Origin of the sequence: Stutzerimonas stutzeri, assembly GCF_024448935.1 — a bacterium.
GTDB lineage: Bacteria > Pseudomonadota > Gammaproteobacteria > Pseudomonadales > Pseudomonadaceae > Stutzerimonas > Stutzerimonas stutzeri_AO.
Map to the genome: position 1 here is coordinate 1 of NZ_JAMOIE010000021.1, position 57,671 is coordinate 57,671.

Annotated in this window: 44 protein-coding genes and 1 riboswitch (1 of these 45 running past the window's edge); of the genes, 11 read left to right on the forward strand and 33 right to left on the reverse strand. The window is 62.1% G+C overall.

The window, feature by feature from the left end:
• Positions 1–11: 11 nt before the first annotated feature.
• Positions 12–2,462: a nitrite reductase large subunit NirB gene (gene nirB / locus NA637_RS08485; RefSeq protein WP_256071852.1), complete on the reverse strand. Its 2,451-nt coding sequence runs from the start codon at positions 2,460–2,462 to the stop codon at positions 12–14.
• Positions 2,463–2,950: 488 nt separating this feature from the next.
• On the opposite strand from nirB, the gene NA637_RS08490 reads away from it, so the two are divergent.
• Positions 2,951–3,271, forward strand: a complete 321-nt coding sequence (locus NA637_RS08490; protein ID WP_256071853.1) for a class I SAM-dependent methyltransferase — start codon at positions 2,951–2,953, stop codon at positions 3,269–3,271.
• A gap of 14 nt (positions 3,272–3,285) precedes the next feature.
• On the opposite strand, the gene NA637_RS08495 is transcribed toward NA637_RS08490, so the two are convergent.
• Positions 3,286–4,959: a bifunctional protein-serine/threonine kinase/phosphatase gene (locus NA637_RS08495; protein ID WP_256071854.1), complete on the reverse strand. Its 1,674-nt coding sequence runs from the start codon at positions 4,957–4,959 to the stop codon at positions 3,286–3,288.
• Positions 4,960–5,117: 158 nt separating this feature from the next.
• Positions 5,118–6,329, reverse strand: a complete 1,212-nt coding sequence (locus tag NA637_RS08500; RefSeq protein WP_256071855.1) for an MFS transporter — start codon at positions 6,327–6,329, stop codon at positions 5,118–5,120.
• Between the two features lie 340 nt (positions 6,330–6,669).
• On the opposite strand from NA637_RS08500, the gene NA637_RS08505 reads away from it, so the two are divergent.
• Together NA637_RS08505 and NA637_RS08510 are read left to right on the forward strand one after the other, a co-directional pair.
• Entirely contained in the window at positions 6,670–7,608 is a 939-nt protein-coding gene (locus NA637_RS08505; RefSeq protein ID WP_256071856.1) for a 1-phosphofructokinase family hexose kinase, read from the forward strand.
• A gap of 65 nt (positions 7,609–7,673) precedes the next feature.
• Entirely contained in the window at positions 7,674–7,973 is a 300-nt protein-coding gene (locus NA637_RS08510) for a hypothetical protein (protein WP_256071857.1), read from the forward strand.
• Between the two features lie 141 nt (positions 7,974–8,114).
• On the opposite strand, the gene NA637_RS08515 is transcribed toward NA637_RS08510, so the two are convergent.
• The 13 genes from NA637_RS08515 to NA637_RS08575 form a co-directional block, all read right to left on the reverse strand.
• Positions 8,115–8,909, reverse strand: coding sequence for an ABC transporter ATP-binding protein (locus NA637_RS08515; RefSeq protein WP_256071858.1), 795 nt, complete (start codon positions 8,907–8,909; stop codon positions 8,115–8,117).
• A 10-nt stretch (positions 8,910–8,919) separates the two neighbouring features.
• A complete protein-coding gene (locus NA637_RS08520; protein ID WP_256071859.1) occupies positions 8,920–9,909 on the reverse strand; it encodes an ABC transporter permease in 990 nt (329 codons plus the stop codon).
• Positions 9,910–9,960: 51 nt separating this feature from the next.
• Positions 9,961–11,334: a CmpA/NrtA family ABC transporter substrate-binding protein gene (locus NA637_RS08525; RefSeq protein WP_256071860.1), complete on the reverse strand. Its 1,374-nt coding sequence runs from the start codon at positions 11,332–11,334 to the stop codon at positions 9,961–9,963.
• 646 nt (positions 11,335–11,980) lie between these two features.
• On the reverse strand, positions 11,981–13,783 hold the full coding sequence (gene atzF / locus NA637_RS08530) for an allophanate hydrolase (RefSeq protein ID WP_256071861.1): 1,803 nt from the start codon (positions 13,781–13,783) through the stop codon (positions 11,981–11,983).
• Between the two features lie 175 nt (positions 13,784–13,958).
• Entirely contained in the window at positions 13,959–17,600 is a 3,642-nt protein-coding gene (gene uca, locus NA637_RS08535) for an urea carboxylase (protein WP_256071862.1), read from the reverse strand.
• 246 nt (positions 17,601–17,846) lie between these two features.
• A complete protein-coding gene (locus tag NA637_RS08540) occupies positions 17,847–18,491 on the reverse strand; it encodes an urea amidolyase associated protein UAAP2 (protein ID WP_256071863.1) in 645 nt (214 codons plus the stop codon).
• Positions 18,492–18,506: 15 nt separating this feature from the next.
• On the reverse strand, positions 18,507–19,235 hold the full coding sequence (locus NA637_RS08545) for an urea amidolyase associated protein UAAP1 (protein ID WP_256071864.1): 729 nt from the start codon (positions 19,233–19,235) through the stop codon (positions 18,507–18,509).
• A gap of 1 nt (position 19,236) precedes the next feature.
• Positions 19,237–20,073: an ABC transporter ATP-binding protein gene (locus NA637_RS08550; RefSeq protein WP_256071865.1), complete on the reverse strand. Its 837-nt coding sequence runs from the start codon at positions 20,071–20,073 to the stop codon at positions 19,237–19,239.
• Positions 20,070–20,885: an ABC transporter permease gene (locus tag NA637_RS08555; protein ID WP_256071866.1), complete on the reverse strand. Its 816-nt coding sequence runs from the start codon at positions 20,883–20,885 to the stop codon at positions 20,070–20,072. Before NA637_RS08555 ends, NA637_RS08550 begins: the two co-directional genes overlap by 4 nt.
• A 122-nt stretch (positions 20,886–21,007) precedes the next feature.
• Positions 21,008–21,107: riboswitch (guanidine-I (ykkC/yxkD leader) on the reverse strand.
• Positions 21,108–21,391: 284 nt separating this feature from the next.
• Positions 21,392–21,664, reverse strand: coding sequence for an HU family DNA-binding protein (locus NA637_RS08560; protein ID WP_256071895.1), 273 nt, complete (start codon positions 21,662–21,664; stop codon positions 21,392–21,394).
• Positions 21,665–22,125: 461 nt separating this feature from the next.
• Positions 22,126–26,073, reverse strand: a complete 3,948-nt coding sequence (gene putA / locus NA637_RS08565) for a trifunctional transcriptional regulator/proline dehydrogenase/L-glutamate gamma-semialdehyde dehydrogenase (RefSeq protein WP_256071867.1) — start codon at positions 26,071–26,073, stop codon at positions 22,126–22,128.
• Between the two features lie 322 nt (positions 26,074–26,395).
• Positions 26,396–27,484, reverse strand: a complete 1,089-nt coding sequence (locus NA637_RS08570; RefSeq protein WP_256071868.1) for an endonuclease/exonuclease/phosphatase family protein — start codon at positions 27,482–27,484, stop codon at positions 26,396–26,398.
• 231 nt (positions 27,485–27,715) lie between these two features.
• Complete coding sequence (locus NA637_RS08575) at positions 27,716–29,326, reverse strand: glycoside hydrolase family 5 protein (protein ID WP_256071869.1); 1,611 nt, start codon at positions 29,324–29,326, stop codon at positions 27,716–27,718.
• On the opposite strand from NA637_RS08575, the gene NA637_RS08580 reads away from it, so the two are divergent.
• From NA637_RS08580 to NA637_RS08590, 3 genes are all read left to right on the forward strand, one after another.
• Positions 29,325–29,468 carry a hypothetical protein gene (locus NA637_RS08580; RefSeq protein ID WP_256071870.1) on the forward strand — a complete coding sequence of 48 codons (144 nt, stop codon included), beginning with the start codon at positions 29,325–29,327 and terminating at the stop codon, positions 29,466–29,468. The two genes, NA637_RS08575 and NA637_RS08580, sit on opposite strands and share 2 nt — an antisense overlap.
• 579 nt (positions 29,469–30,047) lie before the next feature.
• Positions 30,048–31,181, forward strand: a complete 1,134-nt coding sequence (locus tag NA637_RS08585; RefSeq protein WP_256071871.1) for an aminotransferase class V-fold PLP-dependent enzyme — start codon at positions 30,048–30,050, stop codon at positions 31,179–31,181.
• Positions 31,182–31,380: 199 nt separating this feature from the next.
• Complete coding sequence (locus NA637_RS08590) at positions 31,381–31,656, forward strand: hypothetical protein (protein ID WP_256071872.1); 276 nt, start codon at positions 31,381–31,383, stop codon at positions 31,654–31,656.
• Positions 31,657–32,106: 450 nt separating this feature from the next.
• Here NA637_RS08590 and NA637_RS08595 read toward each other — a convergent pair whose 3' ends face one another.
• The 8 genes from NA637_RS08595 to NA637_RS08630 all read right to left on the reverse strand — a co-directional run bounded on the left by NA637_RS08595 (position 32,107) and on the right by NA637_RS08630 (position 40,877).
• Positions 32,107–32,685 (reverse strand): ANTAR domain-containing response regulator, encoded by a 579-nt coding sequence (locus NA637_RS08595; RefSeq protein WP_045426206.1) that lies wholly within the window; start codon positions 32,683–32,685, stop codon positions 32,107–32,109.
• Between the two features lie 14 nt (positions 32,686–32,699).
• Positions 32,700–33,920, reverse strand: coding sequence for a CmpA/NrtA family ABC transporter substrate-binding protein (locus NA637_RS08600; protein ID WP_256071873.1), 1,221 nt, complete (start codon positions 33,918–33,920; stop codon positions 32,700–32,702).
• 180 nt (positions 33,921–34,100) lie between these two features.
• The gene (locus NA637_RS08605) at positions 34,101–35,723 is read right to left on the reverse strand and encodes a BatD family protein (RefSeq protein ID WP_256071874.1); all 1,623 of its coding nucleotides are present in this window, start codon (positions 35,721–35,723) and stop codon (positions 34,101–34,103) included.
• Positions 35,720–37,447: a VWA domain-containing protein gene (locus NA637_RS08610; protein ID WP_256071875.1), complete on the reverse strand. Its 1,728-nt coding sequence runs from the start codon at positions 37,445–37,447 to the stop codon at positions 35,720–35,722. Before NA637_RS08610 ends, NA637_RS08605 begins: the two co-directional genes overlap by 4 nt.
• A complete protein-coding gene (locus NA637_RS08615) occupies positions 37,444–38,457 on the reverse strand; it encodes a VWA domain-containing protein (RefSeq protein ID WP_256071876.1) in 1,014 nt (337 codons plus the stop codon). Before NA637_RS08615 ends, NA637_RS08610 begins: the two co-directional genes overlap by 4 nt.
• Entirely contained in the window at positions 38,450–38,950 is a 501-nt protein-coding gene (locus tag NA637_RS08620) for a DUF4381 domain-containing protein (RefSeq protein WP_256071877.1), read from the reverse strand. Before NA637_RS08620 ends, NA637_RS08615 begins: the two co-directional genes overlap by 8 nt.
• Positions 38,947–39,918, reverse strand: coding sequence for a DUF58 domain-containing protein (locus NA637_RS08625; RefSeq protein WP_256071878.1), 972 nt, complete (start codon positions 39,916–39,918; stop codon positions 38,947–38,949). The genes NA637_RS08620 and NA637_RS08625 overlap by 4 nt, the downstream gene beginning before the upstream one ends.
• Positions 39,918–40,877 carry an AAA family ATPase gene (locus NA637_RS08630; RefSeq protein WP_256071879.1) on the reverse strand — a complete coding sequence of 320 codons (960 nt, stop codon included), beginning with the start codon at positions 40,875–40,877 and terminating at the stop codon, positions 39,918–39,920. Before NA637_RS08630 ends, NA637_RS08625 begins: the two co-directional genes overlap by 1 nt.
• Before the next feature lie 322 nt (positions 40,878–41,199).
• Here NA637_RS08630 and NA637_RS08635 point away from each other — a divergent pair, with 322 nt between their 5' ends.
• Positions 41,200–46,047 (forward strand): NAD-glutamate dehydrogenase, encoded by a 4,848-nt coding sequence (locus tag NA637_RS08635; RefSeq protein WP_256071880.1) that lies wholly within the window; start codon positions 41,200–41,202, stop codon positions 46,045–46,047.
• Between the two features lie 147 nt (positions 46,048–46,194).
• On the opposite strand, the gene NA637_RS08640 is transcribed toward NA637_RS08635, so the two are convergent.
• Positions 46,195–47,097 (reverse strand): DUF6685 family protein, encoded by a 903-nt coding sequence (locus tag NA637_RS08640; protein WP_256071896.1) that lies wholly within the window; start codon positions 47,095–47,097, stop codon positions 46,195–46,197.
• 189 nt (positions 47,098–47,286) lie between these two features.
• On the opposite strand from NA637_RS08640, the gene NA637_RS08645 reads away from it, so the two are divergent.
• Both NA637_RS08645 and NA637_RS08650 read left to right on the forward strand, forming a co-directional pair.
• Positions 47,287–47,508: a DUF2835 domain-containing protein gene (locus NA637_RS08645; RefSeq protein ID WP_256071881.1), complete on the forward strand. Its 222-nt coding sequence runs from the start codon at positions 47,287–47,289 to the stop codon at positions 47,506–47,508.
• Between the two features lie 107 nt (positions 47,509–47,615).
• On the forward strand, positions 47,616–48,656 hold the full coding sequence (locus NA637_RS08650) for a quinone-dependent dihydroorotate dehydrogenase (protein ID WP_256071882.1): 1,041 nt from the start codon (positions 47,616–47,618) through the stop codon (positions 48,654–48,656).
• A gap of 89 nt (positions 48,657–48,745) precedes the next feature.
• Here the strand turns inward: NA637_RS08650 and rmf are convergent, their stop codons facing one another.
• Entirely contained in the window at positions 48,746–48,961 is a 216-nt protein-coding gene (gene rmf, locus NA637_RS08655; protein ID WP_019342723.1) for a ribosome modulation factor, read from the reverse strand.
• 350 nt (positions 48,962–49,311) lie between these two features.
• On the opposite strand from rmf, the gene rlmKL reads away from it, so the two are divergent.
• Positions 49,312–51,492, forward strand: a complete 2,181-nt coding sequence (gene rlmKL, locus NA637_RS08660) for a bifunctional 23S rRNA (guanine(2069)-N(7))-methyltransferase RlmK/23S rRNA (guanine(2445)-N(2))-methyltransferase RlmL (protein ID WP_256071883.1) — start codon at positions 49,312–49,314, stop codon at positions 51,490–51,492.
• Between the two features lie 135 nt (positions 51,493–51,627).
• Here the strand turns inward: rlmKL and dacB are convergent, their stop codons facing one another.
• The gene (gene dacB, locus NA637_RS08665) at positions 51,628–53,088 is read right to left on the reverse strand and encodes a D-alanyl-D-alanine carboxypeptidase/D-alanyl-D-alanine endopeptidase (RefSeq protein WP_423836710.1); all 1,461 of its coding nucleotides are present in this window, start codon (positions 53,086–53,088) and stop codon (positions 51,628–51,630) included.
• Positions 53,089–53,372: 284 nt separating this feature from the next.
• On the opposite strand from dacB, the gene NA637_RS08670 reads away from it, so the two are divergent.
• The gene (locus NA637_RS08670; protein ID WP_256071885.1) at positions 53,373–53,717 is read left to right on the forward strand and encodes a YggL family protein; all 345 of its coding nucleotides are present in this window, start codon (positions 53,373–53,375) and stop codon (positions 53,715–53,717) included.
• On the opposite strand, the gene NA637_RS08675 is transcribed toward NA637_RS08670, so the two are convergent.
• The 6 genes from NA637_RS08675 to NA637_RS08700 form a co-directional block, all read right to left on the reverse strand.
• Entirely contained in the window at positions 53,701–54,801 is a 1,101-nt protein-coding gene (locus tag NA637_RS08675) for an FUSC family protein (protein ID WP_256071886.1), read from the reverse strand. The two genes, NA637_RS08670 and NA637_RS08675, sit on opposite strands and share 17 nt — an antisense overlap.
• A 5-nt stretch (positions 54,802–54,806) precedes the next feature.
• Positions 54,807–56,138, reverse strand: coding sequence for a deoxyguanosinetriphosphate triphosphohydrolase (locus NA637_RS08680; protein ID WP_256071887.1), 1,332 nt, complete (start codon positions 56,136–56,138; stop codon positions 54,807–54,809).
• Between the two features lie 195 nt (positions 56,139–56,333).
• Entirely contained in the window at positions 56,334–56,636 is a 303-nt protein-coding gene (locus tag NA637_RS08685) for a hypothetical protein (RefSeq protein WP_256071888.1), read from the reverse strand.
• Positions 56,633–57,013: a phage holin family protein gene (locus NA637_RS08690; RefSeq protein WP_256071889.1), complete on the reverse strand. Its 381-nt coding sequence runs from the start codon at positions 57,011–57,013 to the stop codon at positions 56,633–56,635. The genes NA637_RS08685 and NA637_RS08690 overlap by 4 nt, the downstream gene beginning before the upstream one ends.
• A 17-nt stretch (positions 57,014–57,030) precedes the next feature.
• Positions 57,031–57,435, reverse strand: coding sequence for a DUF883 family protein (locus NA637_RS08695; protein ID WP_256071897.1), 405 nt, complete (start codon positions 57,433–57,435; stop codon positions 57,031–57,033).
• Positions 57,436–57,662: 227 nt separating this feature from the next.
• Positions 57,663–57,671, reverse strand: partial view of an OprD family porin gene (locus tag NA637_RS08700; RefSeq protein WP_256071890.1) — the 3' end only. The gene runs 1,251 nt beyond the window's last position; only the last 9 of its 1,260 coding nucleotides appear in the window; its start codon lies beyond the right edge, outside the window; its stop codon occupies positions 57,663–57,665.

Consider the following 57,671-nt stretch of genomic DNA (forward strand, 5'->3'; position numbering starts at 1 on the left):
TACGTGGATGGTCACGCGGGCTCGATCTGGGCCAACTGGATGGTTTCGTATTCTTTCTTCCGTGACTGCTCGGCAATCACCCGCTTCCAGCCGTCACCTTCGAAGCTCAGGGAGAACATCAGCCGCTGGGCCAGCGCCTTGCGCCGGGCTTCGTCTTCCAGGACGATCTTCTTGATGTAGTCCAGGCCGACGCGCTGCATGTAGTGCACGGTGCGTTCGAGGTAGAAGCCTTCCTCGCGGTAGAGCTGGAGGAAGGCGAAGCTGTATTCGGCGACTTCCTCGGCGGTCTTGACCTTGACGAAGAACTCGCCGGCTTCGGTCTTGATGCCACCGTTGCCACCGACGTACAGTTCCCAGCCGGAATCGACGCCGATGATGCCAACGTCCTTGATGCCGGACTCGGCGCAGTTGCGCGGGCAGGCGGAGACCGCGAGCTTGACCTTGTGCGGCGAGTACATGCCGAACAATGCCTTCTCCAGATCGATGCCCAGCCCGGTCGAATTCTGCGTGCCGAAACGGCAGAACTCCTTGCCCACGCAGGTCTTCACGGTGCGGATCGATTTGCCGTAGGCGTGGCCGTCGGGCATGTCCAGGTCCTTCCAGACGTTTGGCAGGTCGTCCTTCTTGATGCCCAGCAGATCGATGCGCTGGCCGCCGGTGACCTTCACCATCGGCACCTGGTACTTGTCGGCGACGTCAGCGATGCGGCGCAGCTCGGCGGCATTGGTCACGCCGCCGAACATCCGCGGAATGACCGAATAGGTGCCGTCCTTCTGGATATTGGCGTGGGCGCGCTCGTTGATGAAGCGCGACTGCGGATCGTCCTTGGCTTCGCCGGGCCAGGAAGAAATCAGGTAGTAATTCAAAGCCGGGCGACAGGTGGCGCAGCCGTTGGGGGTGCGCCAGTTCATATAGCGCATGGCGTCAGGAATGCTGATCAGGTGCTGATCGACGATGGCCTTGCGCACCTGGCCGTGGTTGAGGTCGCTGCAGCCGCAGATGGCTTTTTCGCTTTTCGGCTTCACGTCCGCGGCGCCGCCGACGGTGCTCATGAGAATCTGTTCGACCAGCCCGGCGCAGGAGCCGCAGGAGCTGGCAGCCTTGGTGTGCTTCTTCACGTCGTCGACGGAGAACAATCCATGTTCCTGAATCGCCTTGACGATCTCGCCTTTGCACACGCCGTTGCAGCCGCAGACTTCCATGCCGTCGGGCATGGCCATGGCCTTGTTCTGGCCCTGATGGCCGGTGTCGCCGATGGCACCCTCTCCAAACATGAGCTGGTCGCGGATCTCGCTGACGTTGTGGCCTTCGCGCACCTGACGGAAATACCAGCCGCCGTCCGCCGTGTCGCCGTACAGGCAGGCACCGACAAGGATGTTGTTCTTGATCACCAGCTTCTTGTACACGCCGCCGATGGGGTCGGAGAGGGTGATGGTCTCGGTGCCGTCGCCGCCGATGAAATCGCCCGCGGAGAACAGATCGATGCCGGTGACCTTGAGCTTGGTCGAGGTGACCGAGCCCAGGTAGCGGGAGAAGCCCAGCATGGCCAAGTGGTTGGCGCAGACCTTGGCCTGCTCGAACAGCGGCGCCACCAGGCCGTAGGCGGTGCCACGATGGTTGGCGCACTCGCCGACGGCATAGACGCGCGGGTCATAGGTCTGCAGCGTGTCGTTGACCAGGATGCCGCGGTTGCAGGGCAGCCCGGCTTTTTCCGCCAGTTCGCTGTTGGGGCGGATGCCGGCAGCCATGACAACCAGATCCGCGTCGATCACCTCGTTGTCGGCGAAGCGCACGGCCCGGACGCGGCCCTGCTCGTTGCCGAGCAACTCGGCGGTCTGCTTCTGCATCTTGAACTTCAGTCCGCGCGCTTCCAGCGCCTGCTGCAGCAAGGTGCCGGCGGTCTTGTCCAGCTGGCGCTCCATCGGCCATTCGCCGATATGCACCACGGTGACCTCCATGCCGCGCAGCTTCAGGCCGTTGGCCGCTTCCAGCCCGAGCAACCCGCCGCCGATGACCACCGCGTGCTTATGGGTCTTGGCGGCGTCCATCATCGTCTGGGTGTCGGCAATGTCGCGGTAGCCGATCACGCCGTCGAGCTGGTTGCCCGGTATCGGCAGGATGAAGGGATTCGAGCCGGTGGCAATCAGCAGGCGGTCGTATTCGGCTTCGCTGCCGTCCTCGGCGATGACGCGGCGCCTGGCGCGGTCGATCTCGACCACCTTGCGGTTGAGCATCAGGCGGATGTTGTGCTCGGCGTACCAGCTGAGATCGTTGAGCACGATCTCTTCGAAGGTCTGTTCGCCAGCCAACACGGGGGACAGCAGGATACGGTTGTAGTTCGGATGGGGCTCGGCACCGAACACCGTGATGTCGTAAAGCTCGGGGGCCAGCTTGAGCAGCTCTTCGAGGGTGCGTACCCCGGCCATGCCGTTGCCAATCATCACCAGTTTGAGTTTCTTCATGCCGTTCTCCGCGCCGGGCCGGATGGCTGTTCGCTGCCTGGCCATGCCATTGAAAAGGTCCAACAACGAAAAAGGCGCCCCACTGGTCTCCCAGTGAGGACGCCTTTGTCCTTGTCATCCGTATTCGGAGCCCGGCCCTCCACGTTGAGGGCCTGGCTTGATGTTGAAGATGACAATGCAGAGCCCGTGCCAACCTCGTAAATCCTTTATTTTCAAACGGTTAGTGACATGGACGGATTCGAGGTCGTTGTTTTTCTGCACCCATATGAAGCGTGCCGCGCAGTGCTGGTGCAGCGAAACGCAAGGCTCGCTGGAATTGGGCATTGACAGCACCCGTGGCGCTTTCCTATTGTTCAACGCATGCGCCGATTTAGTCAGCTACTTGCGGGGCGCCTGGAGCCGAAGGCTTCGAAATACCGCTAAAGCGCTGGTTCGGTGTCGCCTCCCACCGCTGCCCAGCGGAATTCTCGAGGCGGGACATTTCCCAAATGAATGCACTGCAACGCGCTCCTCTACGTCTGGCCCCGATCACCAGCGGGCTGGTTCGCAGCAATCCGAAAATCCTCCTTGGCGGCAGCCATCAACCCTCGCTGTTGCGCTATCTCGATGGCTGGCCGAAGCGCTGGAGCAAGCCGCGCGCCTTTCTCGTTCAGTTCAGCGGTGCCGATGAGTCACTGGCGCATTTCGCTGCGGACAGTTTCGACCTGGCCGTGATCCAGGCGCCAAGTGCGGCAGGTCTAGAAGACTGTGTGCGGCAACTGGTTCGCGTTGCGCGGCAGGGTTTGATTGTCCGTCGCATGTCGATCTGAGCGCGGTCAGTCGCTCAGCTGCCTTTTGCCAGCCACGCCAGCAGCACCAGATTCAGCAGCAATGACATCAGCGCGAGGCCGCGCCAGACCTTCAGTGGCTCGCGCTCAAGCAACGGCCGCTTCGTCCTGCCGCCGGTCAGGCGCTCACCCTGCTCCAGGGTCAGCAGCCATTCTTCCGCGGTTTCGAAACGCTGCGAGGGATCGGCCGCGACGGCACGCCTGAGCATGTCATCCAGCCACTGGGGCAGGTCGGGCCGGTAGCGACTGGCAGGCACCGGCAATCCGAAACGGGGGCGCTGGAAGGCCTCGACTTCGCCGTAGGGGTAGTGGCCGCTGAGCAGGTAGTAGAGCGTGACGCCTGCTGCATAGAGGTCCTGTTCCCGACTTGGTGGTTCGCCGCCAAAGGCTTCCGGCGCGATATAGCTTGGCGTACCCGGGAGATGATGCGGCAGATCTCGGGACAGGCCCGGGCAGTAGGCGAGGCCGAAATCCAGCAGGCGCAGCTCGCCGTCATCGCCAAGGTGCAGATTCTCGGGCTTGATATCGCGGTGCAGGATGTTGCGACGGTGCAGCATGCCCACTGCCCGGACCAGCCGTGGGGCCAGCTGCAGCCAATCGGTCAGTGCCATCGGGCCCTGCTGGCCAAATTGCCGGGCGAGGGTCTGGCCACGGTATTCACGCTGCACGTAATACAGGTGCTGGCGCTGGGGTAGCCCAAGGACTTGGGGAAAAGCACGACCTTCAACGCGGCGTAGAAACCACTCTTCCTGCAGCAGGGCCGGTCCGGCTGCGGGTTCATCGTCGCGGCTGGCCGGCAATGTTTTCAGCAGCCAGGGCTGACCCGATTGGTCCCGCACGCGGTAGACCAGTGACTGACGCGACTCGGCCAGCAGCGCCTCGACGGTCCAGCCTTCGAAAACCTGATCGGGGCGCAATCTGGGCGGCAAAGGCCAGTCCGCCAGCTGCGCGAGCGAGTCGGCCAGCGCCGCTTCCGGCAGTTCATCGACCCGCAGCAGCAGGGCGCTGGCATTGTCCTGGCTACCGGTCTGATGCGCGAGGTGGACCAGCGCCCGGGCGGCGTTGGGCAGGTCGGGCTCGGCACGCAGGACGTTCTGGATATCGCCTTCGGTGATGCTGGTCCAGACGCCGTCGCTGAGCAGTGCGAAGCATTCGCCGAGACGTAGTTCGCCGTCGAGGTAATCCACCACCAGATGCTGGTCCAGGCCCATGGCACGTTTGAGTACGTGCTGCATGTTCGGCTGGTCCCAGACGTGGTCTTCGCTGAGCCGCTGCAGCTCGCCGTCGAGCCAGCGGTAGGCGCGACAGTCACCGATATGGGCGAGGGTAAAGCAACGGCCGCGCAGCACCAATGCGGTCAACGTGGTCAGCAGCGGCTGACCGCCACCGTTGGCCTGCAGCCAGCGATTGTGGGCAACCAACAGCCGGTCGAGCGACTGCGCGACGGTCCAGGTTTCCGGTGTGGCGTAGTAATCGGTGGCCAGTGCCTGCAGGGTGGCCCGTGCGGCGAGGCCGCCATCGGCACACTGGCTGACGCCGTCGGCAATGGCAAACAGCGCGCCCTTGCTCGCCGCGAGCCCCGGTGTCGGCGTGACGATGCGCAGCGCGTCCTGATTCTCCTCACGCGGGCCGGTTGCGGTGGCTTCGCCGAATGACAACTGCAAAGGCATCAAGAAAGCTCCAAGGGGGCAGGGCAAGCTGCAAGCGACAAGAAAAGCGTTACATATGGCTGGCTCAGCTCTGAGCGTGCAGCGTGCAGCGTGCAGCTCTGAGCTTGTAGCTTGTAGCTTGTAGCTTGTAGCTTGTAGCTTGCAGCTTGCAGCTGCCTCTATACGCGTGCAGCGGTCATCGCCGCAGATCCCCAGGTCGTTCTCCAGCGACGCTTGACGCCATAAAGGCCGAACCAGGCCAGCGCACCCAGGCTGGCGAACAGCCAGAGGCCCATCTGGTAGTCACCGGTGGCCTGCTTGACGACGCCCAGGCCTGCGGTCAGCAGGAAGCCGCCGATGCCACCCGCCATGCCGACCAGTCCGGTCATCACCCCAATTTCCTTGTTGAAGCGCTGCGGCACCAGCTGGAACACCGCGCCGTTGCCGGCACCCAGGCTGAGCATGGCGACGACGAACAGCGCCAGGGCAGCCGTCGAGTTCGGCAAGTTGAAGCCGACGATGAACAGGCAGGCTGCCGCGACGGTGTACATCACCAGCAGCGAGCGAATGCCGCCGATACGGTCGGCCAGCGCACCACCGAGCGGGCGCAGCATGCTGCCGGCGAATACACACGCCGCGGTGTAGTAGCCGGCCTTGACCGGGTCGAAGGCGTACTGGTCGTGGAAATAGCCGGGCAGGGTGCTGGCCAGGCCGAGAAAGCCGCCGAAGGTGACGCTGTAGAAGAACATGAACCACCAGCTGTCGCGATCTCCCAACGCCTTCATATAGTCGGCGAAGGACTTCGGCGCGGGACGGTTCGGTGCGTTCTTGGCCACGCTGGCAAAGATCATCAGGGTCAGCGTCAGCGGGATCAGCGCCAGGCCGAACACGTTGCTCCAGCCGAACATCGTGGCCAGCACCGGCGCGAACAGCGCTGCGAAGACAGTACCGGAGTTGCCGGCACCGGCGATGCCCATGGCCTTGCCCTGATGCTGCGGCGGGTACCACTGCGAGGCCAATGGCAGCGCAACAGCGAAGGACGCGCCGGCCATGCCGAGAAACAGACCGAGCAGCAGCGCCTGCTCATAGCTGTGAACGCCATTGAGCCAGGCTACGAACAAGGCGGCGATCACGGTGATCTGGCCGAACAGGCCGGCGGTCTTCGGCGAGGTGCGGTCGGCCAGCACGCCCAGCACCAGGCGCAGGACTGCGCCGGAAAGGATCGGCGTGGCGACCATGAAGGCGCGCTGCTGGGTGGTCAGCCCGAGATCGGCGGCGATCTGCACGCCCATGGGGCCGAGGATGTACCAGACCATGAAGCTCAAATCGAAGTAGAGAAAGGCGCAGAACAGCGTCGGCGTATGGCCGGCTTTCCAGAAACTGGGATTCATCGGTTAGGCTCCAGGCATTCATCTAGTGCAAAAGAGGCCGCCCCAGCTTCGAGGCGAAAACAAAAAGGCGCCGCAGCACGCCTGCCGGAGCAGGAATGTTGCGACGCCTTTGTCTTAACGTGGAGACCGCCGTTGGCCTACCGTGCCGAAAACCAAGCACCTAGCGTGCCAGTCTGTCGGCGGCCGCGTTTTACGCAGCAGTGATGTTGGGCAGGGGCAACCGGGCGGCGTCGGCTGCACAACCGTTGTGCGCAGAGCGCCATTTCGGGGCAATGCCTTGGTGATGTATTACCCTCACGGTGGGTGCTAGGCTTGGCCTGCAAGCTTCAAGGAGTGATCGATGCCCGTTATTGCCAGTCTGACCCTCAACCCGGCTATGGATCTGTCCGTCAGTACTGCGCGGGTGACCAGCACCGAGAAGTTGCGCTGTTCGCTGCCGCGCCATGACCCGGGCGGCGGAGGGATCAACGTCGCGCGGGTGGTCGATACGCTGGGGGGCGATGCGCTGGCGATCTATCCCGCAGGCGGCCCTTTCGGTGATCTGCTCACACGTGCGCTGGATCAGCTGGGTCTGGCGCACCGCCCGGTCCCGATCGTTGGCGACACGCGTGAAAGCTTCACGGTGGACGAGTTCGACACCGGGCTGCAGTACCGTTTCGTGCTGCCTGGCCCTTCGCTGTCCTCAGATGAACTGAGCCGCTGTCTCGACGCGTTGGCCTCGCTGCATCCTGCGCCGAGGTATCTGGTGCTGAGCGGAAGCTTTCCGCCCGGCGTGGCGTTCACGTTCTACGATGATCTACTCGGACTGGCGCGACGCATCGGTGCCAGGCTGGTCGTCGACCTGTCCGGCGAGCCACTGGCCTACGCTGCACGTCGGGGCGGTGCATACTTGCTGAAACCGAGTCTCAACGAGCTGTCGACGCTGGTGGGTGGCCCGATCACGAGCGAACTGGAACAGGAGCAAGCGCTACGCAGCCTGATGGCGGAGGGTTGTGCGCAAATCATTGTGCTCTCGCTGGGCGCGGAAGGGGCGCTGGTGGCCTATGGCGAGCAGCTAAAACGGCTGCGCTCGCCAGAGGTTACAGTCGTCAGTGCGGTGGGCGCCGGCGACAGTATGCTCGGTGCCATTGTGCTGGCGCTGGCCGACGGGCGCGACATTGTTGAGGCTGTGCGCTTCGGTGTCGCCGCCGGGAGCGCAACCGTGATGCGCCCCGGTACCGAACTCTGCCATCGCGAGGATGTGCAGCGACTGCTGCAGCTCGGCGATGGTGGATGTTGAGCGGGTCCGCACGTCTGGCCCGAGCCGGACAATCGTCGAAAGCGGCGGCTGCCTTAGTTGGCGTCATGACCATCAGGCGATGCTATGGCGAACAGCGCAACAGCAATCGCCTGTTCCGCGCCAGCTCGAAGAACCAAGCTGCAATGAGCGCCCGAGCCGTCCGCAGCGTAGAGGCGAATTCGACTAAGCCGCGGCGCACGCCGAAGCGTAGGGGCGAATCTGTTCGCTCGAGGCACCAGGCACCGATCACCGGGACGTCAAACGCGGACGAACAAGTTCGCCCCTACGTGAAGGCGTCTTACGAAGCACTGGTTGGCCGCGGCAAGAAGAAAATGCAGGCCATCGGCGCGCTGATGCGCAAATAGCTGACCGCACTGTGGGCATGCGCGGGCCGCGAGGATCTTGATCCAGCCAAGTTTTTTTAGCTGCTAAAAGCTCGACCGGCAACAGAGTATCTACGACAAGCGTCGGCGCAGCCGTGCGAGGCAAGACCTGAGCTGTGGCGGTCATGCCGCGGGCCGCTGCTGGCGTTGGTAGAGGAATGCGAGGACTTGCGCGCGATAAGCGTGGTACTGGGCGTCGTGTGCCAAGCTCATGCGGTCGCGTGGGTGCGGGAGCTCGACGCGCAGGATGTCGCCAATGGTGGCCGAGGGGCCATTGGTCATCATCACGATACGGTCGGAGAGCAGCACGGCCTCGTCGACGTCATGGGTGATCATGATCACCGTGTTGCCGAGGTCGGCGTGGATCTCCATCAGCGAGTCCTGCAGGTGTGCGCGAGTCAGTGCGTCGAGCGCGCCGAAGGGCTCGTCCATCAGCAGCACCTTGGGTTGCATGGCCAGCGCGCGGGCGATGCCGATGCGCTGTTTCATGCCGCCGGAGATCTCGCTGGGGCGCTTGTCGCGGGCGTGGGTCATGTGCACCAGTTGGAGGTTGTGCTCGATCCAGTCGCGCATCTCCCGGCGGCTTTTCTGGCCCTTGAAGACCTGACGCACTGCCAGTTCGACATTCTCGTAGCAGGACAACCAGGGCAGCAGGCTGTGGTTCTGGAACACCACCGCGCGCTCCGGGCCGGGCGCGTTGACTTCGCGCCCGTCGAGGATCACGCCGCCGGTGGTGGCCTGATAAAGCCCGGCGACGATATTCAGCACCGTCGACTTGCCGCAGCCGGAGTGGCCGATCAGCGAGACGAATTCGCCCTTGGCGATGCGCAGGTTGGCGTTCTGCAGGGCGCAGTAGAGCCCTTTGTCGGTAGGGAAGCTGATACCGACGCCGGTGAGTTCGAGATGGATAGGGTTCATCGTGGTTTCCTCAGCGCAGGTCTGCGTTCTTGTCCCAGCTCACGCGGCGCTGGAGCATCAGCATGATGCGATCCAGGGCGAAGCCGATCAGGCCGATGACGATCACCGCGACCATGATCCGGCCGAGGGAGTTGGAACTGCCGTTCTGGAACTCGTCCCAGATGAATTTGCCGAGGCCGGGGTTCTGCGCCAGCATTTCCGCGGCGATCAGCACCATCCAACCGGTCGCCAGCGACAGCCGCAGGCCGGTGAATATCATCGGAATGGCGGCTGGCAGGACGATGCGGCGTACATGGCTGAGCGGCGACAGGCGCAGCACGCGGCTGACGTTCTGCAGGTCCTTGTCGAGGTTGGCGACGCCAACGGTGGTGTTGATCACCGTCGGCCACAGGCAGCAGAGGGCGACGGTCAGCGCCGAGGTAACGAAGGACTTCGCCATCAGCGGGTCTTCACTGACATAGACGGCGCTGACCACCATGGTCACCAGCGGCAGCCAGGCCAGCGGCGGCACCGGCTTGAAGATCTGGATCAGCGGATTGACGGCGCTGTACACCGTCTTGCTCAGGCCGCAGACGATGCCCAGCGGCACCGCGACCAGCGAGGCGATGGCGAAGCCGGTCATCACCGTGTAGAGGCTGGTGATGATCTGCTCGAAGAAGGTCGGCTTGCCGGTGTAGGGCCGAATCTTCACCTCGGCGTCGGGGTTTTTGGCCAGCTTGGCGGCGTTGCGCTCTTCCTGGCGCTGGTAGAAGGCCTCGGCTTTCTCCCGCGCTTGAAGATGCGCATCGACCAGCCCGTTGAACTGCTCGGCTACCTGGCTGGGCCCCGGAAACTGGCCGAGGCTGGTCTGGATGTTGGTCGCCACCAGCTGCCAGAACAGCAGGAAGGCCAGAACGCCCACCAGCGGCATGATGACCTGCGCCAGCCAGCGCCGGAGCCGGGCCTTACGGCCGGCCTCGAGCGTTTGCTTGATGCTTTTCGCGACGGCTGGATTGCTCATCGACATGTCCTCTCCGAGTAAGGGAGCCGCAACGGCTCGCTGGGGGCGGGGTCAGAGGGTGGTATCGCCTTTCAGGCCGATCGCGAACTGTTCGAGATAGGCGTTGGGCGCGTGGCCGTCGTAGGTGATGCCGTCGATGGTGTCGGCCAGCGGCTCGCGGATGCCGTCTTCATCGGCTGCGGGAAAGTCGTCCGCAGTGAGCAGGCCGTCTTCGATCAGCGCGGTGGCGGCTTCGCGGTAGATGTCGGGGCGATAGACCTGCTTGGCCATGTCCAGGTACCAGCTGTCCGGCTTGGCTTCGGCGATCTGGCCCCAGCGGCGCATCTGGGTCAGGTACCAGATGGCGTCGGAGTAGTAGGGGTAGGTGGCGTGATAGCGGAAGAACACGTTGAAGTCCGGCACCTCGCGCTTGTCGCCCTTCTCGAACTCGAAAGTGCCGGTCATGGAGTTGGCGATGACCTTGGCGTCGGCACCGACGTACTCGGGCCGCGAGAGAATCTCCACCGCTTCCTGGCGGTTGGCGTTGTTGTCGTCATCGAGCCACTTGCCGGCGCGGATCAGCGCCTTGACCAGCCGCTTGTGGGTTTCCGGGTTGGCTTCGGCCCAGGCCTTGGAGACGCCGAAGACCTTCTCCGACATGTTCTTGCGGATCGCGTAGTCGGCCACTACCGGCACGCCGATACCCTTGAACACCGCCTGCTGGTTCCACGGCTCGCCGACGCTGTAGCCATGGATGGTGCCGGCTTCCATGGTCGAAGGCATCTGTGGTGGCGGGGTGACCGAGAGCAATGCCTGGGCATCGATCTGGCCGCTGATATCGCCCTTGTTCGGTGCGTAGTAGCCGGGATGAATGCCGCCGGCGGCCAGCCAATAGCGCAGCTCGTAGTTGTGCGTGGAGACCGGGAACACCATGCCCAGGTTGAATGACTTGCCGCTGGCGTTGAGCTGCTCGATCACCGGTTTCAGCGCGTCGGCCTTGATCGGGTGCTGCGGTTTGCCGTCGACCATGGGCACGTTGGGTTTCATCTGCTCCCAGATCGCGTTGGACATGGTGATGGCATTGCCATTGAGGTCCATGGTGAAGGCCGTGATGATGTCGGCCTTGGTGCCAAAGCCGATGGTGGCACCGAGCGGCTGACCGGAGAGCATGTGCGCGCCGTCCAGTTCGCCATCGATCACGCGGTCCAGCAGCACCTTCCAGTTGGCCTGGGCCTCAAGCGTGACGTAGAGGCCTTCATCTTCGAAATAGCCCTTTTCGTAGGCAATCGCCAGGGGCGCCATGTCGGTGAGCTTGATGAAGCCGAGCTTGAGTTCCTCTTTCTCCGGATCGCCAGCCCAGGCGATCATCGGTACCCATTGCAGCAGGGCCGAGCATCCGAGGCTGGCAACCAGCGTTTTCAGTAGCGTACGGCGAGTCTTGCGCATGATTCTTCCTTCAATCGCGAAACGAAAAAAAGGCGTAACGGACGCACCCTCTGCATGAGCAGAGCGAGCACCGTTGACGCCTTTGTCAATTCGTCCCGATCACCGCCGTTGGCGACCCGAAGACGTGGTAATTGATGGATTGCAAGGGGCAGGCCAGTTCGCTCAATGGCGGTTTCGCAGCAGCGAAAAAATCGTAAATCTCCATTCACACAATGGCTTGCGGACCTGGTCAGGCATGGGAAGTTGGCTACCGTCTCGGCGCGTCGCAACTCGGTTCGGCGCGATAGATGTGCAGCCATCGCACCGCATGGCTCCGTTTTGGTTCGTTTGGACGTGTCCGCTCCATAAACCCACCTGCCCATAGCCTGCTGACCATCGGATGCTGTGCGCCCGTTTTTCAGCGGTATTCATCCCGCGATGCGTCCCGACGGCAAGGTACAAAGGTCTACCGCCTTGCATGGCCCGTTGGAAGTACCCGGTCCGCTGTGGGCCGCACGGGTCTTCGGAGACGTCATGGATCAGGCGACATCGATACGATTCACGCCCATAGGCTCCAGGCTGTCTTCGACAGAGCGTCGTGCGCGCTCAGCGGAGCAGTCGACGAGTTCGGCAGCGCATCGCGAAACACAACGTTTGCCGGCCCCGCTCAGCTATGACTCTTCATATAGGCTCGCCAGCCAGCGTACTCGCTGATATCGACGGCACCGTGCAAACCGTACGGTTCGCAGATGAAGCCGGTCTCCCAACTGCCGTCGGCCAGTTGGACCTTGCCCAGCCCGAGGGGTGCCGGGATGCCGGCGAGGAAGGAGCCCAGTTCAGAGCTCGGGACGTCCCAGATTTCCACCTCAATGGCGACACCGTCATCGGCGACTCGCACCATGCCCGGGCGGAACGGTGGGCCACCGGCCAACGCGTACAGCTTGTAATGCGCTGCGCTGCGCGTCGCTTCGAGCAATCGGCCGCCGCGCTGTTTGAGCTGCCAGTTCAGCGGCAGGCCATCCAGGTGCGCGCCGCAGACCACGACACGGGTGCGGTCGCTGCGTGCGGCGTTCTGTGGGGCCGGCGAGGTGATCGACTGGCCACCGATCAATGCGAGGCCATGTTGCCGTTGCAGCATGTCGGCCAGGCTCAACAGGTACTGATCGGTGAATACTCGCCCGAACAAGGTCACGCCCCAGGGCAGGCCGTTCTGCATCACGCCCGCCGGCACCGCCACGGCGGCGTAGTCCAGCATGTTCATGAAATTGGTGTAGTAGCCCAGGTCCGAATTGCGCTTGACCGGTTCGGCGTGCAGTTCGTCCAGCGTGACCGGGCGCGGGTAGGCCGGGGTCAGTACGCAATCCACCTCGACCATGATCCGGTCGCAGATGGCCTTGAGCTGTTGCAGCCGGTACTGGGCCTGGAACAGCTGCACGGCAGTGGTGCCCGGTGCCTTGTCCAGCACCGCCTTGATCACCGGCAGCACGGCGTCGGGCTGCTGCTCGATCAACCCGCCGGCAACGCTGTAGCGCTCAGCGACCCAGGGGCCTTCGTAGAGCAGCCGCGCGGCTTCAAGGAAGGGCGCGAAATCGATCTCCACCGGCTCGCCGCCGATGGCTGTCAGGTGCTCGACGGTGGTGGCGAACAGCGCCGGGCTTTGCGGGCAGCCGAGAAATTCCGGTCGTTTGGGCACGCCGAAACGGAAGGATTTGACCTGGCCAAACGCTGAACCGTCGTTCCACAGCGGATTGGCGCGGCTGTATTCGTCGCGCGGGTCGAGTTCGGCGGTCAGGGCCAGCAACTGGCTGGCTTCGGCCGCGGTGGCGGTGAAGAAGGTGACGCAATCCAGCGTACGGCACGCCGGGACTACGCCGGCGGTGGAGATCAAGCCCTTGCTCGCCTTGAGGCCGATCAGGTTGTTCAATGCGGCCGGCACCCGACCGGAACCGGCGGTATCGGTGCCCAATGCGAAGCTCGCCAGGCCGAGTGCCACGGCCAGGGACGAACCGGCGCTGGAGCCGCCCGACGGATAGTCCGGGTGCACGCTGTTGCGGCACTCGCCGTAGGGTGAACGGGTGCCGTTGAGGCCGGTGGCGAACTGGTCGAGGTTGGTCTTGCCAAGCGGGATGGCACCGAGGGTGATCAGTTGGTCGACGATGGTCGCGCTGGTTTCCGGTGTATAGGCAAAGGCGGGGCAGGCGGCCGTGGTCGGGATGCCGGCCAGGTCGATATTGTCCTTGATGGCGAAGGGGATGCCGTAGAGCGGCAGGTCGGCCGGGGATTTGCTGTCCAGGGCTGCGAGGTAGGGCTCGAGTTGATCCTTCGTTAGCAGATGGATGAAGAGCTTGAATTCGGCCTGGAGGGCGGTGGCCTGGTCGTGCACTGCAGCGATGAGTGCGCGCGGCGACAGCGTGGCGCTGGAGTAAGCCGCGCGCAGTGTGTCGAGGCGTAGGTCAAAGTCGGTTGTCATGTGGTATTCCTCTTGAGGTGGAAAACGGCAACGCCTTTTCCACGCATGATGTTCGGGGCGGTCCGGCGGTCCGGCGGTCCGGCGGTCCGGCGGCCCAGCGGTCCGGCGGCCTGGTGGCCGGTTGGTGGATCGGTGAGGCGTGATCCACCCGGTCGTCTTGGTGGGGCAGGGAGCCTTACGCGCGCTCGATCACCACCAGCCGCTGGCCGGCACGCACGGGCGAGCCCGGCTGCACTCGGATGTCCTTGACCACGCCGGAAACAGGTGCGGTGAGCGGGATTTCCATCTTCATGCTCTCGAGGATCACCAGCACGTCGCCGGCTTCCACCCGAGCGCCCTCGGTCACGGATACCTGCCAGAGATTCCCGGCAATGTGGCTTTCGATGCCATGCTCGCCGGCGCCCAGCGGGGCGTCTTCACCGAGCTCAGCGGCGACTTCCTCGCTCTCCAAGTGCGCCGGGCCTGAGGCGATCCAGCGTTGGCGTTCGGCGTCGAAAGCCGCGCGCTGCTGGCTGCGGAAGGCGTCGATACCCGCGGCTTCCTTAGCCAGGAATTCCTGATAGTCGGACAGGCGCAGCTCGGTCTCTTCGATCGTCAGCGGGTAGCGGCCCAACGGGAAATCGCGGCGGATCTTCAAAAGCTCTTCGGCCGATACCGGGTAGAAGCGGATCTGGTCGAAGAAGCGCAGCAGCCAGGGCTTGCCGCCGAAGGCTTCCACCGCGCGGTAGCGGTTCCACATCTGCAGCGTGCGACCGACGAACTGATAACCGCCCGGGCCCTCCATGCCATAGACGCACAGGTAGGCGCCACCGATGCCGACCGAGTTTTCCGCGGTCCAGGTGCGCGCCGGGTTGTATTTGGTGGTGACCAGCCGATGCCGCGGGTCCAGGGGGGTTGCCACTGGCGCGCCGAGGTAGACGTCGCCCAGGCCCATCACCAGATAGCTGGCTTCGAACACGGTGCGATGCACCTCGTCGAGGTTCGGCAGGTCGTTGATGCGACGGATGAATTCCAGATTGCTCGGGCACCAGGGGGCGTCCTTGCGCACCGTGGTCATGTACTTGTCGATCGCCAGCTGACAGGCCGGGTCGTCCCAGGAAAGTGGCAGATGCACGATGCGCGACGGGACCCGGAGATCTTGCGCCGAGCACACCGCGTCCCAGAGGCCGGCGACGGTATCGAGCACGCTCTGAAGCGGCAGGGTCTCCGGCTGGTAATGCACCTGCAGGGAGCGGATGCCGGGGGTGAGGTCGATCACACCGTTGAGGTTCTTCGCCTCCAGCGCCTGCATCAATGCGTGGCCACGGAAGCGCAGGACAAGGTCCAGTTCGGGCGCGCCAATTTCCAACAGCAAATGGGTGTCGCCGCAGAGCCGGGCGACCAGGCGGGTGTCGTCCTTACCCAGATCGAGGACGATGGGCGAGGTGAGGGCTTGTGCTGTTGTAGGAGCCAGCTTGCTGGCGATCCTTTCGCATGGCTGATCGCGAGCAAGCTCACTCCTACAAAGGTTGGCGCACTCAAGATTTTGGGTCTTAGCCAACTCACGCGCCATGGCCACATCCACCGGCACGAAGCGCACCCGGTCACCGGCCTTGAGCTGGCCCATCTGCCAGAGGTCGGCCTCGATGATGGTAACTGGGCAGACGAAACCGCCGAGGCTCGGGCCGTCCGGGCCGAGGATGACCGGCATGTCGCCGGTGAAGTCCACGGCGCCGATGGCGTAGGGGTTGTCGTGGATGTTCGAGGGATGCAGGCCGGCCTCGCCGCCGCTGTCACGCACCCACTCGGGCTTCGGCCCTATGAGGCGAACGCCGGTGCGGCTGGAGTTGAAATGCACTTCCCAGTCGGTGGCGAAGAAGCGCTCGATATAGCCTTGCGTGAAGTATTCCGGCGCGCCGTGCGGGCCGTAGATCACGCGGATCTCGCGTACCGATGGCAGCGGCGGGCAGAGCTCGACAGGCAGGCTGGCGCCGGCGCTGCGGTCAACGAGTTCGGGAACATGCAGTACATCGCCGGCGCGCAGTGCGCGTCCGGCATGGCCGCCGAACTGGCCAAGGGTAAAGGTGCTCTTGCTGCCCAGGTAATCGGGCACCCGCAGCCCGCCGCGTATGCACAGGTAGCTGCGCGCACCGGCCCCGGCGATGGTGCCGAGCGCAAGCGTGCTGCCGGCCTTGACCAGAATCGCTGTGCGCATCGGTTGCTCGACGTCGTCGAGCTTCGGCGGAATGTCGGCGCCCGTTACCGCGACCACCGCATCGGTGTTGAAGCGCAGGATCGGCCCGCTCATGGTGATTTCCAGGCCCGCTGCATCGGTCGGATTACCCAGCAGCACATTGCCCAGGCGCAGCGCACGGCTGTCCATCGGCCCGGACGGAGGCACGCCGACAGCCCAGTAACCGAGCCGGCCGGGAAAGTCCTGAACGGTGGTCTGGGTGCCAGCGCTGAGCACCTCGAAAGTGGTCGCCCGATAGCTCAGGCCGTCCAGGCAACGGGTCCAGGGACTGCCCTTGGCAAACGGGGCATACCTGAGAATCTGGCGCAGGTAGTCGCGGTTGGTCTCCACGCCATACAGCAGGCTGTCGGTTAAGGCCTGATCGAGCGCAGCCTTGGCTGCCTCACGGGTCGGCGCGTAGGTGATGAGCTTGGCGATCATCGGGTCGAAGTAGGGCGGAATTTCGCAACCTGCTTCGACCCAGGTATCGATGCGCAGTGCTTTGCCGTCGGCAGCTGGAAACTGGACCGTGGTCAGCAGGCCAGGGCTCGGCTGAAAATCGCGCCCCGGGTCCTCTGCATAGAGCCGCGCCTGGATGGCGTGGCCCGCGGGCTTCAGGCTCTTGGCCAGCTCGGTCAGCGGCGGCAGATCACCGGCCGCCAGTTCGATCATCCAGCGCACCAGATCGACGCCCCAAACCTGCTCGGTGACGCCATGCTCGACCTGCAGCCGGGTGTTCACTTCGAGGAAGTAGAACTGCTCGGCCTGGCTGTCATAGACGAACTCGACCGTGCCGGCGCTGCGATAGCTGACCGCCTTGGCCAGCTTGATCGCCGCCTCGCACAGCGCATCGGCCATGCCGGCGGGCAGGTTCGGCGCGGGGGTTTCCTCCAACACCTTCTGGTTGCGCCGCTGCACAGAGCAGTCGCGCACGCCGAGGGCGATCACATCGCCCTCACCATCACCGAAGACTTGCACTTCCAGATGGCGGGCGCGCTGGATGTATTTCTCGATGAATACGCCGGCGTCGCTGAAATTGTTTTGTCCCAAGCGTTTGACTGCCTCGAAGGCATCCGCCAGTTCAGCCGCGTCACGGCAAACCCGCATGCCGATGCCGCCGCCGCCAGCGGTGCTCTTGAGCATGACCGGATAGCCGACCTGCTCGGCTGCGCCTAGCGCATCGGTGAGGCTGTCGAGCAGCTCGGTGCCTTCGAGCATCGGCACACCGTGCTGCTTGGCCAGCGCGCGGGCGGTGTGCTTGAGGCCGAATACCCGGAGCTGTTCCGGCGTCGGCCCGACGAAGGCGATACCGGCCGCCTCGCAGGCTTCGGCGAACGCGGCGTTTTCGGAGAGGAAGCCATAGCCGGGGTGGACCGCTTTCGCACCGGTTCGAAGCGCAATGGCGAGGATCTTCTCGACCGCCAGATAGGTGTTCGCGGCAGCGCCTTCGCCGAGGCTATGGGCTTCACTGGCCTGTTGGATATGCAAGCTGGCGGCATCGGCCTCCGAGTAGACGGCCACGCCTTTCACGTCCAGGGCACGCAGCGTACGCAGGATGCGGCAGGCAATGGCGCCGCGGTTGGCGATCAGGAGTGTGTCGAACATCTTCATTCCCTCTGGGGGAGGCGGGCCGTCCCGCTTATATTCATTCATCGCCCCCGGCCGTCCGGGGGTGAAATCGTAAAGCTGACAAGAGCGCTTGAGACTGGAGGCTGGACGAAAAGGCCAGCTTGGCGTAGCTGGGAAACGGCATCAGCCTTTCCCGCCGATGGGCCCCTGCGGGGCCTTGGTGGGCAATCGCTTCGCGAGTTGCCCACCCTACGGGTCGTTCAGCCTCCAGCCTTCAGCGCGTTATTCGGCCTTTTCCCATACCAGCACTTCGGCCGGCGTGGGGTTCCAGCCGTTGCACGGGTTGTTCAGTTGCGGGCAATTGGAAATCAGCACGATCACGTCCTGCTCGGCCTTCAGCTCGACATATTTGCCCGGGGCGGAGATGCCATCCGCGAAGGTCAGGCCGCCGTCGGGCGTGACCGGGACGTTCATGAAGAAGTTGATGTTGGCGCCGATGTCGCGCTTCTCCAGGCGACCGTCGTGCAGGCTGGCACGCAGGAAGTTATCGCGGCAGCTGTGCATGTAGCGCTTGTCCAGGGCGTAACGCACCACGTTGCTTTCCTGCGCACAGGCCCCGCCGAGCGTGTCGTGACGGCCACAGGTGTCGGCGACGATGGTCAGCAGCGGGTTGCCAAGGTTCGAGTAGAGCACCGTGCCGGTGCTGAGATAGACCTTGTTCTGCCGGCGCAGGGTGCGCTGCGGATCAAAACGCTCACGCGGATTCATGGCGCTGAAAAACAGGGTGTCGACCGCCTGATTGCCTTCCAGATCGAGCAGGCGCAGGGTCTGGCCGGCCTTCACTTCGAACAGATAGGGCTCGCCAGCCGGAATCACATGCCGGAAACTGGCGGCTTCGGGGTGCAGGTTGCTTTCGTGGATGGTCATTTGGGCAGCCCTTCCTCAAATATAGAGTCGTTCGGTGTTGTGAAAGCCGCGGCTATTTTCCGCGCGCGAGGTACGGCAAAGGACGCTGATGCCATCGCTGTCGACGCGGTGCCAGCTGAGTTGGACGGGTTTCGCTGCGTACTCGGGGTTCGGGTCCATCGGGTGTGGCAATGCGGTCAGCACCACCAGCGTGTCCATTGGCGCGTACAGCTCCACGGCGTCGCCGGCCTTGCTGTTGCCGGCCTCGAAGGCGAAGCCGCCGCCGGCGTCTACGGTGACCTTGCTGAACAGATTGAGTGTCATCAGCAGGTCCTGCAGATTCAGGTTCCACTTGCCCATTTCTACCAGCAGGTTGTCCGTGCCGTTGCGGAAGAAGCCGTTGCGCAGTTCCTGATAGCGCCCCTGGCCGTATTTCTCGGCGACTTCGTCAGCGTTCAGTACGCCACCGAAACTGTCATGCCAGCCACAGGTATCGGCTGTGATGCAGGCCAGCACCCGCCCCATGTCCGAATACAGGCAATGGCCGGTGGTGAGCTTGGCGGTGTGCTGGCACTTGAGCGTGTCCGGCAGGTTGAGGCGCTCGCTTTTTTCATGCGCATTGAACATCAGCAGACTGACGTTGGCGCCGCCTTCGAGGTCGGTCAGGCGCAACAGCTGCCCGCGCTTGAGCACGAAGGAAGTGTGGCCGCCGCCGGGTAGGGTTTCTTCATAAAGCATGGGGCGGATCGCGAGTGAAGCGCTCATGTCAGACTCCTTGATTGACGGTATGCAGGTGGCCTAGCTGCGGTGGCAGGTCGCCGGCGGCGGCGCGCGCGACCCGACGATCGCTGTTCAGCGGGATGTCATAGGTGACGCGTGCGCCGTAGGCACCAGGGGCGTGAGGGTCGAGGCGGGTCTTGTCGAACACCAGGATGCGCGTTCCGAGGGTGAAGCCTTCGGACAGGTCGTGGGTGACCATGAACACCGTCAGTCGGGTCTCCCGCCAGAGTTGCAGAAGCAGCTCATGCATGTCCTTGCGAATGCCGGGATCGAGTGCGCCGAAGGGCTCGTCGAGCAACAGCACGCGGGGCTTCATGACGAGCGCCTGGGCGATGGCCAGACGCTGCTGCATGCCGCCGGAGAGCTGTGCCGGGTACTTGTCCAGCGAGTGACCGAGGCCCACCTTGCGCAGGATCACTTCGGCCTGCTCGCGTGCGTCGCGCTTGCCGCGGCCGAACAGGCGGCCCAGCAGGGGGGAGCTGGGCAACTCCAGGCCGAGGACGACGTTGTCCAGTACCGACAGGTGTGGAAACACCGAATAACGCTGGAATACCACGCCGCGGCTGGCGTCGGGCTCGCCGGCGGTGGGTGCGCCATCGAGCAGGATGTCGCCGCGGCTAGGCCGTTCCTGGCCGAGCAAGAGGCGCAGAAAGGTGGATTTGCCGCAGCCGGACGCGCCGACCAGGGTGCAGAATTCACCTTCGTTGACGCTCAGGTTCAGCCGTTCCAGCACCACCTGATCGCCATATTCCTGCCAGACGTTGTCGACCTGAATGAAAGGGTTGGCTGGCCGTTCGCCAGCCGGCCGGCTGGGAGCGCTCATGCCTTGGCTCCTTCGTACCAGGGGAAGGCCAGCTGGGTGAGCTTGCGCAGACCGAAATCCATGCTCCAGGCGAGCAGGGTGATCCAGGCCACGTACGGCAGGATCACGTCCATCGCCAGATAGCGGCGGACCAAAAAGATGCGGTAGCCCAGCCCGTCGGTGGAGGCGATGGCCTCGGCGGCGATGAGAAACAGCCAGGCTGAACCGAGCACCAGGCGCAGTGCGATCAACAGGCGCGGCAGCAATTGCGGCAGCACCACCCGCAGGATCAGCGTCCAGGTGTTGGCGCCCAGCGTCTGCGCCTTGATCAGCAGCTCCGGCGGCAACTCCCGGGCGCGCTGTTCCAGATCGCGTGCCAGCACCGGGGTCACGCCAATCACGATCAACATCACCTTGGACAGCTCGCCGAGACCGAAGACGATGAACAGAATCGGCAGGATCGCCAGCGGCGGGACCATCGACAGCACCGTCAGCAAAGGCGACAGGGGTGCGCTGAAGAGCGGCAGCGTCCCGGCTGCGACACCGAGGCACAGCCCGGCAACCGCGGCGATGCCGAGGCCGACGCCGAGGCGCTTGAGGCTGGAGGCGGTGTCCTGCCAGAACAGGTAGTCGCCACTGCGTTTGTCCGCTGTGAAGGCAAGGCGCTCCACCGCGCTGGACATCTGCGTGAAGCCAGGCAGGAGCTTGTCGTTGGGGTTGGTTTCGAGCCGTTGTGCAGAGCTGACCAGGTAGGCGAACAGCAGAATTGCGAAGGGCAGCATCACCAGCAGCGTCCAGCCGGTGCGGCCCGGAACACGATTGATCAGGCGCATGGGGAGCTCCCCCTTCCGATCGGGGGGTGTTGCCGCGGGTCGGTCGTGCTGTCGAATCCGAGCAGGGGCATAAAAGGCCTCCAGTGAGTGGACATGGCAATGGGAGCTGCGTGTCGAACGCCGTCTCCCGGGCTTTTATCCCGCCGTGTAACCTCACTGGAGGTCGCCAACTCTCGGACCAGCCACTCGCAACCGCGAGCCGGAACCCTAGTCAGCTATTTCTGAATTTTCTCGTCCCTGAGCCGCAGCTTCCTGGCAATAGGGATTTAGCAAGAGCAGTGCCAACCACAGAATCTGCGTATTGCGGCGCTTGCAGGGAGGCTGAGCAGCGCTGGCGCGCTTTAACAGTGCAAGCCGAGCGTTCCATGCTCCCTTTTGGGACGTCAGCTGGCGGCTCCAGTATAGGGCAGGCTGGAAACAGGCGGGGATAAACCAGCTGAGCGAGGTCCGAGCAGGCGCTGCGTCCGTAAGGACGTCAGCGGCCCGGTTTCCTGGGAGACAGTGACTTAGTTCACTGCGTCCTTCAGCGACTTGCCTGGCTTGAAGCCTGGCAGCTTTGCTGCGCAGATCTTGATCGTTGCGCCAGTCTGCGGATTGCGACCATCACGGGCCGCACGCTCTTTGACGGCAAAGGTGCCGAAGCCGACCAGCGTCACGCTGTCGCCGTTCTGCAGGGTGTTGGTCACGCTTTCGGTGAAGGCATCCAGCACGCGGGTGGCGGTGCTCTTCGGTACATCGGCGGAGGCGGCGATCGCTTCAATCAACTCGGCTTTATTCACGGGTGTGGCTCCAGATTGGAATGGGTGGTCAGTATAAGCAGCGTCTCGCTCTGCCGCCTGCGGCAAAGTTCCTCTTTTCCATAAATATCCGGTGCGCGGCGACAAATCGTTTGTTTGCCCGATCCAGACGCTTTTGTCTGGACAGCGGGATTTTGGCTCCGGTTCATTGCCCTCCCGACCATTGGTAGCGTAGCCGCCGGCAGGATGCATCAGAAGCGCTGCGTACGCCGCCAACAAGGTTGCGCCAAGCGCAAAGCTCCCATGAGCTGGCCGATCGACAGGCTGATTGGCTCGCTTTCGGCTTTATAGTAAATGTTGACGTCGATTTCACTGGGCTTGTCGCCTGGCGGTTCGAACCGGCTCTGCGCGAATGCTGGCGGACCCATTGCCTTGGTCGAAATCAGACGACCCAACCGCGTGCAAAAACCGGCGGGGCCGGTACAGGCGATAAGCTGTGTCGGTCAGCCGATGCTCATCAGACTCGCATTGCCGCCGGCCGCAGCGGTGTTGATGCTCAACGCGCGCTCGATCAACAGCCGCTCCAGCGGGATGTCGGTAGCGCCGCTGGCCAATCCCTGTACACCGACAATCGGACCGCTGCGTTGCGATAGCCGCTGGCTGACGGCGAGCAACTGGTCGGGGCCGCCGTGGTACAGCACGACATCGAAACGCGTCGCGTCGCAGGTCCAGTCCGAGGTCAAGGTGATCCTGGCCCGGACCGCCTGAGGGAGCGAGGCGTGAAGCGCTCGCGCCGCTGGGACATCCGCTAGCACGGCCTGGCTGCCAACGGCCAATACCGCCGCCAGCTGGATCATCAGGTCGCCTTCGTCGTCCGCCAGACACAGCACCTGCTCGCGTGGCAGTAGGCTGTAACTGTTGCGTTCACCGGTTGGGCCGTTGAGCAGGCGAGTGGTGCCGCTCTGGGATTGGTTGGCGTAGCGCTCACAGAGGGCCGCGATTGCTTCCCGGCCGGTTTGCCGAGCCCAGTCCTGGAACTGCCGGGCGGCGTCGGCCTGGGCGGGGGCGCGACGCACCTCGGGCAGCGTCTGCGTACCGCCGAAATTCAGTGCGCGCAACAGCGCGTCGTGGGGCCGCTCCGATAGCAGGCGATACAGATACAGCGGGCCGCCGGCCTTGGGTCCGGTACCGGAAAGGCCTTCACCGCCGAACGGCTGCACCCCTACTACTGCGCCAACAATGTTGCGATTGACGTAGAGGTTGCCGACCTTGGCTCGGTCGATCACCTTGGCGATGGTTTCATCGATGCGGGTATGCACACCCAAGGTCAATCCGTAGCCCGCCGCGTTGATCTGGTCCAGAAGTTGGTCCATCTCCGTGCGGCGATAGCGCAAGACGTGCAGCACCGGGCCGAAGACTTCCTGCTGCAGCTCGTCAAGGCGTTCGAGTTCGATCAGCGTGGGTGTCACGAAGGTGCCATGGGCGCATTCCTTCTCGTCGATACGGGCCAGCTGATGGACGCGTCGCCCTTTGTCGCGCATGGCCTGCAAGTGGCGCTCGATGGTGTCGCGCGCTTCACTATCGATGACCGGGCCTACATCCACTGACAGGCGCTGCGGGTTACCCATGCGTGCTTCGGCCATGGCGCCCTTGAGCATGCCGATGACTCGTTCAGCGACATCTTGCTGTATGCAAAACACCCGCAGGGCGGAGCAGCGTTGACCGGCACTGTCGAAGGCCGACGCCATCACGTCCATGACGACTTGTTCGGCCAATGCCGAGGAGTCAACGATCATCGCGTTCTGACCGCCGGTTTCGGCAATCAACGGAATGCTACGCCCGCGCTCGTCCAGACGTCCGGCGATGCTGCGTTGCAAGATCGAGGCAACAGCTGTGGAACCGGTGAACATCACGCCGCGGATACGTTCGTCAGCGACCAGCCGGGCACCGACGGTTTCGCCGCGCCCTGGCAGCAGTTGCAGGGCGCCCTTGGGAATGCCAGCTTCATGCAAGATCTGCACGCCCAGCATGGCAATCAAGGGTGTTTGCTCCGCCGGCTTGGCCAGTACGGTATTGCCCGCGCCCAGCGCGGCGCAGACTTGGCCAGTGAAGATTGCAAGCGGGAAGTTCCACGGGCTGATGCAGACCACAGGGCCGAGTGGCACATGGGTGTCGTTGTGGAAGTTGTCGCGCACTTCAGCGCCGTAGAAACGCAGGAAATCGACGGCTTCGCGCACTTCTGCAATGGCGTTGGCGTAGGACTTACCCGCTTCGCGGATAAGTACCCCCAGCAGCTGTTGCATGCGCTGTTCCATCAAATCCGCGGCCTTTGCTAATGCAGCGGCGCGCTCTGCGGGTGGGGTGCTCCTCCAGGTGCTGGCGCTGTCGAGGGCACAGCGCAGGGCATTGTCGACATCCGCTTCGCTGGCTTCCTGCACGTGACCGACCGTATCCCGATGATCAGCCGGGTTGAGCAAGGGCACGGAGGGATTCGTCGAAACGGCGTCACAGCCGAGTACTGGAGCCGCAGTCAGGCGTTGGCGTGCGCCGGCAAGCAAGGCGGACGAAAGCGAGGCCAGCCGTTGCTCGTTGGACAGATCAAGGCCGCAGGCGTTGAGCCGACCTGGCCCATACAGGTGCTGGGGCAACGGAATCCGTGGGTGCGGCAGGCCGAGTGTGCCTTCCGAGGCGAACATCTGTTCAACCGTCGTCACCGGGTCTGCGACCAACGCTTCGAGCGAGATGCTCGTGTCTGCGATGCGGTTGACGAAGGAGGTATTGGCGCCATTTTCCAGCAGCCGGCGGACCAGATAGGCCAACAGGGTTTCGTGGCTGCCAACGGGTGCATAGATGCGGCAAGGCCGGTTGAGACCTCCGTTCTCCTTGCCCACGACCTGCTCGTAGAGCGGCTCGCCCATGCCGTGCAGGCACTGGAATTCATATTGACCGGGGTAGTAGTTCTGCCCGGCCAGGTGATAAACCGCGGCCAGGGTATGCGCATTGTGTGTGGCGAATTGCGGATAGAGGGCTTCGGGCGCGGCAAGCAGCTTGCGCGCGCAAGCAATGAACGACACGTCGGTATAGGCCTTGCGCGTATAGACCGGATATCCCTCAAGGCCATTGAGCTGCGCCAGCTTGATCTCGCTGTCCCAGTAGGCACCCTTGACCAGGCGGATCATCAACCGATGGTGGCTGCGCTTGGCCAGGTCGATCAGGAAATCCACGGTGTAGGGGCAGCGCTTCTGGTAAGCCTGGATGACGAAACCGATGCCGTTCCAGTCGGCCAATGACGGCTCGAAGCAAAGCCGTTCGAGCAGTTCCAGGGACAATTCGAGGCGATCCGCTTCCTCGGCATCGATGTTGATGCCAATGTCATGGCGCCGCGCCAGTTCAGTCAATGACACCAGCACAGGGTAGAGCTCATCCATCACCCGGTCGTACTGCGCACGGCTGTAGCGCGGGTGCAGTGCCGACAGTTTGATCGAGATGCCCGGGCCCTCATAAATGCCACGACCGCGCGAAGCCATGCCGATGGAATGGATCGCCTGTTCGTACGAGGCCAGATAGCGCCGCGCATCTGCGGCGGTCAGCGCAGCTTCGCCAAGCATGTCGTAGGAATAGCGGAACCCTTTGGCTTCCATGGTTTGGGCCTTGGTCAGCGCTTCGTTGATGGTTTCGCCGGTGACGAACTGCTCGCCCATCAACCGCATCGCCATGTCCACGCCCTTGCGGATGAGCGGCTCGCCACCTTTGCCGATCAGGCGGTTCAGTGATGCTGAAAGGCCGGTTTCGTTATGCGTGGCGACCAGCCGGCCGGTGAGCATCAAACCCCAGGTGGCGGCGTTCACGAACACCGACTGGCTGTTGCCCAGGTGCGGTTGCCAGTTGCCGGTACTGATCTTGTCGCGGATCAACGCATCCCGAGTGGCCCTGTCCGGCACTCTCAGCAAGGCCTCAGCCAGGCACATCAAGGCCACGCCTTCCTGGGATGACAAGGAGAATTCCTGTAGCAACCCCTGCACCAGGCCTTGTCGTCCACCGGCGCTTTTCTGGTTGCGCAGCTTCTCGGCGATGCGCAGCGCGAGTCGCTGGGTCGCTTCGGCCTTTTCCGGCGACAGCCGCGCCTGCTCCAACAGCATCGGCAACGCCTCCGGCTCAGGACGGCGATAGGCAGCGGTGATGGCTGCGCGGAGCACCGACTGCGGCAAGATGCTCCGGGCAAACTCGATAAACGGCTGGCTGTCAGGTGCGGGATCGGCCGTTTGATCCTCACTGGCGTGCGATAACGCCTCGGCCCCGGGCTGACTCGTGTCGCGTTCGACATGCTCGAGGTAGCGGAGCAGTGCCTGCTCGATCACCCACTGTGGCGGACGCTCGATCCGTCGGGCTGCGTCTTCGAGCCGATCGCGGATTGCCTCGTCGAGCGTGATGCCGAGAGTGCTGGTGACCATGTGGCTGTCCTCCGTGGTGGGGTAGGCGGGATACCTCGGCGGCTACGCAGCAATCTGCGATCTGCCATCTCCCACCAATAGACAAGCCCGTGCGGCTCATCCATCTGTATCTTCTCAGCGTAGACCCTCGCTGTGCGTTGATCCGGCGCATCGGGCAGATGACGCCTCGCCAATGATTGCTGGCGCTGGACTTCAAGAAACAATGCGTCTGGCGACGCAGTTCAGTCGGGTCTACGAGATCGGAAAGCGCCCGACCGCGCCTCCACGGATGCCGGATCGGTCCTCTGGGCGCTGCTCAAGGCCAATACAGGCGTCGCTGGGTTCAGTGTTTTTCCGGCTCCGGCACGTCGGACTCGCTGACCCCTTCCTTGCGGATCGTTTCCTCCGCTTCATCTTCGTCTTCTGCGTCGCCCTGCAGGCTCTGTTGTTCGGGCGCCGGGTCATATTGCAATTCGACCAGTACCGGAAAATGGTCGGAACCGAACTCGGGCAGGCGTTGGATGCGTATCAGCTGGAAGTGATGGCTATGAAACAAGTGATCCAGCGGCCAGCGGAGAAACCAGTGCTGAGCGTGGAAGCTGTTGACCATACCGCGACCGACGCGTGGGTCCAGCAATCCGCTGATCTTGCGAAACAGCCGCGTATTGGCGGACCAGGCGACATCATTGAGATCTCCGGTGACGATGACCGGGGTGTCATGCAGGTCGTCCCGCACACTTTTGGCGACAACCAGCAACTCGACGTCGCGCTCGGTGGACTCGTCGTTTTCCGTTGGGCTTGGTGGAGCGGGGTGCAGAAAGTGCATGCGGATCGCCAGCCTATCGTTCAGCCGGACCTTGGCGTGCATGGAGGGCACATCGTCTTCGACCAGAAAGCAGGTTTCGGCATTCTCCAGCGGCAACCGGGACCAGACATGCATGCCATAGAGATTGTCCAGTGGACACCGGCTGGAATAAGGGTATTCATCGCTCAGTTCCTCGAGTTGATCTTCCCACCATTGATCAGTTTCGAGCGTCACCAAGATATCGGGGCGGTGTTGCCGGACCAGCGCCTTGAGCTTGTCGGTTTGACGGTTCGGCCTCAGGACGTTGGCCGCCATGACGCGTATGCGGGGTTTTTCGCGGTCGGGGACAGCGGTCTTTACCTCGGGACGCCACAGACGGGTGTAGGGAATGATCCACCAGGCCTGGTAGGCGAGGCAGAGAATCGCCAGGGCACTGATCAAAATCTGAAGCGGATTGGAATAGGGCAGCAACAGCGCCTGGGCCAATAGCAATGCGAAGGCGAGCAGGCACAGTTGCAAACGGGGAAAATCCAGTCCGCGTACCCACCAGGCAGGGTTCTTCCACAGTGGTAGAAACGTCAGCACGACCAGCAGTCCAGTCGCTGCCAACAAGATCCCTTCCGTCATGACCGATCCTCGGTGCTGTTCGGCGCGACGTCATATCGGCCGTTCGGGCAGCAGAAAGCAGGTATAACGAATTCGTCCCGTCTACGCCTTGATTGGTTCCGCTTGTTTTGTGATGAAGAGATACGGAGAGGGCGTCGGCTTCCTGCGGGCCCGCTGAGCAATGAGAACCAACAAAAAAGGCCTGACACGCAAAACGTGTCAGGCCTTCGCTGGAGTGGCTGCCGGTCGAGGTTACAGCGGTTCGCCAATGGCTGCGCAGGTGTTCGGAGTCGCGGCATGCTTTCTCAGCACCGCTAGCTGGGGCTGCTCCGCGCCGCCCGCCACGTCGAGTGCAAGAATGTAGTTGCCCCACCATGGACCACCGGCCCAATAGGTCAGCGGAACGCAATTCTCGCGCAGATAGCCGAGCAGGTTATCCATTGCGACGATCGCATCGGGCGCATAGTTCGGCACGCCGATCTCGCCGATGAAGCCACGCAGCTTGTTGGTCCTCAGCCAGTCCACGAAGGGTTTGGCGCGATTGATGCCGAGCTCCGCTGCGAAGGTTTCGGTCTTGTCCACATACATCCCCGACGTATCCCGGTCGAGGTACATGTGGGCTTCGAAGATCAGGTTATTGTGCGGGTCGCGCATCCACGGATCGGCGATGAGCTGGGTGTTCGATTGCGGCCAGTGCCAGGCACTGGAGAACCGATCACCGGCAACGTAGATCCAGTTGGTCCGGTCGACCTTGCGAATTTCCTTGGCAGCTGCCAGCGCAGCTTGCGGCCAGAGCCCTTTGGTGTTCGGCTCGTTCATCAGACCGTAGCCGCTGAGTGCCGGATGTTTGCCGACTTTCAGCGCGATACGCTTCCAGGTATTGGCGAACGACTGGATCGATACCGTTTCGGAACCTATCGGCTGGCGGTAGTAACGATAGTAGTTATGCATGTCCAGCACGACCTTCACGCCATGCTTGTGGGCAAAGTCGAGCGATTGGGTGAGCAGTGCCAGTTGCGCCGTGTCGAGCTCGGTGTCCAGCTTCGGTTGAATGCGCTCCCAGAGAAAGGGCAGACGCACCAGCTTCAAACCCTGCTCGGCGTATTTCTTGTAGTAGGACTCGGCTGGGTAGATGTAATTGGTCCCGTGTTTACCCGGCAAGACCGAAGGACCGAAGGCGGCGCCCGACAGCGCAACACCGACAAGTTGTACCGGCTCGATTGCCGGCAGCGTGACCTCCGCAATCGGTGCCGAAGACGCCGCAGGCAGGATGACCGGAGCCGCTACCAGGCTGAGTTTGTTCGGATAGCCAATGCGATTGCCATCGAGCACGGGGCCATCCATGAACACCGTAAGGGCGCCGCTGGCGGGTTTTACCGAGGTAATGGTGCGCACCTGACCGTCGGCCGTGCGTACCGATGCGCCCACTGCGAAGGCCGCCTTGTTCTGTTCGGTCGCAGCGACCGAAACGCCCGCCGAGGCACGCCAGGAGCCGTTCTGCCAGTAGCTGTTGGTGAACTTGTTGATCAGCGCCGCATGGCTCGGCGAGGAAACCGGCACGGGGCTCGGTTCGGCTGGCATGGGTAGCGTGCTCGCCACGGTGCTCACGCGGAGCCGGTTGGGATAACCGACCAGATTGCCGTCGAGCACCGGACCATTCATGAATACCGTCAGGGCGCCGCTGGCCGGTTTGAGCGCGGTGACCGTACGAATCTGCCCATCTGCCGTACGCACCGGGGTGCCGACTCGAAACGCTGTCATGTTCTGTTGAGTCGCGGCGACCGAAACGCCCGCCGAGGCACGCCAGGAGCCGTTCTGCCAGTAGCTGTTGGTGAACTTATTGACCAATGCCGAGTAAGACATGCTCGACACGCTCGTATTCACGGCATCAGCAGCGCAAGCGTCGCCTACAGCGAAAAAGCCCAACAGCGAGGACAGGGCCATTGCAGGTATGAGGCATTTGCTGGCCTTCGGGGAAAAAGAGGTAAACATCGGCTCACCGTGATCATGAACACCGAGACAGGTTTCGGTGTAGCGACAAGGGGAGGTTGATCAATCAGCGGCGCTGCAAAGGCAGGCGGTATCCCACAAACCGAACGAACCAATCGGTAAAACGACCGGGGCTGCGAGCGCTCCCGTTTCGTTTGCGCAGTTATAATTTATTTTTCAGATCGCTCAAACATTTATAGACTGTACATTGGCGCCAATAAATAGACGATTTAGGCGGTTAATGGCAGTCTGATATGAATTCGCTGCGCTTTTTTTGTCGATGCGGGCCGGTCTGCAGCCCCCTGATCCCAAGGGTTGCAGGGAAGATGGCGTCATTATTTTGAATTGACCGTTAAGGCTGTCTTCCTTCTAGTCAGGGAAGCAATCCGATAAACGGTTAGGTATGTTTTGAACTATCTGCTTTTCGATTACCGGCTGAGCCGAGGTGTCAGGGCAACGGCAACTGCCTGTAAGCGGCACTGGGTTCGAAGCGTTTCGCTGTCAGGCGCCCGAGCCGGGAGGACGCTTTGGTTGTTGTAAAGCGCTCAAGCTTCGGGCAGGGTCAAAGCCAGGCCTCTATCTGCGGAGTCATTCCATGTCGGAGCTATACCCTCGCGTTGATCCCGATGGACTGATCGAATACTCGGTCGTCTACACGGACCGATCGCTGAACCACATGTCCCGGTCGTTCCAGCGCGTGATGAACGACATCTCCAGCACGCTGAAATCTGTCTACAACGCCTACTCGGTCGTAGTGGTGCCGGGCAGCGGCACCTTCGGAATGGAAGCGGTGGCGCGCCAGCTGGCCCACGACCGCAACTGCCTGGTGATTCGCAACGGCTGGTTCAGCTATCGATGGACGCAGATATTCGACATGGGCCGGATTCCGGCGCAGTCCACCGTGCTCAAGGCGCGACCACTGGAGCAGGCTGCGCAAGCTGCGTTTGCGCCGCCGCCTATAGATGAAGTGGTCGCCAGCATTTCCGCCACCAAGCCGGACCTGGTATTTGCTCCCCATGTGGAAACCTCGTCCGGGATCATCCTGCCGGATGAGTATCTGTGCGCAATCGGCGACGCCGTGCATGCGGTGGGTGGCCTGTTCGTACTCGATTGCATTGCCTCCGGTGCGCTCTGGGTTGATATGCAGGCGAGCGGTGTGGATGTGCTGATCAGCGCGCCTCAAAAAGGCTGGAGCGCTTCACCGTGCTGCGCACTGGTGATGCTCAGCGAGGCTGCCCAGGCACGCATTGAGGCGACTCAGAGCAGCAGCTTCGCCTGTGACCTGAAGAAATGGCTGCAGATCATGCAGGCCTACGAGCAGGGCGGTCACGCCTATCACGCCACCATGCCAAGCGACGCCTTGGCGCGCTTTCGCGATGCCATGCTGGAAACTCGGGACTGCGGATTCGAAACCGTTCGTGCGCAGCAGTTGGAGCTCGGGCAGCGAGTCCGATCATTGCTGGCGCAGAAGGGCTTCAAGAGCGTGGCTGCCGCTGGGTTCGAAGCGCCTGGCGTGGTGGTCTGTTACACCGACGATGCTGGCATCAGGAACGGCAGCAAATTTGCCGCGCAAGGTCTGCAGATTGCCGCCGGTGTACCGCTGCAGTGTGATGAGCCTGCGGACTTTCAGACCTTCCGCATGGGGCTGTTTGGCCTCGAGAAGCTGAAAAACGTCGATCGGACCACCGATATCCTGCAGGGTGCCCTCGAGCAAATCGTCACCGGCTAGGCCCCGGCGGGTACAACGGTCAGGCGGGATCAAGACCGCTCGTCGAACAACCGGGGGTTGCGACTGATTCGCAAGCCGGTCGTTTCGGCGCGTCGCGCGGGAGATGGCTGGCGATTACGCTCACTGGGAGCGGAGAGAGGCGCTGGAACCTGCGAGATAGACAAATTCCTGAAACAAAAATGTGTTTGCAGGAACCGCTATGCTGGCTACGCTGAAACCGTACAAGGCTTATTACAACAAGAAAGAGGGGCTGACTATGACCAACAACCAGCATGCTCAGGTCGTTGCACTGGAGTTGTGGCGCTTTTGCGCTCACTGCATTGCTGCCATCGTTGTTGCAGGAGCGGTACTGATTGGGTTCCTTGGATCATGGGAGCTGGGCCTCAAGGTCGGTGTCTTGCCGTTGCTTGCATTGATTGCAGCGGACATCTTGGTCAGACGGCGGGAGCATGACACTCAACTAAGGAATTCCTGACCACCTGCCAGCCTGCGCTGACGAGTGCGGTTTGAGAAGCGAACAAATCCGCTACTACGGACGCATCGGCTAGCCCCGGCACCGGGCCCTTGGCTGACACCCGACATAATCGTGTAAGGCCGAATCCATTTCGGCCATTTGGCCAGGCTAATGCTAGGGTCTGTTCCCGTTTCGTGCGCGGCCGCGCCGGAGCCTGTTTTTTTGCGCGAGGCAAGGCACGAGGAGCGAAGTTTGGTCGCTCCAAATGAGCGATGAGAAACGCCGCATCGCGCAAAAACAGGCCCGGCCCTTCGGGTTGCGCGGCAAATCTCGCCATGCGGCGTTGCGGGACTTGACAAGGGAGCCACCATTACCTGCGTCCCGCGCCTTGCCTGGCGGGATTTGGCGCAGCAACGCGGCTTGCGACGAAACGGGAACAGACCCTAGGAGGGCCGAAACGTTGCTGCACGTTTACTGCCCCAGCAGGTCATTCATCGCAATGATCTGTTCAGCCACCTGAATCAGCTTTTGCTGGCGGCTCATGGCCTGGCGACGCATCAGGGTGTAGGCCTCTTCCTCGTTGCAGCTGCGCATCTTCATCAGCATGCCCTTGGCGAGTTCAATGCGCTTGCGTTCAACCAGTTGCTGGTCGCGCGCGTGCAGTTGTGCACGGATCGCCTGATCGCTTTCGAAGCGGGCCATGGCCACGTCGAGGATCGGTTTCAGACGCTGGGCCTGGATGCCCTCGACGATATAGGCGCTGACGCCGGCGCGGATGGCCTGGCGCATGGCGTTGGGGTTGTTGTCGTCGGTGAACATGACGATGGGCCGGGGCTGGTCACGGCTGACCATTACCACTTGTTCCATCACGTCACGGCCGGGGGAGTCGGTGTCGATCAGCACTACATCCGGGCGAATCGCCTCGACCCGTTCGGGCAGGTCGATGGTCAGACCGGATTCCTCTATCACCTCGAAACCGGCTTCGATCAGAGCACTGCGCAAGCGGCCGACCTTGCGCGGGGTATCGTCGATCAGGAGAACGCGCAGCATGACAGTCTCCCTTTTCATGGCTTGCGGTGCGGTGCGGTGTCGGCCAGTGCATGCAACGCGAAGCTGCGGGCGTAACCCGCCGGATCGCTGCCATCCCAGCGACTGCCGTCCATGAGAATGGCGTTGCGCATGGGTGAGTCGGGTACAGGGATGTTCAAGGCGCTCGCCGCATCACGGTAGAGGCTGGTCTGCTGCACGCTTTGCGCCACGGCGAGGTAATCCGGATCTTCGCGCAGCAGGCCCCAACGGCGTAGCTGAGTCATGAACCAGAGGCCGTCGGAGTGGTAGGGCATGTTCACTTCGCCGTTGCCAAAGAAGCGCAGCGGGTGCTTGTCCAGCCAGGCATGGCCGAGGCCGTCTTCATATTGACCGAGAAAGCGCGGCTCGATGGCCGCAACGGGCGCATCGACATAGTCGCTACCGGCGATCAGCTGTGCGGTGCTGCGGCGGTTTTCCTGGCTCTCGTCGATGAAACGGCTGGCCTCGAGGATGGCCATGACCAGCGCACGGGCGGTATTGGGGTACTGATCGACGAATTCGCGCGTGCAGCCGAGCACTTTTTCCGGATGGTCCGGCCAGATCGATTGGCTGGTCGCGATGGTGAAGCCCATGTCTTCTGCAATGGCCTGCGCCCCCCAGGGCTCGCCGGCGCAGAAGCCGTCGATGCGACGCGCCCGCAAATGAGCCACCATCAGGGATGGCGGCACCACCAGCGTGCGCACATCGACCAGCGGGTGAACGCCGTAAGCGGCCAGCCAGTAGTAGAGCCAGAGTGCATGAGTACCGGTTGGGAATGTCTGCGCGAGGGTGAGTTTTGCACCATTCTGACGCACGCGTTTGCCGAGCGCATCGGGATCGGTCACGCCGGCGGCCTTCAGCTCGCGGGAGAGGCTGATGCTCTGACCGTTTTGCGCCAGCCCCATCAGCACGGCCATGTCCTTCGGTGCACCGCCTCCTATACCCAGATGCACGGCGTATATCAGCCCGTAAAGGCCGTGAGCGGCATCCAGTTCGCCTTCAACGAGTTTGTCTCGCACGCTGGACCAGGAGCTTTGCCGTTGCAGGTTGAGCGTGAGGCCGTAGGGCTGGGCAAAACCCTGGGTGGCGGCGACGATCAGTGATGCAGCATCGGTCAACGCCATGAAACCGAGGTTCACGACATGCTTTTCTGGCGCGTCGCTGCCGGCGACCCAGACTTTGGCGTCAGGGCGGAGCGAAGGGGTGGGGTCGGTCATGCTGAGGGGAACCTTTGCCATGCGAAGTGCGCACCATCCGGGAGCAGATCGTGCGAGCCGGGATACCCGACTCTGGTAGCAAGCCACATGCCAAGCGCAGGGCACGACGCGTCTAGTCGAAGCTGAACCAGCGGCAGCGGCGAATGGTCTGGTCGTAAGCCCGAACCGGAATCCCTCAATTCAGCGCGGATACAACGGCGGCAGTGCGCTGGCTTCCCGTTCTGCATCGCCAGCCTGTCTTGCCGGCAGGCTCTGAATGGCCTGCCACAAGGCTTCGCCTTGCCAGCGTTGACCGGTCTCGCTGTACAGCGCACCGTTTAGCCCGTCGAGTGCGTCGGACAGCGGCTCGAAGCGCGCCGCCATATCGGCCAGCGTCTCGGGCTGCTGACGCGCCCAGGCATCAAGTGCCTGGCGGGTAGCCTGGGTGTCATTGGCCAGGCAGGCCCGTTTCAGGTCATCGAGCAGGCTGCGCGGGGTCGGGCCGGTCTGCACGGTGCGGATCACCGCAGGCTGGCTACGCGCATGCAGCCACAGGCCAAAACCGAGCAGGGTGGTCAGCGCCAGCAAGGCGCTGCTCAGCTGCCAGGGCCACAGCCGCCGCGCTTGACGCTGTTCAGGCACCTCTGGCGTGTCGATGGCGGGCTGTTGAAGGTTCGGGTTGTCGGCCACCAGCAGGTTCCGTCCAGGCAGAGTGCTGCGCTCCAGGCGATCGTCAAGGGTATTCCACCAGACCACTTCAACGGGTGGGAGCTGGAAATCACCGGTGCGCGTCGCGACCAGGGCTTCGCGCTGCTCGCGACTGCCGTTGACGCCGTTGGCGTTGATTTCGTTGTTCAGGGTCGGCTGGTCGGGGTAGCTGCGCAGGCCTGGAACCTCGGTCGAGCCGATGGGTGGCAGCTGGCTACTGGTCAATCCGTCCGCTTTCAGCAAAAGGCTGCGGGTCAGGGCTTCACCCAGTTGAGCATCCACCGGCTCCGGACTCCAGGCTTCGACCAGCGTCAGGCTTCGGGCAGGCAGCCAGGGGGCGTCGGCGGGATACTCAACCGGCCTGGCTTTGACCGTCAACGCAATGGTGGGAGATTTCACCTGGGTCGAGCGCCCGAACCTGGAGCCGTACTGATCACCGGTCGCTGGTGCGACCATGGTGGCGCTGAACAGCTGTGCAGGGATCGTCAGCTCGCCGCTCTTCTGCGGAAACAGCGCGTAGCGGATTTCGATCACGCCGTGGCGAACCCCATTGATGTCCTTTTCATAGGTGCGTGGTTCGCCCAGTCGCTCCACCAGCGCGTCGCTCATGTGCAGCGGGGACAGGGTGCTGTCGTCGTAGAGCGATACGGAATGGTAGATGCGCAGGGTCAGCAGCACCTGCGCCTGCACATAGGCCACTTCCTGCTCGAGGCTGGCGTCGATGAAAATCGGCGCAAGAAGATCGCTATCTCCGGCGCTGGGTTCGGTGACATGCAAGGTGATGGGTTCGCTACGGGCATCGCCGAGATGCAGAGGGGGAATGACGACGTAGCCGGTCTGCAGGGGCTGGAGCGTGACCTGCCATTGGGTTATCGCCTTCGCCTCGCCATTGACGCTGGCAAGCTGGTTGCTCTGGCGAGTGCCGGACACCTTGAAAAGGCTGTCGAGGAGCTGCAGGTCAGGCTTGCCAAAGGCGGTGCCGTCGGCCGTCTCCAGGGTAAGTTCGACCGTTTCGTCCAGGCTCAATTCGGTGCGGTCGACCCGAGCGAGCAAGGTCGCCGCGTTCGTCTGCAGGCCCAGCAGGAGCAGAAACACCAATGTCATCCAGCGCATCATCGATTCAGTTCCTGCCGTTTGCGTTGTTCATAAAGAAACTTGCGCCTTAGCAGCTCGCCGGGATCGTCCGGAATCTTGCGCAGCCACTGGTTCATTGCCTGATCCTGCTCGGGATCGACGGGCACTTGCTGGACTTGTGCGATCTGCTGATCGGTCGCTTCTGAGTTGGACTCGGTAGGGGCCTCGTTCTGTGTTTCGCTCGACACCTCGCCCGCTTGGCTTGGCGGGGCCTGCGTCGTGGCTTGATCCGTCGAGGCAGGCGATGCGGCTGGCCCTTTGCTTGCGCGCGGCTGCTTGTGCTGCGCGGTTGCAGGTGCCTGTTCTTGCGGTGTCGGCTCGTCGGGATTGGCTTCTTCCTGAGTCTGTTGCTGGCGCAGGGCCTCTTCGACTGCGGCTTTGTTACGCCGCGCAACGTCCAGGCCAGGGTCCAGTTCCAGGGCTTGCTCATAAGCCTCGATGGCGGCTTTCAGCTCATCATTGCGTGCCAAGGCATTGCCGCGGTTATAGTGGTCGGCTGCGGAGTCGCCCTGGCTGAATTGTTCGGCGGCGCCGGCAAAGTCTCCGGCCTGGTAGCGGGCATAGCCCTGCCACTGGTGATTCTTGAAGTGTTTCGCGGCTTCGTCTGGGCGAGAAGACTCCAGCAGGCGCATGCCCTGCTGATCGGGGCGTAGCCAGAGGTCGTCAAAGCTTAGAGCGCTGGCGGGTTGCGGGACGAACAGGAAGAGTGGCAAGCAGAAAAGCCAGCCCCGGCGCCCGGCACAGGCGGCAAGCAACAACAGGGGCAGTAGCAGCCAGTAGCCTTGGTCATGCCAGGTGTCGAGACGGGTGGTCTCGTCTTGGGCCACGAGCTTGCCGTTGCGTTCGAGCAAACCGAGGTTGCGCAGGTCCGCATCATCGACTCGAGCCTGCTGATAGCGGCCACCGATACGGCTGGCAAAACGCCGCATGGCAGTTTCGTCCAGCCGGGGAATGATGATGGCGCCTTTATCATCTTTGAGAAAACTGCCGTCGTCACGGGGAATCGGGGCGCCCTGTTCGGTGCCGATGCCGAGCAGCAGCAGCGACTGATCGCTGTCTTCGAGCAGTTGCTCGATTGCTGTGCGTTCCGGAACGCCCAGGCTGCTGCCGATCAGCAGCAGGCGGCCGCGGCCGTTGGCACCCTGCTGGAGCAGTTCGATACCTTGCATCACCGCCAGATCAGCGCGGTAACCGGGTTCGGGCATAAGGTCGGGTTTCAATGCATCCAGAAGATTTTGCGTGGTGGCCATGTCGTTGGACAGCGGCACCAAGGTGTGAGCGCTGCCGGCGAACACCACCACCGCCGTCTGCGCGTCCTGACGGGTCTGGAGCAAATCGATGATCTTGCGTTTGGCCTGCTCGAGCCGGCTTGGGCGCACATCGGTTGCCAGCATGGCCGGGGTGGTCTCCAGCAAGATCGCCAGCGGGTCCGTGCGTGACAGGCTGGGCTGCTCGACCTGTTGCCAGCTTGGCCCCAACAGCGCCAGACAGCCCAGCAGCCAGGCGGAGCCAAGCAGGAGCCAAGGGAGCTTGCTGTCACGCAGTTTGCCGCGGGTGAGCAGAATGCCATGAAAGGCTTCGGGCAACAGCCGCTGCCAGCGGCCTGTCTGGCGTTGCCGATGCCATAGCCGCCACCACAGCCATATCGGTAGTGGCAATAGGATCAACCAGAACGGTCTGAGCAAATGCGGCAGAAGTTCGCTCATGATGGCGTGCCCCGCCGGCCGAGCTGACGCAGCGCCAGCGGCCAGACGCTGCGCGCGACCAACAGCCAGCTGAACACCAGCGCGGCCGCCAGTGGCCAGGCATAAAGCGCAGTGGCCACGCGTGCCTGAGCCGGCTGTTGCGCGGCAGGCTCGAGTTGGTCGAGTGTGGTACCGACTGCTTCCAGTTCGTCATGCGTACGCGCTCGGAAATACTCGCCGCCGGTTTCATGGGCAATCGCGCGCAGGGTCGTTTCGTCCAGATCGCCGCCGGGGTTGAAACCGAAGCGGTTAAGCGTGCTGTCACTCGCTTCCGCACCGATGCCGATGGTATGCACCTTGACGCCTGCCGCCGCGGCGAGGCGAGCCGCGAGCAAGGGGTCGACTTCGCCACCGTTATTTGCGCCGTCGGTAATCAGCACCAGCACGCGACTTTTCGCTGGCCTGTCGCGCAGGCGTTTGACGGCCAAGCCGATGGCATCGCCGAGGGCCGTGTTGTTCCCGGCGATGCCGATCACAGCCTCATCGAGCCAGGTGCGTACCGTTTGTCGATCGAAGGTCAGCGGAGCCTGCAGGTAGGCCTTGCTGCCGAAGAGAATCAGCCCGACGCGGTCGCCGCGCCGCTCGGCAATGAAGTCGCCGAGCAGGTGCCTGACCAGTTCCAGCCGGCTGACCTCTTCGCCTTGCCATTGCATGTCCGGGTAGCCCATGGACCCGGACACGTCGACCGCGAGCAATAGGTCGCGACCATTGGTGGGAAGCGGCAGCGGTTCGCCAAGCCATTGCGGCCGCGCAGCCGCGAACAGCAGCAGAAGCCAAATGAGCAGATAGGGTAGCTGTTGTCGCCAGGCGGGCAGGGCGATGGCGGCGCGGCGGCCGGCAAGGGCTTCCAGTTCGGCCAGAAAGCCAACCTTCAGCGCCGCGTCGCCGCTTTCCGATACTGGCAAAAGCCAGCGCAACAGCCAGGGCAGTGGCAACAGGAGCCAGACCCACGGCCAGGCCAGCTCAAACATGCTTGCGAATCCAGATCTGCACGGATTGCTCCAGGTCTTGGATGGCCTTGTCGTCCAGCCGGCACTCGGCGCGGTAAGCGCCTTCAACCAGCACCATCCAGCGCGTCAATCCGGCCGCCGGACACCGATTGTCAAGAAACGCCAGCCAGGCACGCCCGCTCAACGTATGTGGATGATCGTCCGGATAGCGTATCCGACACAGGCGTTTGAGCAGCGCATTGAGTTGCTGCAGCCAGTGGCTGGCCGGTTGGCCATTGTAGGGCTTGTCCAACTGGGCAAGTTCCAGCAGTGCAATCTGGCGCTGAGGGTCGAGGGGGTGTTCGTGTTGGGTCAAATCGCCTCGCTTCCCGCGCTGGAGTCGCTTCCAGGGTCGGAATTTCAGCAGAAGAACAACGCTGAGCAGCAGGGCGGCGAGCAACCACCAGCCGACCGCCAGCGGCCACCAGCTTACAGCCGCTGGGGTAATGAGGGGTTCAAGCTCGAGGGCGTTCATCGGGGCGCGCCCTTATGCGGCCCGATGAGGTGCTCGCGCAGCTGCTCGACTAGTTCACGCGAGGTAATCAGCGGCATTAACGGCAGGCGTAAACGGTCAGCCAGACGTTTCCAGCGTGCGCTGCGCGCTTCGCCTTGCAATCGGTAGGTGCGTCGCAGCGTGGCGTCATGGGTGTCCAGCTCCAGCCGTGCGCCGAACTGCGCAAAGCGCAACAGCCCGGCTGCCGGCAACGCATGATCGAGTGGATCACAGACCGGGATCAGCAGCAGGTCGACATGCCGCGCAAGCAGGGTCATCTGCTGTTCCGCGGCATCGCTCAGGGCGCGTTCGTCACAGATGATGACCGCCAGGCTACCCGGACGCAGCACTTCGCGTGCACGCCTGAGGGCCAGGCCAAAGGCCTCGGGGTCGTTGGCCTGGTCGGCTTCAAGACTGGCATTGGCGCGGGCCAGGCGGTCCAACAGTTGCAGCAGGCTCTGCTTGCTGCGCCGGGGTTTGATTTCTTGCTGTTCGCCGTGCCCGAATACCAGCCCACCGACGCGGTCGTTGTGACTTAGCGCGGCCCAACCCACCAGGCTGGCGGCCTGGGCAACCAGCACTGATTTGAAGGCCCGCTCGCTTCCGAAGAACAGCCGTGGACTCTGTTCTACGAGCAAATAGATGGGTCGTTCGCGTTCTTCATGAAACAGCTTGGTATGCGGCTCCTGCGTGCGTGCAGTGACTCGCCAGTCAATGGTGCGGACATCATCACCGGCCTGGTAGATGCGCACCTGATCGAAATCTACCCCTCGCCCGCGCAGCTTCGAGTGGTGCAGGCCGACCAACTGGCTGCGCCGAAGCGGGCTGGTAAACAAGGGCACTTCACGGACGCGATGACGCATGTCGATCAGCTCGGCAAGGCTCACCCGGATCCCACTGTCTGGCTTCGTAGGCGCCGACCTGTCGTCGGCGGACCGCGAGGGCTGCATCAGGCCACCGCGACCACGTCAAGGATGCGTTGCAGGACGCGATCCTGATCGATACCGGCTGCTTCCGCTTCGAACGACAGGATCAAGCGATGGCGCAACACATCGAACAGCACGGCCTGAATGTCTTCAGGGCTGACGAAGTCCCGGCCAGCCAGCCAGGCATGGGCGCGGGCACAGCGATCAAGCGAGATCGAGCCGCGCGGGCTGGAGCCGTAAGCAATCCAGCCTGCCAGCTCTGCGTCGAACTTCGCGGGGGTGCGCGTCGCCATGACCAGCTGCACCAGGTATTCCTCCACCGCGTCGGCCATGTACAGGCCAAGGATTTCCTTGCGCGCAGCAAAAATTGCCTGCTGAGATACTCGCTGCTCGGGCGCGGTTTCGCCATTGATTGCTTCACCGCGTGCCTGTTGCAGGATGCGTCGTTCCACCGATGCGTCGGGAAAGCCCAACTTAACGTGCAGCAAAAAGCGGTCCAGCTGCGCTTCGGGCAGAGGATAGGTGCCTTCCTGTTCGATGGGATTCTGTGTGGCCATCACCAGAAAGAGTGGTGACAGATCGTAGGTGCTGCGGCCGACGCTGACCTGCCGCTCGGCCATGGCTTCGAGCAGCGCCGACTGGACCTTCGCAGGCGCTCGGTTGATTTCGTCCGCCAGCACCAGGTTGTGAAAGATGGGGCCCTGCTGGAATACGAAACTGCCGGTTTCCGGCCGGTAGATCTCGGTACCGGTGATGTCGGCAGGGAGCAGGTCCGGCGTGAATTGGATGCGATGGAATTCCGCTTCGAGGCCACCTGCAAGCTCTTTGATCGCCCTCGTCTTAGCCAGTCCCGGGGCGCCTTCGACGAGCATGTGGCCATCAGCCAGCAAGGCGATCAGCAGACGCTCGATCAGCCGTTCCTGGCCTAGAATCTGAGTTGAAAGAAAGTGTCGCAACGCGACTATGGCTTCACGGTGGTCCATCGCTTGGCTCTTCTGCAGGGGCGTGTCGGGGCGGGCGCTCGACCGGCACGACTTTAATTCATTAGCGAGGGGCCGGCTATGCGCGGTTCGGCAAGTTCGTCACGCCAGATCAGCCGATGGCCGGCACTGGCCGGCGCCGTGCATTGTTCGTCACGCGCCTGAATTAAATGTGACTGCCGGGTCGCTGGCGTCGCCAGACAAAGGAGACCAGAGTGGGGGTGCATTCCCGGTCCGCTGAACTAACGTTGAACTTACAGGTTGCGTTGCCGGTCAGGTCCCGCGACTGCCCAAGTCGAATTCCAAGCCAGAATGGAGCGAAAAAATGGCGTTCTTTACAGCTGCCAGCAAAGCCGATTTTCAGCAACAACTGAAAGTGGCCCTGGCACAGCATGTCGACGAGAAACTCCTGCCACAAGTGGGACTCTTCGCCGAACAGTTTTTCGGAATCGTCGCATTACCCGAGCTGACCCAGCGGCGGATGACCGACCTGGTTGGCTCGACGCTGGCCAGTTGGCGCCTGCTGGAGCGTTTCGACCCGAGCAGCCCTGTCGTTCAGGTGTTCAACCCCGATTATGAAAAGCACGGTTGGCAGTCGACCCACAGCGTGGTCGAGGTGCTGCACCCGGACATGCCCTTCCTGGTCGACTCGGTGCGCATGGAACTGACCCGTCGTGGCTATGCCATTCACACCCTGCAGAACAGCGTGCTGCAGGTCCGCCGGGACGGCGACGGCAGCCTGGTCGAATTACTGCGCAAGGGCAGCCCAGGTGAAGGCAGCGAAGCCGAGTCGCTGATCTTCGTCGAGATCGATCGCTGCGCCAGTGCGGCGGCCCTGCATGAACTGGAGCAGTCGCTGCATGGCGTGCTGGCTGAGGTACGCTTGGCCGTCAGCGATTTCCCGGCGATGAAGGCGAAGGCCGAAGAGCACCATGCCCGCCTGGCGATGCTGCAAGCGGCTGATGATGCGCAACTGGCTGAAAGCATGGATTTCATGCGCTGGCTGGCTGACGATCATTTCACCTTCCTCGGATACGAAGAGTTCACGGTGGTCGACCAGGGCGAGGGCGGCCGCATTATCTATGACGAGGCGTCGCTTCTGGGCCTGTCGCGCAAGCTACGCACGGGCCTTGAAGCAGACGATCAACTGATCATGCCGCCGGCCCTGGCCTATCTGCGCGAGCCGCTGCTGTTGTCATTCGCCAAGGCGGCCACCCCGAGCCGGGTGCACCGGCCGGCTTATCCGGATTTCGTCTCCATTCGTGAATTCGACGAGCAAGGGCGGGTTATCCGAGAGTGCCGCTTCCTCGGGCTGTTCACGTCCTCGGTCTACACCCAGAGCGTGCGGCGGATCCCTTATATTCGGAGCAAGGTAGCGGAGGTGATCCAGCGGTCGCAGTTCGATGATTCGGCGCATCTGGCCAAGGAGCTGACTCAGGTATTGGAAGTGCTGCCGCGCGACGAGTTGTTCCAGATGACGCTCGATCAGCTGTTCAGCACCGCTATCGCCATCGTGCAAATCCAGGAGCGCAACAAGCTGCGCCTGTTTCTGCGTATCGATCCGTATGGGCGCTTCTGCTACTGCCTGGCCTATGTCCCCCGCGACAGTTATTCGACCGAGACCCGCCTGCGCATCCAGCAGGTGCTGGTGGACCGCCTGCAAGCCAGCGGCTGTGAATTTTCCACCTACTTCTCCGAGTCCGTGCTGATCCGCGTGCAGTTCCTGCTGCGTCTGGATCCGAACAAGCAGGTGCAGTTCGATCCGGTCCAGTTGGAAAACGAGGTGGTCCAGGCCTGCCGAACCTGGCAGGACGACTACTCGAGCCTGGTCATCGAGCGTTTTGGCGAGGCACAGGGTACCGGGATACTCGCCGACTTCCCGAAAGGCTTCCCGGCTGGATATCGCGAGCGTTTCGCGCCGCACTCGGCGGCTGTTGACATGCAGCACGTGCTCAGCCTCAGCGGACAACGGCCGTTGGTGATGAGCTTCTATCAGCCGATCACGGCGGTGGAAAACCGCCTGCACTGCAAGCTCTATCACCTGGATACACCGCTGCCGTTGTCCGACATGTTGCCGATCCTGGAAAACCTCGGGCTACGTGTGCTGGGTGAGTTTCCCTTCCGTCTGCGGCGCAAGGATGGTCGTGAATACTGGATTCACGATTTCGCATTCACCTATGCAGAAGGGCTCGAGATCGATCTGCTGGAGATCAACGAGCCGCTGCAGGACGCATTCATCGCCATCAATAACGGCCAGGCGGAAAACGACGCGTTCAACCGACTGGTACTGACGGCCGGGCTGACCTGGCGCGAAGTCGCGCTGTTGCGCGCCTACGGCCGCTACCTCAAACAGATTCGCATGGGCTTCGATCTGGGCTATATCGCCAGCGCTTTGCTCAACCACACCGACATCGCACGCGAACTGGTACGGCTGTTCAAGATGCGCTTCTACCTGGCGCGCAAACTCGGCGAAGAGGATCTCGCGGATAAGCAGGCGCGGCTGGAACAGGCCATTATCTCGGCGCTGGATGACGTGGCGGTGCTCAACGAGGACCGCATCCTGCGGCGCTATCTGGCGCTGATCAAGGCAACGCTGCGAACCAACTTCTATCAGGCCGATGCCCGCGGCAAACCGAAGCGCTATTTCAGCTTCAAGCTAGACCCGCGGTCGATTCCAGAGATGCCGCGCCCGGCGCCGAAATTTGAAATATTCGTCTATTCGCCACGAGTGGAAGGTGTGCATCTGCGCGGCGGCAAAGTCGCGCGCGGCGGCTTGCGCTGGTCCGATCGGGAAGAGGACTACCGCACCGAGGTGCTAGGACTGGTGAAGGCGCAGCAGGTGAAGAACGCCATCATCGTGCCGGGGGGCGCCAAGGGTGGTTTCGTGCCACGGCGTCTGCCGACCAACGGCTCGCGTGACGAGATATTCGCCGAAGGCATCGCCTGCTATCGGATCTTTATCAGCGGCTTGCTGGACATCACCGATAACCTCAAAGAAGGCATCGTCGTACCGCCTGCCAACGTACTGCGCTACGACGAGGATGACCCTTACCTGGTGGTTGCCGCTGACAAGGGCACCGCAACCTTTTCCGACATTGCCAATGGCATCGCCGCGGAGTACGACTTCTGGTTGGGCGACGCCTTCGCATCGGGTGGTTCTGCCGGCTACGACCACAAGAAGATGGGCATCACCGCCAAGGGCGCCTGGGTCTCGGTGCAGCGGCACTTCCGCGAGCGCGGCATCAATGTCCAGCGCGACCACGTCAGCGTGATTGGCATTGGAGACATGGCTGGCGATGTGTTCGGCAATGGCTTGCTGATGTCCGACACCTTGCAGTTGGTAGCCGCTTTCAACCATCTGCATATCTTCATCGATCCCGATCCGGACGCTGCGCGCAGCTTTGTCGAGCGGCAGCGCCTGTTCGACATGCCGCGCTCATCCTGGACCGATTACGATTGTTCGTTGATTTCCGCTGGCGGTGGCGTGTTTCCCCGTTCAGCCAAGCGCATCGCGATCACGCCCCAGATGAAGGCGCGGTTCGAGATCGAGGCGGATCAGCTGACCCCAGCCGAACTGATCCACGCATTGCTCAAGGCGCCGGTCGATTTGCTGTGGAACGGCGGCATTGGCACCTATGTGAAGAGCACCGCGGAGACCCATGCAGACGTTGGCGACAAGGCCAACGACATCCTGCGGGTCAACGGGAACGAGTTGCGCGCCAAGGTCATCGGCGAAGGCGGCAACCTGGGCATCACCCAGTTGGGGCGCGTCGAGTACTGCTTGCAGGGCGGCGCGGCAAACACCGACTTCATCGACAATGCCGGTGGGGTGAACTGCTCCGACCACGAGGTCAACATCAAGATTCTCCTCAACGAAATCGTCAGTGCTGGAGACATGACCGGCAAGCAGCGCGACCAGTTGTTGTTCCAGATGACCGATGCCGTGGCCGAATTGGTGTTGCATGACAACTACAAGCAGACCCAGGCGCTGTCGCAGGCCGAACATCGCGCTCATGAGAGCGGCAGTGAATACAAGCGGCTGATCGGTTCCCTTGAGGTTGACGGCTTGCTGGATCGCGCGCTTGAATTTCTGCCGAGCGACGAAGTGCTGGCCGAGCGCGCGAACCAGGGCAAGGGATTGACGCGACCTGAGCTGTCGGTGCTGATTTCATACAGCAAGATCGACCTGAAGGAGGCGCTGCTGCAGTCTCGCGTGCCGGACGATGCCTATCTTGCTCGGGAGATGGAAAGCGCATTCCCGCAGTTGCTGGCCGAGCAGTATCGCCCGGCGATGCGGCAACACCGTCTCAAGCGCGAGATTGTCAGCACGCAGATCGCCAACGACCTGGTCAATAATATGGGCATCTCCTTCGTTCAGCGGCTCAGAGAGGCGACCGGCCTGAGTGCCGCCAACGTTGCGGGTGCTTATGTAATCGTGCGGGACATCTTTCACCTGCCCCACTGGTTGCGCCAGATCGAAGCGCTCGATTACAAGGTCCCGGCCGAATTGCAGCTCAACCTCATGGACGAACTGATGCGGCTGGGGCGGCGAGCGACCCGCTGGTTTCTGCGCAACCGTCGAAGCGAGCTGGACGCCGCACGTGACGTCGGGCACTTCGGGCCACGGGTCGCGGCGCTCGGGTTGAAACTCGATGCGCTGTTGCAGGGCGGAACACGCGAGCTTTGGCAGGCGCGTTACGAGCGGTACACCGACGCCGGGGTCCCCGAGTTATTGGCGCGAATGGTGGCCGGCACCAATCATCTCTATACGCTGCTTCCTATACTCGAAGCAGCCGATGAAACAGGGCAGCCACCCGCTGAAGTTGCAGCGGCCTACTTCGCTGTCGGCGGCGCGTTGGAGTTGCCCTGGTACCTGCAGCAGGTGACGGGGCTGCCGGTGGACAACAATTGGCAAGCCCTGGCTCGGGAAAGCTTCCGCGATGATTTGGACAGTCAGCAGCGTGCCATTACGGTATCGGTGTTGCAGATGGCTGACGCGCCTGCAAACCTGGATGCACGCGTTCAGCTTTGGCTGGAGCAACGGGAATACCAGGTCGAGCGTTGGCGGCGAATGCTGGTCGAGCTGCGCAGCGCCAGCAGTGTGGATTACGCCATGTACGCTGTTGCCGGTCGCGAGCTACAGGACCTCGCGCTGGAAAGTGCGAGACGCTAGGTGCGATTCACCGCCGGGTTTCCTGGCGGCTGATTCAGTCTGAGATGAAACGCCGGTGCCTTGTGCATCGGCGTTTTTTATCCGGCTGGAAATGGTGCTGGTCGGTGAGGGGGATGCCTGGGCTTCGTCGCAACTGCGTCGGATAAATCAGTCCGCTTGCAGCGTCCGGTTGCCCAGGCGCAAACGCGTGATCTGCGGCAGGTCGCGCAAGTAGCGAACCATATCCGGAGCGCCGGCGAGCTTGAGTCCTTCTCCCAGGGCATTCGCAGCGGGTTGCCCCTTGTCCAGCAAGAGCAGCTCGGAGTTGTTGGCGTTGCGCAGCAGCGCCAAGCGCGCATAGGGAATCTTCGCTTCGAGCAGCAGCCCCATGAATCCTCGGTCGCTCCACGCTTGTGCTGGCATGGTGACGGCATGGTGGCCACTATCGAGGGCCTGTAGACCGGCTGCATCGAGCCGGTAATCGGTGAGTTCGCATGCAAGGTTGACCTCCAGCCCCCGCAGCCGTGCGTAGGCGATCGCACAGGCGAAGGCTTCGGCATGGTGTTCGCCACTCCAGTAAAGCCGCTCGCCTAGCCAGCTGGCTTGACGAAGCTCGATTGGGGTCTGTTCGTTAAAGCCTGGCAGCGCAGCGCTGATGGTCCGTATGAAATCCCTGTAGCTGATCACGCGTAACTGGCGACAAGCGGGTGTGGCGGCCAGTGCTTCGAAGGTCGGGTAGACTGCTCCGTCGGTGCCTTGCCCCCCGAGACCGTCAACCTGCCGTAAGTCGAGCGATTGATAAGCGCTCTGTTCCTGACGCACGAGCCGCGTCAACGCAGCGTGAGCCTTGGCCTTGTCTTCCTGAATCGGACCGGATAGGGCGCTTCTCGGTAGCTCAGCGAATCGCTGCAGACACGGGCCGTCGTGCCAGAAGATGCTCGGCGCCGGCGCGCAAAGCGGGGCAAAGGCTAAGCTGATCTGGCTGGCGTGCTGGATGACCTGACGCGGCGATTTGCCGGTCAATCCAAGGTGTTGGGCAAATCTGACGAATCGGGAAGTCACGGGCGGCATCGGCTCGGGCAGGCTCATCGTGGTAGATGAACGCATAGGACAACGGCCGAAGTGTGGCAGAGCCGTCCACGCTGTGCACCGTATTTGCCGAGCTTTTCTATGTCGAGTTCGGCAACCAACAGCAGCGCCAGGTCACGGCTAGAGAGCCGGTATGGCAAAATCGCTGCGCTGATCAATGAGGGAGCTTCCATGCCAAGCCTCTTGCTGGATATTGCACTGCCCGCCGATAAGCTGCTGGCGGTCTATCAGGGGCGCGCCAATCGTATCCTGATCAAAAGCCGGGAAGGGAAGCGCGTCAGTTTGCCGGCACATCATCTGCGACCCTTTCTGACAACTGCCGGTGTGTTCGGCTCGTTCGAGATGGAGTTTGCTGCCGAAGGCAAACTGATTCGTCTACGCCGACTCGAATAGGCGCCTTGCTTTGGATGATCCAGATAAGGGCGCTACGTTGCGCCCGCTGTGAGCAATATCCGCCCTGCTATACTCCCGCGCCACACTTTCCAGGATCTAGGCTGCGTATGTATAACCTGGCCCGCCAGCTGCTTTTCAAGTTTACGCCTGAGACGTCCCATGAACTGTCGCTTGATCTTATCGGCGCGGGCGGCCGTCTAGGCCTTAACGCCATGTTGAACAAGGTCCCGGCTAGTTTGCCGGTGCGGGTGATGGGATTGGATTTCCCGAACCCGGTGGGGCTGGCGGCCGGACTGGATAAGAACGGCGAGGCGATTTGCGGGATGTCGCAGCTCGGATTCGGCTTTGTCGAAGTGGGTACTGTGACGCCGAGACCGCAACCTGGTAATCCAAAGCCGCGCATTTTTCGGCTGCCCGAGGCCGAAGCCATCATCAACCGTATGGGTTTCAACAATCACGGCGTCGATGCCTTGCTGGAGCGGGTCGATGCGGCTCGTTTCAAGGGCATCCTGGGTATCAACATCGGCAAGAATTTCGACACGCCGGTGGCACGCGCTGAGGATGATTACCTGTTGTGCCTGGACAAGGTTTATCACCAGGCGAGTTACGTCGCTGTGAACGTCAGCTCGCCCAATACGCCGGGGCTGCGCAGCCTGCAGTTCGGTGACTCGCTCAAGCAACTGCTTGACGCGCTAGGCCAGCGCCGCGAAGACCTTGAAGTGCTTCACGGCAAGCGTGTGCCGCTGGCCATCAAGATCGCGCCGGATATGGCCGACGAGGAAATCAGACGGGTCGCCGAAGCGGTGTTTCAGGCCGGAATGGACGCGATCATCGCGACCAACACGACGCTGGGGCGTGACGGTGTGGCGGGGCTTGCCCATGCCGATGAGGCGGGCGGGCTTTCCGGTGCTCCGGTGCGAGAAAAGAGCACCCACACCGTCCGGGTGTTGGCGCAAACCCTGGCGGGCCGCCTGCCTATCATTGCCGTTGGAGGGATCACGCAAGGGCGTCACGCGGCAGAAAAGATCGAGGCCGGAGCAAGCCTGGTCCAGCTTTACACGGGGTTTATATACAAGGGGCCAGCGCTGATTCGCGAGGCTGTGGACGCCATCGCTGCACTGCGATTTCGGAAGGAAACGAATCGTTAAGCGGTTCTTCGGTGGGGCTCCCGATGGGAACCCCGGGCTTCAAGCCCGCCGCCCGGATGGGCGTGCCAGTCGAAGTCGGTGTGGTTGCGTCAGCCGACCGCGTGAAGTTCGTTCAATCGGTGGAGGCCGGCCGTGCCGGTCAGACCGTCCCAATTGTCGCCGCGACCCTCCCGCCAGCCGTTGATCCAGGCTTGGCGTACTTCGGGGTGAGAAAAAGGACAGAGATCGCGAGATTTACCGTGTATGCCATGCTGATAACCGCGTAGAAATGCTCGTTCCATCGGATCACGCTTGAGTCTTCTCATTGGGTATTGCCCTCAGTGGTTGACTGGTGTTTCCGTTGTCCTCATGGCGAGGTTGGCAGATAGACTGCCGGTGAAGCCCGCTGCCGGCGTGGCGGGTTCTTCCAGCATCGTTGCGATGCCGGACTGAATCGAGTTCTAACCCAATGACCGCAAAGCGGGAACGATCATTTTGTAATAACCAGGTCACCAAACCGTAGCACCCCCCATAAGGCAGGCAGGGAGCGCTCCCTGCCTGCCGATGCTGTACCGCAGCGTCTGCTTCGCGACGAAAGACAGTCGGAAACGCGCGAGATATCGAATCGAGATTCGGAAGGCTGCCCAACCGAATCGAACAATTGACTGGACATGCCATGACTGATCGCCACGAACTTATCCTCACCTGCCCCAAAGGACTTGAAGGCCTGCTGCTCGAAGAAGCCAAAGCGCTCGGGCTCGAGGAGACGCGTGAGCAAACCGCGGCAATTCGCGGCTATGCCAGCATGGAGGTTGCCTATCGGTTGTGCCTCTGGTCTCGGCTGGCCAACCGAGTACTGCTGGTGATCGAGCGCTTCGCCACGGTGAACGCCGAAACGCTGTATGAAGGTGTGCACCAGGTCGACTGGTCGGAGCATCTCGCGGCGACCGGTAGCCTGGCGGTTGAATTCAGCGGTCATGGATCTGGTATCGATAATACTCACTTCGGCGCGCTCAAGGTCAAGGATGCCATCGTCGATCGACTCCGTACGGCGACCGGCGAACGACCCAGTGTCGATAAGTTGAATCCGGACCTGCGTATCCATCTGCGCTTGGATCGTGGGCAGGCGGTGCTATCTCTGGATCTGTCCGGACACAGCCTGCACCAGCGCGGCTACCGTCTCCAGCAGGGGGCGGCGCCGTTGAAGGAGAACCTTGCCGCCGCCGTGTTGATTCGTGCGGGCTGGCCTCGCATCGCTGCTGCTGGCGGCGCTCTGACCGACCCGATGTGTGGCGTCGGCACCTTTCTTGTCGAAGGCGCGATGATGGCGGCCGATATTGCGCCTAATCTCCGCCGCGAACGCTGGGGATTCAGTGCCTGGCTCGGACATGTGCCGGCACTGTGGAACCGTCTGCATGCCGAAGCACAGGCGCGTGCCGAAGCGGGCATGGCCAGGCCGCCATTATGGATCCGTGGCTACGAGGCCGACCCGCGCCTGATCCAACCGGCGAAGAACAATATCGAGCGAGCGGGGCTGGCGAGTTGGGTCCGTGTCTATCAGGGTGATGTGGCGACGTTCGAGCCTCGGCCTGACCAGAACCAGAAAGGCCTGGTCATCTGCAACCCTCCGTATGGCGAGCGTCTGGGCGATGAGGCGAGTCTGGTCTACCTCTACCAGAACCTCGGCGAGCGACTGCGACAGGCGTGCCTCGGCTGGGAAGCGGCGGTGTTGACCTCCGCACCGGAGCTGGGCAAGCGCATGGGCATCCGCAGCCACAAGCAATACGCCTTCTGGAACGGTGCGCTGCCTTGCAAATTGTTGTTGATAAAGGTCGAACTGGATCAGTTCGTCACGGGCCAACGGTCGTCCGCCACTGAGCAAAAGGACGAAGACAAACCTGTGCAGGAGTTGGCGCGCCTCAGTGAAGGCGGCCAGATGTTCGCCAACCGGCTGCAGAAAAATCTGAAGCTTCTGGGCAAATGGGCTCGCAAGCAAGGCATCCAGTGCTACCGCCTGTACGATGCCGACATGCCCGAATATGCCCTGGCGATCGATCTATATGGCGACTGGGTGCATGTGCAGGAATATGCCCCGCCGCGCTCGATTGACCCTGAGAAAGCCCAGGCGCGACTGTACGACGCGTTGGGCGCCATCCCTCAGGCGCTGGGCATTTCCCGGGACCGTGTAGTGGTCAAGCGTCGTGAGCGCCAGCGTGGAACGCGGCAGTACGAGCGTCAGGCCAGTCAGGGAACCTTTCTTGAAGTCATGGAGGGCGATGCCAAGCTATTGGTGAATCTCACCGACTATCTCGACACCGGGCTGTTTCTTGATCATCGGCCGATGCGTCAGCGTATCGCGCGCGAGGCGGCTGGCAAGCGCTTCTTGAACCTGTATTGCTACACCGCAACTGCCACCGTTCACGCGGCCAAGGGCGGCGCGCGCAGCACGACCAGTGTTGACCTGTCGAAAACCTATCTGGATTGGGCGCGACGCAATCTGGCACTGAATGGCCTGTCGGATCGACAACGTCTGGAGCAGGCTGACGTCATGGCCTGGCTGGATGAGGATCGTGGCGAATACGATCTGATCTTTATCGACCCGCCGACGTTCTCCAACTCGAAGCGCATGGAGGGGGTATTCGATGTCCAGCGCGATCATGTCGCTTTGCTCGACCTGGCGATGGCCAGATTGGCCGCTGGCGGCACCCTGTATTTCTCCAACAACTTCCGCAAGTTCGTGCTCGACGCGGGCGTGGCCGAGCGCTACGCCGTGGAGGAAATTACCAGTGCCACTCTGGACGAGGATTTCCGCCGCAACAGCACGATCCATCGTGCCTGGAAACTTCAGGCACGCTGATCGACTTCCGGGGGTGGGGCGCTACTGCGTTGCGGTCCCAGCGCAGCACACGCGTGATGCCCTGCGGCGGTTATCCAGCGTTGCTGTTGCAAGCCCAGCGCCGGCGGCGGTCTCTCGACGCCAGCACTGAACTGACTAACGTTGCGCGGTATTTTCGTTGGCCGGACGGCTGTACAGACTCACCAGCACCTGATCCAGCACCGCGGAAGCGCCCCACGGGCGCGGATGGTTGAGTATCGCGACGACGGCCCAGGTATTGCCGTCGTTGTCGCGGCTATAGCCTGCAATCGCGCGCACAGTATTCAGCGTTCCGGTCTTGACGTGCGCCTTGCCGGCAACCCCTGTATTGCGTAAGCGCTTGCGCATGGTGCCGTCCACTGCGGCCAGCGGCATGGATGATATGAACTCTGCCGCGTAGGGGCTTTTCCAAGCGGCTTGTAGCAGGCTGGCCAGCTCTCGAGCGCTGACGCGTTCGGCCCGCGACAGGCCGGATCCGTTCTCGATGACCAGGTGCGGCGAAATCAAACCCTTTTTCGCCAGCCACTGGCGGATGACCCGCTGCGCGGCCATGGAGTCATCCGCATCCGCTTCGTTACGGAATTCGGCGCCCAAGCTCAGGAACAACTGCCTTGCCATGGTGTTGTTGCTGTACTTGTTGATATCGCGAATGATCTCAACCAGATCTGGCGAATAGGCTCGCGCAATCATCTTTGCATCCTTGGCCACCGGCGCTACTCGATCCTCACCGAGGATAGTGCCGCCAAGCTCCTTCCAGATCGCCCGGACCGCACCGGCGGCGTAGCGCTGGTGGTCGAGTACTGACAGGTAAGTCTGTCCGCTGCATCCAGCCGGCAGCTTGCCGGTGACGACCACGGTTACCCCAGTACCGTTTTCGATCGGGTTGTAGCGAATGTCGGGCCAGTCCGGGCATTTGGCTTTTGGCAATGCCTGAATGCGATTGTCGATCTGAACGGTGGCGATTGGCGGCTCGACCAAGACCTTGACGTTGCCGTCATCGTTGCGGGCGATGAAACGAAGGGCCTTGAGATTGACCAAGAGTGCATCTGGTCCGACCAGGAAAGGCTTGTTCTTGTCATTGCCATCGTCGTCGAAGACCGGCAATGTCGGTTGCATGAAATGGCTGCGGTCGAGGACAAGATCGCCCGTAACGGTCTCGACGCCGTTGGCGCGCAGATCTCGCAGCAGCAACCAGAGCTTTTCCATGTTGAGCTTCGGATCACCGCCGCCCTTGAGGTAAAGGTTGCCGTTTAGCGTGCCGTTCTCAATCGGTCCGTCAGCATAGAACTCGGTCTTCCACTGGTGGTTGGGACCCAATAGTTCCAACGCGGCGTACGTCGTGACCAGCTTCATGGTGGAGGCTGGGTTAACCGAGACGTCCGCATTGACGAATGTCGGTGATCCCGTGCCATTGAGCGGTAGCATGACGACGGAAAGGGCGCTGTTCTCGATCTTGTTTGCCTTGAGCGCCTGCGCCACGCGGGGCGGTAAGGTCTGATTGACGGTTTCGGCGAAGGCGGGAAACGCCAGCGGCAGCGCTAGCGCGGCGGCGGCGACACGGGAGAGGAACTGGCTAATCGCGCCGCTCCGATTGGCTGGGGCAGACGGACTCGAGATCAATGACATAGAGGTTCCCTACAGCGTTCAGGGAAGAATGGCGGGCCATTATGCCCACGTCCGAGAAGTGACGTGCTTCTCATCCGACAAGCGTAGACGTCTGGCTCCCTTCCCTGCAAATAAAGACTTAGCGAGATGTCGCCGTTTCGGAAATATTGGCCTGGCAGGTCGGCCCGGCAATCGCACTGGCCTTCCGTTGCTGTTAGAGTGCGCGCCGTTATTATCGTTATGTAAGGACCGAATCAATGGCTACCAATCGCTCGCGTCGTTTGCGCAAAAAACTCTGTATCGACGAATTCCAGGAATTGGGTTTCGAGGTCAGTCTGACCTACCGTGATGGTCTCGAAGCCAAGGCGGTCGATGCGTTTCTTGAAGCCTTCCTGAACGAAGCCATCGAGATCAACGGCCTGGGCTATATTGGCGGTGAAGATTACGGTTTCGTCTGCCTGGCCAGGCGCGGCTCGGTCAATGAAGAGCAGCGCGGTCAGGTAGAGGCTTGGCTCAAGGGCCGTGATGAACTGTCCGAATCCAATGTGAGCCCATTGATGGACGTTTGGTACCCGGAAAACGAGATCAACGCCAAGGCATGATCGAGTCATCCCTGCCCTGATCGGTTGCGGCTGATTGCCTGGATTTGCGCAGCGCAATCCGGGTGACAAGCCGGCGCAGTAGGTACATGAGTAAGGTAACCACCAGCGCCACGCCCACGCCAATGGCGGCATTAATCAAACGCAGCTGTGGCAAATCCCAATCTTGCGCCAAGGTTTCGGCCAGCAGAACGAAGCTCAAGGTTGTCTGCAGAACGAATAACCCATAGTGGTGTGACTGGAATGCCCGGCTGAGCATTACCAGCGGCAGCATGATCATGACCATCATGGGCGGATCGGTCAGGCTGTGGCCCATATAGATCAATACCGCCGCTGCGCAGAAGATCCCGATGCTGGCTTGCAGGGCGCGGACGAAGCTGCGCTGAAGGTCCATCTGCAGAGTCGTGAAAACCGCAAGCGTCAGCCAGTAGCCTCGTGGCAGATCTGCCAGGGTTACGATCAGGCCGCCAATCGCTGCTGCCAGCATGTAGTTAATTGCGTGCAGGCGCCACTGGCGAATCGGTATGCGCCGTGCTCGGCGGCGCAACACTTTCAACAAGCTCAACAGTCGTGGCATGTACGGCCACATACGCAAGCCATGCATGCCTCGGAGGCCGAACGCCAGAAGAGTGACCCAAAGGCCGCCCAGGGCGAACAGCGCGGCAATCGCCTGAGGATTGTTGAAATCGCCAATGCCATGCTGGCCCTGGCCCAGACACAAGCAGATGGCCAGACCTATCCCGAGCTTACCGGCCTCGCTGCCATATCGTTGCAGCCAGGCTAGCAACAGGCCGTAAAAGGCAAACAGGCCGAGACTGATCAGGGGGTGTGTCGCTGACCAGAAGCCAAGCCCGGCGCTACCGGCGCCGAGCCCAATCAAGAGCAGCATTCGCAACATGCCGAGGCGGTGGAGTGGGTTCGCCTTTGCCGCCTGGAATGCACCAACCGTCGCCCAAAGAAAGCCCGGATGCCCGCTAAACAGTCCCAGCATCAAGGGCAGGGCGCAACCCAGGCCAGCGACCGCGGCAGCGCCCCAGGCGGGGCGCCCAGGCTGCCAACCGACATACTTCCATAACGACTTCTTCATCAGGCTCACTTCGGGCTCGAGCGTCCGGTCATTTCGCAGGCCATCTCGGTGGCAAAGCTGTCGGTCATGCCGGCGATGAAGTCGATCATTCGAACAAACGATTGATACAGCGGCCAGTCAGGATCTGGTGCGTTGTTACCGAGCAGATCCAGGATGCGGCGATTCTTGAACGACGGCGTGCGCCCCCCGTGTTGCTCCAGCGCTGCGCCACAGAAGGCGTTGAGCAGTATTTCGAGTGTCGTATAGGCGCCAATCTCGTGCAGTGTCTTGCGCTTGTCTTGGAAGATCTTTTCCCGGGCCATTGCCTTGGCCTGCAGGACGCATTGCTTGGCTGGGCCATGCATATGCTCGACCAGGTCGCCAGTGAGGTGGCCGGTCAGTAATACCTGCTGTTGCTCGACGAAAGCTTTCGCGGCGGCGTTTGTGAGGTGCTCGATGGCCTTGCCCCTGAGGATCGCCAGCTTGCGCCGGCGTGAACCTTCGGAGCCCAGCTGCCGATAGGTTTCAGGCACGTCATCACCCACCAGGTTCAGAAGCAGGGCTTCAACCTCGCCATATTGCAGAAGCTCCATCTCCAGGCCGTCTTCGAGATCGATGAGCCCATAGCAAATATCGTCGGCAGCCTCCATCAGATAGACCAGGGGGTGACGCGCCCAGCGCTGCTCGTCCAGCTTTGGAAGGCCGAGCTTAGCGGCTATCTGCGAAAGCAACGGCAGCTCGCTCTGGTAGCAACCGAACTTGTGTTTCTTGTAGCCAAGCGCCTCTGCATGACGCGATGTCCAGGGGTACTTGAGGTAAGTTCCCAGCGTTGCGTAGGTCAGGCGTGTGCCGCCGTCGAACTGATGGTATTCGAGCTGGGTGAGCACCCGGAAACCTTGGGCGTTGCCCTCGAAATTGAGAAAATCAGCGCGTTCGGCATTGCTCATGTCATCCAGCCAACCACGCGCGGCAGCCTGTTGAAACCAATGGCGGATGGCATCCTCTCCGGAGTGGCCGAACGGCGGATTGCCGATATCGTGAGCCAAACAGGCGGACTGGATCACCATGCCAAGGTCTGCTGGACTGCACCATTCTGGCATGTCATCGCGAAGCACTTCACCCACGCGCATGCCGAGCGAGCGGCCAACGCAGCTGACCTCTAACGAATGGGTAAGGCGTGTGTGAATATGATCGTTGCTTGATACCGGATGCACCTGGGTTTTGCGCCCAAGCCGGCGGAACGCACCGGAAAAGATGATCCTGTCATGGTCCTTGTGGAATGGACTTCGACCAAGCTCTTCGTTGCTGTGTACAGATTTTCCGAGCCGCTCACGATTGAGCAGCGTATGCCAGTCCAAAGAGCAACCTCCTTGATGTCGCCAGTGGGGGCGGCTTGCTCAGCGGATCGGATTCCTCTCAACGCACAACTGAGCAGCCTGGTAACCATTCCTGTAGATGGCTGCCAGCCTACAGGAATCGCTGGCCGCGAGACCATCAGCATTTGCCTGGGGCTTGTGTCACCTGAGTCACGCGCAAGAAAACCACTTCTACGGCTAGTGCCGCAGCCTGCGGATCAGGGGATAGAGCATTATGCCCACCCTGGCCAGTTTGCCCACCTTGCCCAGTCGACGGCCAAAGAGAGTAAGCCCCACCGTCGCGGCAAGCATCAGTGGACCTTTTCCGCTATGGTGCGCTGAGGTCGTGCCACGGCTCGCGACCATTCCCTTGATTCGTTGGAAAGGGTGGATTAACGGCTGTGAGTGATACAGGAGCTGTTGGCGGTTCATCTCCATGCGTAACCGAACCAAGTCCTTGCGCATGGCTAGGTCACTGGAGCTACTAAGAGGAAGGCTCATGGCAGTAGACGCTCCCGATTGCGGGCCAGTTCTTCAACCGTCGCCTGGAAGGGCGAAGCGCTCTCCTTGGCGAGGCGCATTGCGCGGCTGATGCATATTGTCAGAACAATTGCGTACAGCACACAGAGCACCAGAATCGCCGCGATGGGGTTGCTGTCCCAGAAGGCAATCACGAACGCCGCCGAGAGCCCTACCAGAATCAACAACCCAAGTATCAGGCTGATGCTAGCGAGGAGAAAGAGCTTGAACAGCCGCGCCCGCTCTTCCTGAATCTCGATTCCGATGAGCTCCAGATGCCCTTGTACGAGGCCGGCAAGCGCACTACCCATCTTTTTGATGGAAGGCGCTGGGGCTTCGTCAGCGTGTCTGGTTTCCATTGGATCCGTTCCCCACATCAGCGGCGGGTAATCAAGCCGAAGAGGAAACCTACTCCCGCCGCGATGCCAATCGATTGCCATGGGTGTGTATGAACATACTCCTCGGTGCATTGGATGGCGGCCTGGCCCTGTTCTTTCAGGCTGCCTTCCTGATCCTTGAGCATCTGGCGGGCCCGACTGAGGTTGGCGTTGATCTTACCGCGGAGCTCTTCAGTCTGGGTGCCGGCAGTATCCTGCGTATGCTTGAGCAGGCGCTCGGTATCGCCGATCAGCGTATGGAACTCTTCGATGAGTGCCTTCTGAGCTGCCTGCAGATTGCGACGATGAGCGGACTTGTCGATCAGGGACGAGGTGTGGGTTTCGGTCGTTCCGTCAGGGATTGGCGTGTTGTCGCTGGTGCCGAAAGTCGATTCGGTAGACATCTGCAGTTCCTCTTGAGTCTCGCAGGGACGACAGGTCCCGATGCTTAGAGTTTCGAGCATGCTGTTGGCACAAGGTTCCCGCTTCGTTTGGGGATCGATTATCTGATCCTTGTGTTTAGCCGGTGCGCCAGCTTTCGTATGGCTTCGCGAAGAAATGGTAAGGCACAAAACAGAAAACCCGCCGAAGCGGGTTTTCATACTACGGCATTTTCATGCTGTAGCCGCTATTACATCAG

Coding starts and splice junctions, on each gene's coding strand:
- nirB (WP_256071852.1), bottom strand. CDS start 2,462: ATGAAGAAACTCAAACTGGTGATGATTGGCAACGGCATGGCCGGGGTA.
- NA637_RS08490 (WP_256071853.1), top strand. CDS start 2,951: ATGAATGCACTGCAACGCGCTCCTCTACGTCTGGCCCCGATCACCAGC.
- NA637_RS08495 (WP_256071854.1), bottom strand. CDS start 4,959: ATGCCTTTGCAGTTGTCATTCGGCGAAGCCACCGCAACCGGCCCGCGT.
- NA637_RS08500 (WP_256071855.1), bottom strand. CDS start 6,329: ATGAATCCCAGTTTCTGGAAAGCCGGCCATACGCCGACGCTGTTCTGC.
- NA637_RS08505 (WP_256071856.1), top strand. CDS start 6,670: ATGCCCGTTATTGCCAGTCTGACCCTCAACCCGGCTATGGATCTGTCC.
- NA637_RS08510 (WP_256071857.1), top strand. CDS start 7,674: ATGACCATCAGGCGATGCTATGGCGAACAGCGCAACAGCAATCGCCTG.
- NA637_RS08515 (WP_256071858.1), bottom strand. CDS start 8,909: ATGAACCCTATCCATCTCGAACTCACCGGCGTCGGTATCAGCTTCCCT.
- NA637_RS08520 (WP_256071859.1), bottom strand. CDS start 9,909: ATGAGCAATCCAGCCGTCGCGAAAAGCATCAAGCAAACGCTCGAGGCC.
- NA637_RS08525 (WP_256071860.1), bottom strand. CDS start 11,334: ATGCGCAAGACTCGCCGTACGCTACTGAAAACGCTGGTTGCCAGCCTC.
- atzF (WP_256071861.1), bottom strand. CDS start 13,783: ATGACAACCGACTTTGACCTACGCCTCGACACACTGCGCGCGGCTTAC.
- uca (WP_256071862.1), bottom strand. CDS start 17,600: ATGTTCGACACACTCCTGATCGCCAACCGCGGCGCCATTGCCTGCCGC.
- NA637_RS08540 (WP_256071863.1), bottom strand. CDS start 18,491: ATGACCATCCACGAAAGCAACCTGCACCCCGAAGCCGCCAGTTTCCGG.
- NA637_RS08545 (WP_256071864.1), bottom strand. CDS start 19,235: ATGAGCGCTTCACTCGCGATCCGCCCCATGCTTTATGAAGAAACCCTA.
- NA637_RS08550 (WP_256071865.1), bottom strand. CDS start 20,073: ATGAGCGCTCCCAGCCGGCCGGCTGGCGAACGGCCAGCCAACCCTTTC.
- NA637_RS08555 (WP_256071866.1), bottom strand. CDS start 20,885: ATGCGCCTGATCAATCGTGTTCCGGGCCGCACCGGCTGGACGCTGCTG.
- putA (WP_256071867.1), bottom strand. CDS start 26,073: ATGGTCACCAGCACTCTCGGCATCACGCTCGACGAGGCAATCCGCGAT.
- NA637_RS08570 (WP_256071868.1), bottom strand. CDS start 27,484: ATGACGGAAGGGATCTTGTTGGCAGCGACTGGACTGCTGGTCGTGCTG.
- NA637_RS08580 (WP_256071870.1), top strand. CDS start 29,325: ATGCTCGACACGCTCGTATTCACGGCATCAGCAGCGCAAGCGTCGCCT.
- NA637_RS08575 (WP_256071869.1), bottom strand. CDS start 29,326: ATGTCTTACTCGGCATTGGTCAATAAGTTCACCAACAGCTACTGGCAG.
- NA637_RS08585 (WP_256071871.1), top strand. CDS start 30,048: ATGTCGGAGCTATACCCTCGCGTTGATCCCGATGGACTGATCGAATAC.
- NA637_RS08590 (WP_256071872.1), top strand. CDS start 31,381: ATGCTGGCTACGCTGAAACCGTACAAGGCTTATTACAACAAGAAAGAG.
- NA637_RS08595 (WP_045426206.1), bottom strand. CDS start 32,685: ATGCTGCGCGTTCTCCTGATCGACGATACCCCGCGCAAGGTCGGCCGC.
- NA637_RS08600 (WP_256071873.1), bottom strand. CDS start 33,920: ATGACCGACCCCACCCCTTCGCTCCGCCCTGACGCCAAAGTCTGGGTC.
- NA637_RS08605 (WP_256071874.1), bottom strand. CDS start 35,723: ATGATGCGCTGGATGACATTGGTGTTTCTGCTCCTGCTGGGCCTGCAG.
- NA637_RS08610 (WP_256071875.1), bottom strand. CDS start 37,447: ATGAGCGAACTTCTGCCGCATTTGCTCAGACCGTTCTGGTTGATCCTA.
- NA637_RS08615 (WP_256071876.1), bottom strand. CDS start 38,457: ATGTTTGAGCTGGCCTGGCCGTGGGTCTGGCTCCTGTTGCCACTGCCC.
- NA637_RS08620 (WP_256071877.1), bottom strand. CDS start 38,950: ATGAACGCCCTCGAGCTTGAACCCCTCATTACCCCAGCGGCTGTAAGC.
- NA637_RS08625 (WP_256071878.1), bottom strand. CDS start 39,918: ATGCAGCCCTCGCGGTCCGCCGACGACAGGTCGGCGCCTACGAAGCCA.
- NA637_RS08630 (WP_256071879.1), bottom strand. CDS start 40,877: ATGGACCACCGTGAAGCCATAGTCGCGTTGCGACACTTTCTTTCAACT.
- NA637_RS08635 (WP_256071880.1), top strand. CDS start 41,200: ATGGCGTTCTTTACAGCTGCCAGCAAAGCCGATTTTCAGCAACAACTG.
- NA637_RS08640 (WP_256071896.1), bottom strand. CDS start 47,097: ATGCCGCCCGTGACTTCCCGATTCGTCAGATTTGCCCAACACCTTGGA.
- NA637_RS08645 (WP_256071881.1), top strand. CDS start 47,287: ATGCCAAGCCTCTTGCTGGATATTGCACTGCCCGCCGATAAGCTGCTG.
- NA637_RS08650 (WP_256071882.1), top strand. CDS start 47,616: ATGTATAACCTGGCCCGCCAGCTGCTTTTCAAGTTTACGCCTGAGACG.
- rmf (WP_019342723.1), bottom strand. CDS start 48,961: ATGAGAAGACTCAAGCGTGATCCGATGGAACGAGCATTTCTACGCGGT.
- rlmKL (WP_256071883.1), top strand. CDS start 49,312: ATGACTGATCGCCACGAACTTATCCTCACCTGCCCCAAAGGACTTGAA.
- NA637_RS08670 (WP_256071885.1), top strand. CDS start 53,373: ATGGCTACCAATCGCTCGCGTCGTTTGCGCAAAAAACTCTGTATCGAC.
- NA637_RS08675 (WP_256071886.1), bottom strand. CDS start 54,801: ATGAAGAAGTCGTTATGGAAGTATGTCGGTTGGCAGCCTGGGCGCCCC.
- NA637_RS08685 (WP_256071888.1), bottom strand. CDS start 56,636: ATGAGCCTTCCTCTTAGTAGCTCCAGTGACCTAGCCATGCGCAAGGAC.
- NA637_RS08690 (WP_256071889.1), bottom strand. CDS start 57,013: ATGGAAACCAGACACGCTGACGAAGCCCCAGCGCCTTCCATCAAAAAG.
- NA637_RS08695 (WP_256071897.1), bottom strand. CDS start 57,435: ATGTCTACCGAATCGACTTTCGGCACCAGCGACAACACGCCAATCCCT.